The following is a 56,026-nucleotide window of genomic DNA, read 5'->3' on the forward strand; positions in this document are numbered from 1 at the left end:
GAAGAGGACCCGCGCTTCGTCCCAGCGATCCTGCGGGACGGTCTTCAGGCCGGTGAGGGCCTCGTCGAAGCTCACCGGGACCATGTCGGTGCCGCGCAGGGCCACCATGTAGCCCCACTTCTTCTCGTGGATCAGGTCCACGACGCTCATGCCGAAGCGCGTGGCCAGCACGCGGTCGTAGCCGGTGGGGGCTCCGCCGCGCTGGATGTGGCCCAGGATCGTGTTGCGGGTCTCGATGCCCGTGCGCTCCTCGATCTGGCGGGTGATGTACTCGCCGATCCCGCCCAGGCGAGGACGGCCGTCGGCCTCGGTGCCGTGCACGGCGGTGACGTCGTCGAAGCCCTCCGGGATGAAGCCCTCGGCCACCACGACCAGCGGGGAGCGTCCGCGCTCGTGGACCTCGGTGACCCAGCGGCAGACCTCGTCCATGCTCGTGCGCTGCTCGGGGATCAGCACCGCGTGCGCACCGGCGGCCATGCCGGAGTGCAGGGCGATCCAGCCGACATGACGGCCCATGACCTCGGCGACCATGCAGCGGTGATGCGACTCGCCGGTGGTGCGCAGGCGGTCCATGGAATCGGTCGCGATGGAGACCGCGGTGTCGAAGCCGAACGTGTAGTCGGTGCCCATCAGGTCGTTGTCGATCGTCTTGGGCACACCGACGACGGGCAGCCCGTCCAGGGCCAGGCGGCGGGCCCCGGCCAGGGTTCCCTCGCCGCCGATGGCCACGACGGCGTCGATCCCGTGCTTCTCGAGCATGATCGAGATGTTCTCCGGACCGCCCTGGGGGTGGTCGTACGGGTTGGTGCGCGAGGTGCCCAGGATCGTGCCGCCCTGGCGCGCCAGGCCGCGGACCCTGGTGCGCGGAAGATCGATGATGTCGCCCTCGACCAGGCCGCGCCAGCCATCGCGGAAGCCCACGAACTCGTGGTCGTAGCTCTTGATGCCATGCAGCACGGCGGCGCGGATCACGGCGTTGAGCCCGGGGCAGTCGCCGCCACTGGTCAGCAGACCGATCTTCATGGTGTCGCTCCTTCTGGTCGTGGCTGGGCGGCGCATGCGGGTCCTGAGGCCCGGAGAGCCCGGATCCCGCTGCGGCCGGCCGGTTGCTGCCTCCAGTCTAGGGTGCTCCCGGTCCCGGGCGCCCTCCCGATGCCAGCGCTGGCAAGTTCAGGAGCCGTTCACCTGCACGCGCTTAGAATGGCCCCTGGAGAGCCAGAGGCTGTCGGCCAGGGCGCGCGTGCGCTGCGCCGCGCGGCAGCCGCCGCACCGACCGCGGCCCCGTGCCGCGGTCCCAGCCCTTGGGAGCCGCAATGGCAGAAGCGCCGCAGGAGAACCTCCGCGAGTTCATCGACAAGCTCGTCGAGCAGGGCTACACCGTCACCGACGGCCATACCGCCGACCCCGATCTGATCGATCCGGGCGGATCCGCCGTGGAGACCTGGCGCGAAGGCGGGTACCCGTACGACGAGCGGATGTCGCGCGAGGACTACGAGCTCGAGAAGTACCGCCTGCAGATCGAGCTGCTGAAGTTCCAGTACTGGGGCCAGGACAACGACCTCAAGCACATCATCCTGTTCGAGGGCCGCGACGCCGCCGGCAAGGGCGGCACGATCAAGCGCTTCACCGAGCACCTGAACCCCCGTGCCGCGCGCACCGTCGCTCTGAGCACCCCCACCGAGCGGGAGAAGGGGCAGTGGTACTTCCAGCGCTACATCGAGCACTTCCCCACGAACGGCGAGATCGTGATGTTCGACCGATCCTGGTACAACCGGGGCAATGTCGAGCGGGTCATGGGCTACTGCACCGATGAGGAGTACGAGGTCTTCATGAGGCAGGCCCCGGTCTTCGAGAAGATGCTCGTGGACGCCGGGATCCACCTGACCAAGTTCTGGTTCTCGGTCACCCAGCACGAGCAGCGCACCCGGTTCGCGATCCGCCAGATCGATCCCGTCCGGCGCTGGAAGCTCTCGCCGAACGATCTCGCCTCGCTCGATCGCTGGGACGACTACACGCTGGCCAAGGAGGAGACGTTCCGCCGCACGGACACGGATCACGCTCCCTGGATCACGATCAAGTCGAATGACAAGAAGCGAGCGCGCCTCAACGCCATGCGCTACTTCCTGAACCAGTTCGACTACGAGGACAAGGACGAGTCGGTCGTCTACCCGCCCGATCCGCAGATCGTGCGCCGCGGCCGCGACGCCGTCGACGACTGATCCGCCCGGCACGGCTCCGGACGAGGATCAGGGCCCGCAGACCGAGCACCCGGAAGGTGCCTGGTCTGCGGGCCCTGTCGTGCGTGCCGGCGGCTCAGTCCTCGAGACCTCGGTCAACGACCGCCCAGCTGGCAGCGGCCGAGACCGCGGTGACCGTGAGCACGGAGGGCCAGGCGCCCAGGTTCCTGGCCAGCGGATGGGAGAGCCCGAAGCCCAGGAGGTAGACCGCGCTGAGCGCACTGGTCTGAGCAGGCCCGCCACGGTGCCACCAGGTGTGGGCCGCAGCCGCCCCTGCGCCGAGCAGCGCCGCGCCGCCGAGCCAGCGCACCCCGGTCGCCCGGGCGATCCCGTAGCCGCCGATCAGCCCGACCGTGGTCCAGGCCGCGGTCGGGATCTGCTCGAAGACCCCGACGGCCTGCGCTGCGGCCTCACCGGCGCGCTGGGCACCGGTGGGCTCGGACGCGACCTGCGCGCTCATCGGGCACCGCCCAGGAAGTCCTGCAGCCGGGTCAGGCCCTCGCGCAGGTCGTCGTCGCCCAGGGCGTAGGAGAGCCGGAAGTAGCCCGACGGGCCGAAGGCCTCGCCCGGAACGACCGCCACCTGCGCCTTCTCGAGGATCAGCCCGGCCAGCTCGGCCGAGGTCTGCGGGGTGCTGCCGTCGAAGTTGCGGCCCAGCAGCGCGCTGACGTCCGGATAGACGTAGAACGCGCCCTGGGGCTCGGGGACGGTGACGCCGTCGATCGCCGAGAGCATCTCCACGGCCAGCCGCCGACGGCGGTCGAAGGCCTCGCCCATGGCGGTGACATCGTCCTGCGGCCCGGTCAGCGCGGCGACCGCCGCGCGCTGGGCGATGTTGTTGACGTTCGAGGTCAGGTGCGACTGCAGCGTGCTCACGGCCTTCACGACGTCCGCGGGGCCGATCAGCCAGCCCACGCGCCAGCCGGTCATGGCGTAGGTCTTGGCCACGCCGTTGAGCACGATGACGTTCTCGCCGAGCTCCGGGCAGGCCCCGGCGATCGAGGTGAACGGGGTGCCGTCGTAGGTGAGCTGCTGGTAGATCTCATCGGCGATCACGAAGATCCCCTTCTCGGCGGCCCAGGCGCCCAGCGCCCTGGTCTCCTCCGGGGAGAACACCGCGCCGGTCGGGTTCGACGGCGAGCAGTGCAGGATCGCCTTGGTGCGATCGGTGAGCTTCTCCTCGAGCATCTCGGGGGTCACCTTGTAGCCGTGCTCGGCACCGGCGAAGACCTCGACGGGCACGCCGCCGGCCAGGCGGATGGCCTCCGGGTACGTGGTCCAGTACGGGGCGGGCAGCAGGACCTCGTCGCCCTCGTCCAGCACCGCGGCGAAGGCCTCGTAGACGGCCTGCTTGCCGCCGTTGGTCACCACGACCTGCGAGGGATCCACCTGCCAGCCGCCGCGCTCGGCGGTCGTGTCCGCGATCGCGCGGCGCAGATCGGGCAGGCCGGGGCCGGGGGAGTAGCGGAAGTTCGACGGGTCCTGCAGGGCCTCGGCAGCGGCCTGGACGATGTGCGCGGGGGTCGGGAAGTCGGGCTCGCCGGCGCCGAATCCGATGATCGGATGCCCCTCGGCCTTGAGGGCCTTGGCCTGGGCGTCGACTGCCAGTGTGGCCGACGGGGCGATCGCCGCGATGCGGCGGGAGATGCGTTCGGACATGACCTGCGGTTCCTCCATCTGGGTGAGGCTGGGAGCGCCGTCCGCCGCTCGTCGCGGCCGCGGCACCCTCCCATGCTACTGGGGCGCTGCCTCTGCGCCGGGGGCGATCCCCGGGCGATGAGGGGCCGTCGGGCCTTGCCGAGGGGCATTGTCTGGACTAGACTGGTCGGCTGGTGTCCAGCCGAGCCCGCCGCTCGCACAGCTGCCCCGCACGGGGCGCACCGCGGCAGTGGTAGGCTCGTGGACCGGCGTGCGGGGCATCCGCCCCACAGGCCTGAAGGGCAGTGGCGCAATTGGTAGCGCAGCGGTCTCCAAAACCGCAGGTTGCAGGTTCGAGTCCTGTCTGCCCTGCGCAGCCCGCATCCTCCTCCCGCGAGCAGCACGGCGTCGCCGAGCGCTCGCGGGAGGGCGGATGCGAACAGCGCAGGCCATCACCTGATGGTGCGGACCAAGCGCGAGGCCCTCTTGAGGAGAACCGATGTCGCAGAGCACAGCCGCTGATCAGCCGGGCGGTGAGCCGGAGCAGAAGTCGAACGGGATGGTCGGCGGACTCCTCCTGTTCCTGCGCCAGGTCATCGCCGAGCTGCGCAAGGTCCACACCCCCACGCGTCGCGAGCTCGTGCAGTACACGCTCGTCGTCCTCGTGTTCGTGGCCTTCATGATGGGCCTGATCTCGCTGCTGGACTTCGGCTTCGGCCAGCTGGCCATGCTGGTCTTCGGCGACGGCGCGATCGCCTCCTGAACGACGCACGCCCGCCGGGAGCAGACACCGGCGCAGAGCACGACCGCTTCGCGAGCACGGCCTCGCGGCCACCCCAGAGCAGAGGAAAGCAGGGACTCCCAGTGACCCAGCACGAAGCTGAGAACGACGTCGACCTGGCGCCGGAGGACACGACTCCCGCGCAGGACGCCGCCGAGCAGGCTGAGACGGCTGCGCCGGCGAGCGTCTCGGCAGAGGCCGTCGAGGCCCCCGTCGAGCAGGAGTCCGTGCAGGACGCCGACCTGGCGATCGCCGAGGGCGCCGAGTCGGAGGTGCCCGCCCAGGCCCCTGTGGAGGAGGCGCCCGCCGAGGATCCCCGCAAGGAGTTCGCGGCCAAGCTGCGTCGGCAGGAGGGCGACTGGTTCGTCATCCACACCTACGCCGGCTACGAGAACCGCGTGAAGACCAACCTGGAGACCCGCATCCAGTCCTTGAACATGGAGGAGGACATCTTCCAGATCGAGGTCCCCATGGAGGAAGTCGTGGAGATCAAGAACGCGCAGCGCAAGACCGTGCGCCGCGTCCGGATCCCCGGCTACGTCTTGGTGCGCATGAACCTCACCGACGCCTCCTGGGGCGCCGTCCGCCACACGCCGGGCGTCACCGGATTCGTGGGCCAGGACGCCTACAACCCGAACCCGCTGCGCATCGACGAGGTCGTCGACATGCTCAACCCGGTGTTCGAGACCCCGGCCGCCGCCGAGGGCCAGTCCCCGTCCTCGGGCGCCTCCGCCGGTGCGACCGCCTCCGCCCCGGCCGTGACCGTCGACTTCGAGGTCGGCGAGTCCGTGATCGTCAAGGAGGGCGCGTTCGCGACCCTCCCGGCGACCATCTCCGAGATCAAGGTGGAGTCCCAGCAGCTGGTCGTCCTCGTGTCGATCTTCGAGCGCGAGACGCCGGTCACCATCTCGTTCGACCAGGTCTCCAAGATCTGATCCCCGACCGGTCCGCCGGGGCCCGCTCGCGCGCGGATCTGGCAGACTGGTCGATCGTCGTCCCGACGCCGGCTGCTCCTCCGGGGGCCCGACTCGGATGCCGACTGCAGGCCCAGGGCCTGCCCCACATGCTTCGGCACCGCCGCGGGACGCGCTTTCGCGCGGCGGGCGCCGTCCGGTCGCCGCGCCACGGCGGCCACACCGCCGTCGTACGCTCCTGTGCGGCGGTACATCACGTCAGGAGGACCACACCATGGCTCCCAAGAAGAAGAAGGTCTCGGGTCTGATCAAGCTGCAGATCCAGGCCGGCGCCGCCAACCCGGCACCGCCCGTCGGCCCCGCGCTCGGTGCGCAGGGCGTCAACATCATGGAGTTCTGCAAGGCCTACAACGCGGCCACGGAATCCCAGCGCGGCAACATCATCCCGGTCGAGATCACGGTCTACGAGGATCGCTCGTTCACCTTCGTCACCAAGACCCCGCCTGCCGCGCAGCTGATCAAGAAGGCAGCCGGCATCCAGAAGGGCTCCGGCGTCCCGCACACGGACAAGGTCGGCTCGATCACCTGGGACCAGGCGCGCGAGATCGCCCAGACCAAGGCCGCGGACATGAACGCCAACGACGTCGAGGCCGGCGCCAAGGCGATCGCGGGCACCGCACGCTCGATGGGCATCGACGTCGTCTGATCCGGCTTCCAGCCGCAGCACGACACAGCACACGTAATCCCGTGGCAGGGCCGAGCGCGGTCCGCATGACCACGACTGCACAAGGAGAACAAGCAGATGGCAAAGCGCAGCAAGGCGTACCGGGCCGCCGCCGAGAAGATCGACGGCGACCGTCTCTACACCCCGGCCGAGGCGATCGCACTCGTCAAGGAGCTCGACGGCTCCAAGGCCGATTCCACCGTCGAGGTCGCCATGCGGCTCGGCGTGGATCCCCGCAAGGCCGACCAGATGGTGCGCGGCACCGTCAACCTGCCGAACGGCACGGGCAAGACCGCTCGCGTGGCCGTCTTCGCCCAGGGCGACAAGGCCGCGGCCGCTGAGGCCGCAGGCGCCGACTTCGTGGGCGCCGACGACCTGATCGCCAAGGTCCAGGGCGGCTGGGTCGACTTCGACGCCGCCGTGGCCACGCCGGACATGATGGGCAAGGTCGGCCGCCTGGGCAAGGTCCTGGGCCCCCGCAACCTGATGCCGAACCCCAAGACCGGCACCGTCACCATGGATGTCGCCAAGGCCGTCGGCGACATCAAGGGCGGCAAGATCGACTTCCGCGTCGACAAGCACTCGAACCTGCACTTCATCGTGGGCAAGACCTCGTTCGAGCAGAAGGCGCTGGCGGAGAACTTCGCCGCCGCTCTGGAGGAGGTCCTGCGCCTCAAGCCGGCCTCGTCCAAGGGTCGCTACGTCTCCAAGATGACCGTCGCCTCCACCTGGGGCCCCGGCATCCCGGTGGATCCGAACTCCACCTCCGTCGAGTCCGAGGCCTGAGCCCCGCACGATCATCTGCCGATGAGCAGATGACCGCTCTTTTCCCCGGTGATTGACCGCCGCGGGAGGGATGCATGATCCTGAGGGGTCCAGTCGACAGCGACTGGGCCCCTCTTCCGTTGACGAGCGAAGCCCTCCGTGCGGCCCCTGCCGCACGTGCGCAGCCGGGCGCGCTCACCGTCGAAAGGCCCGATGTGCTCCCGAGCGAAGCCGTCCAGATCCGCCAGATCCGCACGCCGGAGGTCTTCGACGAGGCCGCCGAGCGCACCCTGGGCGAGGTGGCCGATCTGGTGCGCCGCTCGCGAGAGGCGATCTGGGGCACCGGGCAGCTGTCGAACGAGGCCGAGGACATCTTCCACGACCTCCATGATCCGTGGGAGCGCGTGGTCCTGCTGGGCGCCTTCCTGGAGGACCGGCTCGTGGGGCGCGCCGAGATCCGGCTGCCGCTCGTCGTGCACACCCGCTCCGCCGTGGTGCTCGTGACGGTCGATCCGGAGTGCGAGGACAGGGGAGTGGGCCTGGAGCTGCTGGCGGCCGCGGAGCAGCTCTCCGGTGCGGAGGCTCGGCGCCGCGTCACGCTCCAGTCGGAGCACCCCGGGCCCGGGGACCTGCAGGGCGATGGCCGCATCGGATCCCCCACCGGGACCATGGCCCAGGTCAGCCCCGAGGACTGGATCACCGCCTCGGACGGCTCGGGGCGGCTGCCGCTGTCCAATCGTCAGACACGCTTCGCCCAGCGCGCGGGGTACACCCTGCGCACCGTCTCGGACGTGAGCCGGCTGTCCGTCCCCCTGGATCCGGAGGAGATGCGCAGGCTCGGCCAGGATGTGCTGGCCAGCGAGGGCGCCGAGGACTACCGGACCCACGTGTGGAAGGACGAGGCGCCGGAGCAGTGGCTCGAGTCGCTCGCCCGCCTGCATTCGCGGATTCCGTCGGACGCCTTCGCCGCCCCGGAGGTGTGGGACCCGGAGCCGTGGGACGCCGAGCGGGTCCGGCGCACCGAGGCGCTGCGCAGCTCCGGCGGCGATCGGTCCCTGATGGCCGTCATGGAGCACATCCCCTCCGGCGAGCTCGTGGGGATGACCGAGGTCGTCGTGCCCCGTCCCCATCGCGGGGCCGGGCTGCAGGACGAGACCGTCGTGCTGCGGGAGCATCGCGGTCGGCGGCTGGGACTGCGGCTCAAGCTCGAGAACCTCCGCCAGATCGCGCGAGAGACCCCGGGCGTCGAGTCGATCTACGTGTGGACGCACAGCGGCAACACCCGCATGAACTGGGTGAACCGCCGACTGGGCTCCGTCGTGGTGGGCCGCTCCGCGGTCTGGGAGCGGGCGATCGGGGAGGCCTGAGGCGAGGCTGCCGCGATGGAGTTGCCGCTGGCTGCGCGAGCGGGTAATCTCGTGGCATCCAAAGACCGCCGGTCGCGGATCCGTCGTGCCTGCTTCACCTCGAAGCGGACGGAGCGGATCGCCGTAAGAGCCCCTCGGGGCGTCCAGCGCAGGTGTCCTGAACGTGCAAGACCTCTGATCCGCCTCTGGCGGTCAGCGTCCTGATGCGCCTCGGCTCCTGCCGGGGCGCTTTTCTCGTCTGGGGCACGAACGGCAGGCGCCCGGCACACCAGGAAGGAGTGCCATGGCGAACTCTGAGAAGTACGCCGCGGTGGCCGAGCTGAAGGGACGCTTCGAGTCGTCCACTGCAGCTGTGCTGACCGAATACCGCGGGCTCTCGGTGGCGCAGATCTCGCAGCTGCGCCGCTCGCTCGGCGAGAACGCCGAGTACGCCGTGGTGAAGAACACGCTGGCCGGCATCGCCGCCCGCGAGGCCGGGATCGACGCATTCGAGGGACAGCTCCAGGGCCCCACCGCGATTGCGTTCGTCTCCGGCGATGCGGTCGCCGTCGCAAAGGGCCTGCGCGACTTCGCCAAGGAGAACCCCGCGCTCGTCGTCAAGGGCGGCTACATGGACGGTGCCGCCCTCGATGAGGCCGGCATCAAGAAGCTCGCGGACCTCGAGTCCCGCGAGGTCCTGCTGGCCAAGGTCGCCGGAGCCGCACAGGCTTCGCTGTCCCAGGCCGCAGCGCTGTTCCAGGCGCCGCTGTCCAAGACGGTCCGCACGGCCGAGGCGCTGCGCGCCAAGGTCGAGGAGACCGGCTCGGACACCGCTGCCGACGCCTGAGCGTCGACTCACCACGTACCAGAACCATCCTCCGTCGCGCCGCGCCCCATGCGGCCGACGGGAACAGACACCAGAAGGAGCCACATCATGGCCAAGCTGACCACCGATGAACTGATCGAGGCCTTCAAGGAGCTCTCCCTCATCGAGCTCTCCGAGTTCGTCAAGGCCTTCGAGGAGACCTTCGACGTCACCGCTGCGGCTCCGGCCGCCGTGGCCGCCGCCCCGGCTGCCGGTGGCGACGCCGCCGCCGCCGAGGAGGAGCAGACCGAGTTCGACGTCATCCTCGAGGCTGCCGGCGACAAGAAGATCGGCGTCATCAAGGAGGTGCGCGCCCTGACCTCCCTCGGCCTGAAGGAGGCCAAGGAGCTCGTCGACGGCGCTCCCAAGCCCGTCCTCGAGGGCGCTTCCAAGGAGGACGCCGAGAAGGCCAAGGAGCAGCTCGAGGGCGCCGGCGCCACCGTCACCCTCAAGTGATCCATGCGGGCCTGAGCCCGCACCTCGCTTCAGACCGTCTTGCGGTCGGATCAGCGCCCCGCACGGCTCCGGCCGGGCGGGGCGCTCGTCGTCTCACGGGTCGCCGCTGCGCCGCCGTCGACCGAGGCCGACGGATGTTCGACAAGGGGTAGACAATGGCTCTGGACTTGACGTAACCTGTTTCTTTGCGTCGTCCCTGAGTTCTGCGTGCCTTCATATAGCGGTGGGCGCCCCTCGGACCCGAGCCGCCGGCTCTGCGACCCGCGTCGGATCGATCCTCGCACGGCACCCTGCGCCCCGTGCGAGCAGTCCCCTCGCCCGCAGCGCCGCGTTCCGGCCGTCTCCGAGTCCTCCGGACGGGAACCGCGCGATTCACCTGCAGATCTGTGGAAGGAATCTCACTTTGGTCGCCTCGAGCACCGATTCGTCCGTCACCGCATCCCAGGCAGGAGGCAGCGTGCCCCGCCGCGTCTCCTTCGCCAAGATCCACGAGCCCCTGGAGGTCCCCAACCTCCTGGCTCTCCAGACCGAGAGCTTCGATCGCCTCATCGGCAACGAGAAGTGGCAGGAGCGCCTGCGCCTGGCCCTGGAGGCCGGCGAGACCGGCGTCGCCACCACCTCTGGCCTCTCGGACATCTTCGAGGAGATCTCCCCGATCGAGGACTTCCAGGGCACCATGTCCCTGTCCTTCACGGAGCCGGAGTTCTACGACCCCAAGTACACGGTCGATGAGTGCAAGGACCGTGACGCCACCTACTCGGCCCCCCTGTACGTTAAGGCCGAGTTCATGAACAACACCACCGGCGAGATCAAGCAGCAGACGGTCTTCATGGGCGACTTCCCGCTCATGACCGACAAGGGCACGTTCGTGATCAACGGCACCGAGCGCGTCGTCGTCTCGCAGCTGGTCCGCTCGCCCGGCGCCTACTTCGAGCGCGGCCAGGACCGCACCTCGGACAAGGACATCTACTCGGCGCGCATCATCCCCTCGCGCGGCGCCTGGTTCGAGCTCGAGATCGACAAGCGCGATCAGGTCGGCGTGCGCCTGGACCGCAAGCGCAAGCAGTCCGTCACGGTGCTGCTCAAGGCCCTGGGCTGGTCCGAGTCCAAGATCCTCGAGGAGTTCGGCGAGTTCGACTCGATCCGCGCCACCCTCGAGAAGGACGCGACCGAGACCCGCGACGACGCGCTGCTGGACATCTACCGCAAGCTGCGTCCGGGCGAGCCGCCCACGGTCGAGGCCGCCCAGCAGCTGCTGGACAACATGTACTTCAACCCCAAGCGCTACGACCTCGCCAAGGTCGGCCGGTACAAGATCAACCGGAAGCTCGGGATCGACAAGCCCTTCACCGATCCGGATGCCTCCGTGCTCTCGGTCGAGGACATCGTCGCCATGATCCGCTACCTCGTCACGCTGCACGCCGGGGGAGACTCCATCGATGGCGTGCGCGACGGCGAGACCCGCGAGATCCGCATCGACGTCGATGACATCGACCACTTCGGCAACCGCCGCATCCGCGCGGTGGGCGAGCTGATCGAGAACCAGATCCGCACCGGTCTGTCCCGCATGGAGCGCGTCGTGCGCGAGCGCATGACCACCCAGGACGTCGAGGCGATCACCCCGCAGACCCTGATCAACATCCGCCCCGTGGTGGCGGCGATCAAGGAGTTCTTCGGCACCTCCCAGCTCTCGCAGTTCATGGATCAGAACAACCCGCTCGCGGGCCTGACCCACAAGCGTCGGCTGTCCGCCCTGGGCCCCGGCGGCCTGTCCCGCGACCGCGCCGGCATGGAAGTCCGCGACGTCCACCCGTCGCACTACGGCCGCATGTGCCCGATCGAGACCCCTGAGGGCTCGAACATCGGCCTGATCGGCTCGCTGGCCACCTACGCCCGCATCAACCCGTTCGGCTTCATCGAGACCCCGTACCGCAAGGTCCGCGACGGCGTCGTCACCGACGAGGTCGTCTACCTGACGGCCGATGACGAGCGCGGCGCCACGATCGCCCAGGCCAACGCCCCGCTGACGGACGACATGCGCTTCGCCGAGGACGCCGTGCTGGCCCGTGCCGCCGACGGCTCCGGCGAGGCCGTGCTGGTCGAGCCCGCGGACGTCGAGTTCATGGACGTCTCCCCGCGCCAGATGGTGTCGGTGGCGACCGCCCTGATCCCGTACCTCGAGCACGACGACGCCAACCGCGCGCTCATGGGCGCCAACATGCAGCGCCAGGCCGTGCCGCTGCTCGTGTCGGAGGCCCCGCTCGTGGGCACCGGCATGGAGCGCTACGCCGCCATGGATGCCGGCGACTCCGTGCTGGCCGTCAAGGCCGGCGTGGTCACCGAGGTGGCCGCCGATCACGTGATCGTGGCCAACGACGACGGCACCGAGAAGGAGTACACGATCGGCAAGTTCGTGCGCTCCAACCCGGGCAACACGTACAACCAGCGCGTCGTGGTCTCCGAGGGAGATCGCGTCGAACCGCGCACCGTGCTGGCCGACGGCCCGTCGACCGATCACGGCGAGCTGGCCCTGGGCAAGAACCTGCTCGTGGCCTACATGTCCTGGGAGGGCCTCAACTACGAGGACGCCATCATCCTGTCCCAGCGCATGGTCTCGGACGACGTCCTGACCTCGATCCACATCGAGGAGCACGAGATCGATGCCCGCGACACCAAGCTCGGTGCCGAGGAGATCACGCGCGACATCCCCAACGTGTCGGAGGAGGTGCTCTCGGCTCTGGACGAGCGGGGCGTCATCCACATCGGCGCCGAGGTCCAGGCCGGCGACATCCTGGTCGGCAAGGTCACGCCCAAGGGCGAGACCGAGCTGACCCCGGAGGAGCGCCTGCTGCGCGCGATCTTCGGCGAGAAGTCCCGCGAGGTCCGCGACACCTCCCTGAAGGTGCCCCACGGCGAGTCGGGAACGGTCATCGGCGTGCGCGTCTTCGACCGCGACGAGGATTCGGACGATCTCCCGGCCGGCGTCAACCAGGTCGTGCGCGTCTACGTCGCGCAGAAGCGCAAGATCACGGACGGCGACAAGCTCGCCGGGCGCCACGGCAACAAGGGCGTCATCTCCAAGATCCTGCCCCTGGAGGACATGCCCTTCCTGGCGGACGGCACCCCCGTCGACGTCATCCTGAACCCGCTGGGCGTGCCCGGGCGCATGAACCTCGGCCAGGTGCTCGAGGTCCACACCGGCTGGCTGGCCAAGCAGGGCTGGAAGGTCGAGGGCGACCCGCAGTGGCTGGATCACCTCACGGACTTCCCCAAGGAGACCGGCCCCACCAACGTGGCGACCCCGGTGTTCGACGGTGCCCGCGAGGACGAGATCTTCGACCTGCTGGATCACTCCAACGTCACCCGCGACGGCGATCGCCTGATCAACCACACGGGCAAGGCGCAGCTGTTCGACGGCCGCTCCGGCGAGCCGTTCCCGGACCCGATCTCGGTCGGCTACCAGTACATCCTGAAGCTGCACCACCTGGTGGACGACAAGATCCACGCCCGCTCGACCGGCCCGTACTCGATGATCACGCAGCAGCCCCTGGGCGGTAAGGCCCAGTTCGGCGGCCAGCGCTTCGGCGAGATGGAGGTCTGGGCACTGGAGGCCTACGGCGCCGCCTACACGCTGCAGGAGATCCTGACCGTCAAGTCGGATGACGTGCACGGCCGCGTGAAGGTCTACGAGGCGATCGTCAAGGGCGAGAACATCCCGGAGCCGGGTGTTCCCGAGTCGTTCAAGGTCCTCATCAAGGAGATGAAGTCCCTGTGCCTGAACGTCGAGGTCCTCTCGGCCGACGGCCAGACCGTCGAGATGCGCGATGCGGATGACGAGGTCTTCCGCGCCGCTGAAGAGCTGGGCATCGACCTGTCCCACTCCGAGCCGAGCTCGGTCGAAGAGGTCTGATCACCTCTTCACGTCGACCGCCCACTCTTTTTGAAGACTGCTTAGAAAGGGATCAAGGATCCTCATGTCCAACGATTCTTCGCTCAACCTCATGCGCATCGGCCTCGCCACGGCCGACCAGATCCGCTCCTGGTCCTACGGCGAGGTCAAGAAGCCCGAGACCATCAACTACCGCACGCTCAAGCCGGAGAAGGACGGGCTCTTCTGCGAGAGGATCTTCGGCCCCACCCGCGATTGGGAGTGCGCCTGCGGCAAGTACAAGCGCGTGCGCTACAAGGGCATCATCTGCGAGCGCTGCGGCGTCGAGGTGACCCGTGCCAAGGTGCGCCGCGAGCGCATGGGGCACCTGGAGCTCGCCGCTCCGGTGACCCACATCTGGTACTTCAAGGGCGTGCCCTCTCGTCTGGGCTACCTGCTGGACCTGGCGCCCAAGGACCTGGAGAAGGTCATCTACTTCGCGGCCTACATGGTCACGAAGGTCGATGAGGAGGCCCGCCACGAGGACCTCCCGAACCTCCAGGCCTCGATCGACCGCGAGAAGAAGGCCCTCGAGGACCAGCGCGATGCCGACGTCGTCGCCATCGCCGGGGACCTCGAGACCGATCTGGCCGAGGTGGAGAAGGAGGGCGGCAAGGCCGCCGAGAAGCGCAAGCTGCGCGATGCCGCCGACCGCCAGATGGCCAACGTGCGCAAGCGCGCCGACCGCGAGATCGACTCGATCGACCGCGTGTGGGAGCGCTTCAAGAACCTCAAGGTCAACGACCTCGAGGGCGACGAGGCGCTGTACCGCCAGCTGCAGGACCGCTTCGGCATGTACTTCGAGGGCTCCATGGGCGCCGAGGCGATCAAGAAGCGCCTCGAGACCTTCGACCTGGCTGCTGAGGCCGAGGCCCTGCGCGAGACAATCGCCACGGGCAAGGGCCAGCGCAAGTCGCGCGCCCTGAAGCGCCTCAAGGTCGTCAACGCGTTCCTGTCCACGGACAACTCGCCGCTGGGCATGGTCCTGGACGCCGTCCCGGTCATCCCGCCGGAGCTGCGTCCCATGGTCCAGCTCGACGGCGGCCGCTTCGCGACCTCGGATCTCAACGATCTGTACCGCCGCGTGATCAACCGCAATAACCGCCTGAAGCGCCTGCTGGATCTCGGCGCCCCCGAGATCATCGTGAACAACGAGAAGCGCATGCTCCAGGAGGCTGTGGACTCCCTGTTCGACAACGGCCGTCGCGGCCGTCCCGTCACGGGCCCGGGCAACCGCGCGCTCAAGTCGCTGTCGGACATGCTCAAGGGCAAGCAGGGCCGCTTCCGCCAGAACCTGCTCGGCAAGCGCGTGGACTACTCGGGCCGCTCGGTCATCGTGGTCGGCCCGCAGCTGCGCATGCACCAGTGCGGTCTGCCCAAGCAGATGGCGCTCGAGCTGTTCAAGCCGTTCGTGATGAAGCGCCTGGTCGATCTGAACCACGCGCAGAACATCAAGTCGGCCAAGCGGATGGTCGAGCGCTTCCGCCCGCAGGTGTGGGACGTCCTGGAAGAGGTCATCACCGAGCACCCGGTGCTGCTCAACCGCGCCCCCACCCTGCACCGCCTGGGCATCCAGGCCTTCGAGCCGCAGCTCGTCGAGGGCAAGGCCATCCAGCTGCACCCGCTCGTGTGCTCGGCGTTCAACGCGGACTTCGACGGCGACCAGATGGCCGTGCACCTGCCGCTGTCGCCGGAGGCCCAGGCCGAGGCGCGCGTGCTGATGCTGTCGTCGAACAACATCCTCAAGCCGTCGGACGGCAAGCCGATCGCCCTGCCCTCGCAGGACATGATCATCGGCCTGTACCACCTGACCACCGTCCGCGAGGACGAGGTCGGGGCCGGGGAGAGCTACTCGTCGGTGGCCGAGGCCGTCATGGCCTTCGACGCCCGCAAGCTGCACCTCAACGCGCCGATCAAGGTCCGCATCGAGGACTTCGTCCCCGGTGAGGGCTGGGAGGCTCCGGAGGGCTGGACCGAGGGCGACACCGCCACGGTCGAGACCACCCTGGGCCGCGTCATCTTCAACCAGCAGCTGCCCGCCGGGCACCCCTGGTTCGAGGGAGTCGCGGACAAGAAGAGCCTCTCGCGCCTGGTCAACGACCTCGCCGAGGAGAACTCGATGGGCGTCGTGGCGCAGACCCTCGACAACTTCAAGGACGCCGGCTTCTACTGGGCCGCCTGGTCGGGCATCACGGTGGCGATCTCGGATATCGCGACGCCTCCGTCCAAGCCCCAGATCATGGAGGGCTACGAGGCCCAGGCCGCCAAGATCCAGACCCAGTACGAGACCGGTCTGATCGACGACGACGAGCGCCGCACCGAGCAGATCGACATCTGGACCAAGGCGACCGACGAGGTTGCTGCGGCCATGCGCGAGAACCTCGGCCGGCTGAACAACATCAACCGGATGGTCTCCTCGGGTGCACGAGGCAACTGGATGCAGGTCCGTCAGATCGCGGGCATCCGCGGCCTGGTGGCCAACCCCAAGGGCGAGATCATGCCCCGTCCGATCAAGTCCTCGTACCGCGAGGGCCTGACGGTGCTGGAGTACTTCATCGCGACCCACGGCGCCCGCAAGGGCCTGGCCGACACCGCGCTGCGCACGGCGAACTCGGGCTACCTGACCCGTCGTCTCGTCGACGTCTCCCAGGACGTCATCGTCCGCGAGGGCGACTGCGGCACGGATCGCGGCCTGACGCTGCCGGTCTCCGAGACCTCGGAGACGGGTCAGCGCGTGCTGGACGCCGAGGTGGAGAACACCATCCACGGCCGTGTGCTGGCCGTGGACGTGGCCGATGCGAACGGCGAGATCGTGGCCCAGGCGGGCCAGGACCTCTCGGACGGTCTCATCAAGGCGATCTTCGACGCCGGCGTGGACGGGGTCCGCGTGCGCTCGGTGCTGACCTGCGACTCCGCCGTCGGCGTGTGCGCGGCCTGCTACGGCCGCTCGCTGGCGACCAACAAGCTGGTCGACATCGGCGAGGCCGTGGGCATCATCGCCGCGCAGTCGATCGGCGAGCCCGGCACGCAGCTGACCATGCGCACGTTCCACACGGGCGGCGTCGCCTCCTCGGACGGCGACATCACGCAGGGTCTGCCGCGAATCCAGGAGCTCTTCGAGGCCCGCACGCCCAAGGGCGTCGCGCCGATCTCGGAGGTCGCCGGTCGCGCCACGATCGAGGACACCGAGAAGGGCGTGCGCGTCGTCATCACCCCGGACAACGGGGACGAGGACTTCGCGTACCCAGTGCTGCGCCGCGCCAAGCTGCTCGTGGCCGACGGCGAGTCCGTCGAGGTCGGCCAGCAGCTCGTGGCCGGTGCGGTGGACCCCAAGGAGGTCCTGCGCATCCGCGGTCGCCGTGCGGCCCAGAAGCACCTGGTGGACGAGGTCCAGGGCGTGTACCGCTCCCAGGGCGTGGGCATCCACGACAAGCACGTGGAGGTCATCGTCCGGCAGATGCTGCGTCGCAACACGGTCATCGAGTCCGGCGACACCGACCTGCTGCCGGGCGAGCTCGTGGACGACGTCCGCTACCGCGAGGCCAACCGCAAGGCGGTGACCTCCCAGCAGCGTCCGGCCGCCGGCCGTCCGGAGCTGATGGGAATCACCAAGGCCTCGCTGGCCACGGACTCGTGGCTGTCGGCCGCCTCCTTCCAGGAGACGACCCGCGTGCTCACGCAGGCCGCCATGGAGGCCAAGTCGGATCCGCTGGTGGGCCTGAAGGAGAACGTGATCATCGGCAAGCTGATCCCGGCCGGCACCGGCCTGGCTCGCTACAACGATGTGAGCGTGGAGCCCACCGAGGAGGCCAAGGCCGCCCTGTTCACGGACAGCGGCGCGTACGCGGACTTCTCCTACGCCGACGACTCGTCGCTGGGCGAGTTCCAGGCGATCCCGCTGGAGGACTACGACTTCGGCGCCAACTGATCGATCGGCGGCACTTCGGCGCTGAGCTGAGATGCCGCCGCGAGATCGGACCCGGACGCTGAGCGTCCCAGGCGGAAGCCCCGTCCCTGCACCTGCAGGGGCGGGGCTTCCGCCATCCCCCGATCATGACGCCGCACGGTCCACTCACGAGGCGACATCCGGCGCGCCCTCCGCCCGTCGTTCCGCTCGCTCCCAGCGCAGCGCCGTCGAGACCGCGTCGAGCCCCCGGCGTCGGGCGCGGGCCGAGGCCGACAGCGAGGGCTTCAGCGGCCCGTCGCGCAGGCAGGTCGGGCTGGGTGCCCTCGGTGCTGCGGCGGCTCCCGGCGGCGAGGGGGACGGCCGCTTCCTGAGCGGACGCGTGGTGCGTGACATCACCGGCAGGCTCGCCGGGGTGGGCTTTCTGGGCTACGGGTCCACGAGCAAGCTGGGGCTCGGCGTCCACATTCGCCAGCACGCCCGCGCCTTCGTCATCCAGGACCCGGCCGACGGCTCGCACATGGCGCTGGTCGCAGGCCACGGTCAGCCTGGGAGCCGCTCACACCCATGCCACTCCGGGCGGCGCCGGAGTCGACGAGCTGCAGAACATCACCACGCTGGGCTTCCAGCCCCAGGTCTTCCAGCCCCAGGTCTTCGAGGCGCAGGTCGAGGGCATCGTGGCCGCAGACGCCGACCGGGCGGAGGGCAGACTGCGAGTGAGCCGCTCGGAGCTGGCCGATGCGGGGGTCAACCGGTCCATGGAGGCCTTCCGCCTGAACCCCGAGGAGCTGCGCTCGGCGCTGCCCGACGGCCTGGACACCTCCTCGACCACGCTGCGGATGGAGCGCGGGGGAGCGGTCGACGCCGTCGTGAACTGGTACGCGACCCACAGCACCTCGCTGACGAACACCAACCGCCTGGTCTCGGAGGACAACAAGGGCTGCGCCGAGTACGCCCTCGAGCGCCTGGACCACGGCGTGCACCTCACGGCGCAGCAGCGAGCGGAGTTCGTGGGGGCGTTCGCCAACTCGAACTCCGGCGACATCAGCCCGAACCTGAACCTGAGCCCGGGCAGCGGGCCCACCGACGACGAGTTCGAGAACACGCGGGAGATCGGCACGCGCCAGGCCGATGCCGTGCGCTCCCAGCTCGCCTCGGCGGGGGACCCGGTGGGCTCGGGGGTCGCCAGCCGCATCACCTACGTGGACATGCGCGGCTATCAGGTGCGACCGGAGTTCTCCGGCACGGGACGCACCGAGCGCACGGGCTGGGCGATCCTGGGCACGGCCTTCGGCGCCGGATCCCAGGAGGACGGCCCGGGCCCGAGCATCTTCAGCGAGGGGCTGTGGAACAACCCCTTCTCGGCCACGCTGGCTTCATGGCGCTATCGGGTCGACCGCTACGAGGCGGCCATCCAGGCGCCCAAGTCCACCCTGCTGTCCGTCGGGGCCATGGGCTGGGTCCAGCAGCAGGTCCCGGTGCAGCTGATCCGCCTGGGCCGGCTGTGGCTGGCGGTCATGCCCGGCGAGGTCACGGCCGCCGTGGGTGTGATGTACCGCAGGGCGGTCGCTGAGGCCACCGGCGCGCAGGAGCGCGATGTCATCATCCAGGCGACCTCCAACGGCTGCACGCACTACGTCACGACGCGCTGGGAGTACGAGTCGCAGCAGTACGAGGGCGGGGCCACGATCTACGGCAAGCACTCGGCGGCCGCGTACTGCCAGATCCTCGACGGGCTGGCCCGGGCGATTGTCGACGACACGGAGGTGGCCCTGGGCCCCGTTCCGCGGGATGAGTCGGCCACGGCGCTGCGCTCCCTGCAGGGAGCCGACGGCGCGGACCTGCCCATGCCGATGCGGGCCTTCGGCGATGTCTGGACGCAGCCGGTCGACGTCACCGCCGGGCAGGTCGCCCGCGCCGTGTTCGTGGGGGCGAATCCGAACAACAACGTCCGCCACGGCGGCTCCTACCTGGTGCTCGAGCGCCAGGTGGACGGCGCCTGGCAGCGCTTCCGCGACGACCAGGACTTCGACCCCCGGTTCCGCTGGGAGGACAAGCTGTTCTGGCGCTCGCTGGTGACCCTCGAGTGGACCGTGCCCGCAGGCGCTGCCGGCACCTACCGCTTCGTCTACCAGGGCGACCGCCGCACCGGTCTCGGGAGGATCCTGCCGATCACGGCGACCAGCCGGGCCTTCACCGTCCGCTGATCCTGGCCCGAGCGGGGGAGAATCCGGGACATGGCCAATTCGTCCTCCGGAGACTCCGTGCTCGTGCGCCTCGACCGGGTGCTGGCCGCCTTCGGGCGCGACCAGCCCCGGCTGACCTCCGCGCAGATCGCGCGCCGCACGGGCCTGCCCCCGGCCACCGCCCATCGCCTGTGCGCCGATCTGGCGGCAGCCGGCTGGCTGACGCGCGGGGCGGGGGGCTCCTACTCGGTGGGGACCCGGCTGTGGGAGCTGGCCACCCGGTCGGCCCCGGAGACCTCCTTGGCGGCGGCGGCCGCGCCGTTCCTGCACGGGGTCCAATCGGCGCTGCGACAGCATGTCCAGCTCGGCCGGATCCAGGGCGACGAGGTCCTGTTCGTGCAGCGGCTCTCCCAGCCCGGCACCCGCCCCATCAGCTCCGCGGTGGCGGGGAGGCTTCCGCTGCACCTCTCGGCGACCGGACTGGTGCTGCTGGCGGGGCTGCCCGAGGCGCAGCGCCGCGACCACGCCCGACGCGTGCTCGAGCGCGGCGAGCAGCTGCCGCAGGGTGGGCCCGAGCAGCTCGAGCAGGTGCTGCGCGAGATCCGCGCGAGCGGTCACTGCGTGCAGACCGGCAATCTGGAGCCGGATCGCACAGGGATCGCCGTGCCCGTCCACGCCGCCGACGGCTCGGTGATCGCAGGTCTCGGCATCGTCGCCGATCGAGCCCTGGCCCCGGTGGATCCCTCCGCCGTCGTGCAGGCGCTGCACACGGCCGCCCACGGCATCGCTCGCGCGGTCGAAGGACCGGATCATCCCGTTGAATGAGCAGTATGTGGCGCAGGCCTCGCGGTGCGCCTGAGACTGTGCGCACGACCGTTCGCCAGGAGGACATCCCGTGAGCCAGAACCCCGCGCAGCCCGCATCGGCTGCACCCATCCTCGAGACCCAGGTCGCGATCGTCGGCGCCGGCCCCGCCGGGCTGATGCTCGCGCACCTGCTGCGTCGCGAGGGCCTCGAGACGATCGTGATCGAGAAGCGCGACCCGGAGACGATCCGGTCCACGCACCGCGCCGGGATCCTGGAGGCCGGCACCGTGGACATGCTGGTGGACTCCGGCGTCGACGGCCGAGTCCTCACCGAGGGCCACGAGCACGAGGGCACGTCCCTGCGCTTCGAGGGCCGCAGCCATCACATCGACTTCCAGGAGGCCGTCGGGCGCTCGGTGTGGCTCTACCCGCAGAACGAGGTGTTCTGGGACCTCAAGGAGGCCTTCGAGCGCGACGGCGGCACGGTCTTCTGGTCGGTCGACGACGTCGCCGTCCATGACGTCGAGTCGGATCGCCCGGGGGTCACGTTCGTCGATGCCGAGGGGGCGGCGCGCGAGATCCGCTGCCGGATCCTGGTGGGCGCCGACGGCTCCCGCTCCGTGTGCCGCAAGGCGATTCCTGAGGACGTGCGCACGGATCACTACACCGAATACCCGTTCGCCTGGTTCGGCATCCTGTGCCAGGCTCCGCCGAGCCACCACGAGCTGATCTACACCCGCTCGGAGTCCGGGTTCGCGCTGATCTCCCAGCGCTCGGACGACGTCCAGCGGATGTACTTCCAGTGCGACCCCTCGGAGGATCCCGGCGACTGGTCGGACGAGCAGATCTGGGCCCGGCTGCAGGAGTGCGTCTCCGGCCCGGACGGCTTCCGCTTGCAGGAGGGGCCGATCATCGACAAGACGGTCCTGCCCTTCCGCTCCTACGTGTGCGAGCCGCTGCGCCACGGCTCCCTCGTGCTCGTGGGCGATGCCGGGCACACCGTCCCTCCGACAGGCGCCAAGGGCCTGAACCTCGCCTTCTGCGACGTCCGCGTCCTGGCCCCGGCCCTCGTGGCACTGCTGCGCGACGGCGACGAGCGGCCGCTGGCCGGCTACTCGGCCGCGGCGCTGGAGCGCGTGTGGAAGGCGCAGAACTTCTCGTACTGGGTCACCCGCATGCTGCACAGCAGCTCCGAGGACTCCGAGTTCGACTCCCGCCGCCAGCTCGGCGAGCTGCATGCGATCACGGACTCGCCGTACGGCCGGGCGTACTTCGCCGACTCCTACACGGGCTGGCAGGCCTGAGCGGGCGCTGAAGCCCACGGTGCGCCGTCGCCGGCGCACCCCCATACCCAGGTCCGGCGACGGACCGCGCTCCGATCACCTTGTGTGCGCTATGCGCACAAGTGTTCATTTTCGAAGTGACGCACGTTATCCTCAGGTGCTGGAGAGCACGGGCAGCAGCCCTGGGGATGACGGGGCCGCGGGGCGACCCTGCGGCAGCACCTCTACTGCCCGGCTGATGAAGGAGATGACCATGGCGGACACCCCCGTCTCGTCCTCGGACGCGGCAGCGGATTCCCAGTCGGTCCTGAGCGCGGAGATGGACGCGATCTCGGAGAGCTATGCGGCTTCCGGATCCGTCGAGTCCCAGCCTCGACTCGACTACGCGCCCTATCGCAGCTCGGTCCTGCGCCACCCCACCAAGGACCTGCATCACACGGATCCGGAGACCGTCGAGCTGTGGGCCCCGGCCTTCGGCCCCCGCGACGTCCACGCCCTCGAGTCGGATCTCACGATCCAGGACAAGGGCGAGCCCATCGGCGAGCGGATCACGATCAGCGGGCGCGTGCTCGACGGCGAGGGCCGGCCGGTGCGCCGCCAGCTGGTGGAGATCTGGCAGGCCAATGCGGCGGGCCGGTACATCCACAAGCGCGATCAGCACCCGGCTCCGATCGACCCGAACTTCACCGGGGTGGGCCGCTGCCTGACCGGCGACGACGGCTCGTACTCGTTCACCACGATCAAGCCGGGCCCGTACCCGTGGAAGAACCACTACAACGCGTGGCGTCCGGCTCACGTGCACTTCTCGCTGTTCGGCACGGAGTTCACCCAGCGCATGGTGACCCAGATGTACTTCCCGGGCGATCCCCTGTTCGCCCTGGACCCGATCTACCAGGCGATCGTCGACCCCAAGGCGCGCGAGCGCCTGGTGGCGAACTACGACCACGACCTCTCGGCCCACGAGTGGTCGCTGGGCTACAAGTGGGACATCGTGCTCACCGGAACCCACCGCACGCTCATGGAGGAGGACACCGATGTCTGAGCAGCTGACACCCACGCCCGGTCAGACCGTCGGCCCCTTCTACGGCTACGCCCTGCCGTTCGACGGCGGGGAGAACCTGGTGGATCGGACGCATCCCCAGGCCGTGCGCCTGCACGGGGTCGTCTACGACGGGAACGGCGATCCTGTGCCGGACTCCCTGCTGGAGATCTGGCAGGCGGATGAGAACGGTCGGATCTCGCAGGAGCCAGGCTCCCTGATCCGCGACGGCTACACCTTCACGGGCTTCGGCCGGCAGGCCGTGGACAACGTGGGGGCGTACTCGTTCACCACGGTGGCCCCCGGGCCCACGGAGCCCGGGGCGGCCCCGTTCATCGCCATGACGGTCTTCGCTCGCGGTCTGCTCAACCGGCTCTTCACCCGGATCTACCTCCCCGAGGATCAGGAGGCCCTGCAGCGGGACCCGCTGCTGTCCTCGGTGCCTGCGGATCGGCGCGAGACCCTGATCGCACGCCGCGAGCAGGACGGCTCGCTGCGCTTCGACGTCCGCCTGCAGGGCGAGGCGGAGACCGTCTTCCTGCGCTATCCGCAGCACGCGGACTGAGCAGCACGGGTCCGGGTCGACGTTCATCGTCGGTCCGGACCTGCGGCTGCGCGGGGAATCAGCCCGCGCGGCCGATCCCGGATCATCTCGAGAACATCGCGACGACAGGACCACGACGAGACGCATGGCAGCACAGGACGCCGAGTACGGCCTGCTGGTCCCCGGAGCCCATCGGGCGCGGGGGCTCACCGGTGATTGGCACGTCCTGCGCTGCCTGGTGCGCGTCGAGACCGCATGGGTCGCGGCCCAGGCGGATCTCGGGCTGGTGCCGGGACGCGCCGCAGAGGCCGCCGCCCAGGTCCTCTCGGATGAGGTGATGGAGCGCTCCTTCGATCTGGTGGATCTGGCGGAGCGCAGCGAGCTCGGCGGGAATCCGGTGATCCCCATGCTCGCCGATCTGCGCGCGGCGGTCCGGGAGATCGACCCTCAGGCCGTCGGCGCCGTGCACCGGGGGCTGACCAGCCAGGACGTCCTGGACACCGCCCTGATGCTGGTGCTCCGGGAGGCCGTGCAGCGCCTCGAGGACTCCCTGGCCCAGGCGGAGTCGGCGCTGGCGGTCCTGGCTCAGCGCCACCGCGGGGACCTCTGCGCGGCGCGCACCCTGACCCAGCACGCGCTGCCCACGACCTTCGGTCTGCGCTGCGCGCAGTGGCTCGAGGGGCTGGTGGATGCCCACGAGCGGCTGGAGCGGCTGCGCACCCCGGTGGCCATCGGCGGCGCCGCCGGCACACTCGCCGGATCCCGTGCCCTGTTCCCGCAGCAGGATGTTCTCCCGCAGGGCGGCGACGCCTCTGCGGAGGCCTCCGAGCAGGTCCTGCAGCTGCACGCCGCATGGGCCGCGCAGCTGGGGCTGGATCAGGCCCCCCATGTCTGGCACACCTCTCGTCAGCCCGTCCTGGATGCCGGTGCCGCGCTGGGCAGTCTCTGCGCGGCCATCGGCAAGATCGCCGACGACGTCCTGCTGCTCTCGCGCCCGGAGCTGGGCGAGCTGCGCGAGCCCACGGGTCCGGGCCGGGGCGTCTCCTCGGCCATGCCGCAGAAGCAGAACCCGGTGCTCTCGGTCCAGCTCAAGCGCACGGCGCTGAGCGCCCCGCAGCTGCTCGCCGCACTGTTCACCGCGGCCTCGACCTCGGTCGACGAGCGCCCGGACGGTTCCTGGCACGTCGAATGGCCAGCGCTGCAGCAGCTGCTGCGACTGAGCCTGACGGCGTGCTCCCAGCTGACGGAGCTTGCCCAGGGGCTGCGCGTGGATGTCGAGCGCATGGAGGAGAACCTGCGCGCCTCGGGGCCGGCGCTGCTCTCCGAGCGGATCGTCACGGCGCTGAAGCCTGCGGTGCAGGAGGCGGACGGGGCCACGGGAGCCCAGCGCATCCAGGCCGTGCTGGCCCGGGCCGGTGCGGATGTCGAGGCAGCCGTCGACGGCCTGGCGGAGATCACGGGGGAGGGCCGCGACGCCGAGGGGCATGCCCTCGACCGGCAGCGGCTGCAGCAGCTGTGCGACCCGCGCGGCTATCTCGGCGCGGCCGATCTGCTGATCGATCGGGCTCTTGCGCGCCAGGACGAGCGAGAGGCGCTGCCCGGCGGCGGCGCCAGAACAGGAGAGGACTCATGAGCGTTCCGAGCATCCGCCTCGTGGAGCTGAGCGCGCCCGTTGCGGCGCAGGACGAGCAGCGGCCGGTGCTGCTGCTGGGACCTGCGCTCGGCACGGCGGTCGCCCCGCTGTGGGGCGGGGTCGCCCGCGAGCTGGAAGGGCGCTTCCGCATCATCGGCTGGGAGCTGCCGGGCCACGGCGGCGCACCGGCCGGCTCCGAGGACTTCTCGATCGAGGAGCTCGCCCAGGGCGTTCTGGCCGCCGTGGATGCGGTCGAGGAGCTCCCGGCCGAATCCCCGTTCTGGTATGCGGGCTGCTCCGTGGGCGGGGCCGTGGGGCTGCAGCTGCTGGTGGATGCGCCGCAGCGGCTCCGGGGGGCGGCTGTGGTGGCCTCCGCCCCGCAGCTGGGCGATCCCGAGCAGTGGCGCGAGCGCGCGGCCCTGGTGGAGGCCGCGGGAACTCCCACGCAGGTCATCGGCAGCGCGCAGCGCTGGCTCACCCAGGACTTCATCGAGCGCGATGCCGCCGCCGGCACCGGGATCACCACGGGCCTGCTGCACGCGCTGCAGTCCGCCGACCGCCACGGGTACGCCCAGGTGTGCCGTGCGATCGCCGCGTTCGACCTCACCGGGCGACTGGGGGAGATCGTCGCCCCGGTGATCGCCGTGGCCGGCGAGCAGGACCCCTCGGTCGAGCCGCAGGCGGTGCGGGACTGGGCGCAGCAGGTGCCCGGTGCGCGCTTCGAGCTGATCGAGCAGGCCGCGCACATGATCCCCGCCCAGCAGCCGGCCGCGCTCGCCGGGCTGATCAGGGAGCTGGCAGCGCAGTCGCCGGGCTCCGCGTCGACCGATCCGCTGCGGCGTGAAGGGGCGCCGTCCTCGGTCGGCGACTCGGCTCAGGCGCCGGCACCACGCGCGGGCGGCGACCGCACCGCCTCCCAGGCGCACGCCGACGGCATGCGGGTGCGCCGCGAGGTCCTCTCCGACGCCCACGTGGATCGCTCGGAGGCCAACAAGGACGAGTTCACGGCCGAATGGCAGGACTTCATCTCCCGCTACGCCTGGGGGGAGATCTGGACCCGTCCGGGCCTGGACCGGCCCATGCGCAGCGCCATCACGCTGACCGCCCTGATCGCAGCGGGGCACTGGGGCGAGTTCGAGATGCACGTGCGCGCAGCGCTTCGCAACGGGCTGACCCGCGAGCAGATCAAGGAGATCCTGCTGCAGAGCTCGATCTACCTCTCGGTGCCCTCCGCCAACAACGCCTTCTCCCATGCCAAGGCGGTCTTCGACCGTCTGGACGCGGAGGCCGACAGCGCCTCCGCGCCCGCCACGACAGACCGAGCTTCATCAGACGACGAAGGAGTCACCTCATGAGCACCTCAGCCAGCGGCCGCCAGGACGCCTACATCTACGACGCCGTGCGCACCCCGTTCGCCAAGATCGGCGGCGCCCTGTCCGGCCACCGCCCCGACGACCTCGCAGCGCTCGTGGTGCGCACCATGGTCGAGCGTGCCGAGGGCCTGGACCCGGAGAGCATCGACGAGGTCGTGTTCGGCAACGCCAACGGTGCCGGCGAGGAGAACCGCAACGTCGCCCGCATGGCCACGCTGCTGGCAGGTCTGCCCACCTCGCTGCCGGGCACCACGGTCAACCGCCTGTGCGGCTCCTCCCTGGACGCCGCCATGATGGCCTCGCGCCAGATCGAGGTCGATGAGGCCGATCTGATGCTCGTGGGCGGCGTCGAGTCCATGTCGCGCGCCCCTTGGGTCCTGCCCAAGACCGAACGTCCGTTCCCCATGCAGGACCTGCACCTGGCCAACACCACGCTGGGCTGGCGGCTGGTCAACCCGGAGATGCCGGATGCCTGGACCGTCTCGCTGGGGGAGGCCACCGAGCAGCTGCGCGAGAAGCACGGGATCACCCGTGAGGAGCAGGACGTCTTCTCGGCGCGCTCCCACCAGCTGGCCGCGAAGGCCTGGGACGAGGGCCGCTACGACGACCTCACCGTGACCGTGAAGGCCAACTCCAAGCGCGGCAGCGACGCCACCCGCGACGAGACCGTCCGCGCAGATTCCACCCCGGAGACGCTCGGCGGGCTGCGCACCGTGTTCCGCAAGGACAACGGCACGGTCACCGCGGGCAACGCCTCGCCCATGAACGACGGCGCCTCCGCCGCGTGGCTCGGCTCCGAGAAGGCCGCCGATCTGCTGGGGCGCACGCCGCTGGCGCGCATCGCCGGGCGCGGTGCAGCCGCCAACGAGCCGCAGTTCTTCGGCGAGGCTCCCGTCGAGGCCGCGAACCTGGCGCTGAAGCGCGCCGGCATCGGCTGGGGAGATGTCAGCGCCGTCGAGCTCAACGAGGCCTTCGCCGCCCAGTCGCTGGCGTGCATCCGCCAGTGGGGGATCGAGGAGTCCATCGTCAACGCGTGGGGCGGTGCCATCGCCATCGGCCACCCGCTCGGCGCCTCCGGCACCCGAGTGCTGGGAACGCTGGCCCGCCGTCTTCAGGCCGAGGGCGGCCGCTGGGGCGTGGCCTCGCTGTGCATCGGCGTGGGGCAAGGCCTGGCCGTCGTGCTCGAGAACACCGACGCCGCCTGAGCTCGGCGCACCAGAGACCGAACGATCATTCGCAAGGAGAGAGCATGCTGAGCATCGTGGACACCGCGGCGCAGGCCGTCGACCAGATCGAGGACGGCTCGACCGTCATGATCGGAGGCTTCGGGGTGGCGGGTCAGCCCGTCGAGCTGATCGACGCCCTGATCGAGCAGGGCGCGAAGGACCTCACCGTCGTCAACAACAACGCGGGCAACGGCGACGTCGGGTTGGCCAAGCTGATCCAGCTGGGGCGGGTGAAGAAGATCATCTGCTCCTTCCCGCGCCAGTCGGACTCGTGGCACTTCGATGAGAAGTACCACGCCGGCGAGATCGAGCTGGAGGTCGTCCCGCAGGGCAACCTCGCGGAGCGCATCCGCGCCGCGGGTGCCGGCATCGGTGCGTTCTTCACGCCCACCGGCTACGGCACGCCGCTGGCCGAGGGCAAGGAGGTCCGCGAGTTCGACGGCCGCCATCAGGTCCTCGAGTACCCGATCGTCGCCGACTACGCCCTGACCAAGGCGCACACCGCCGACACCGCGGGCAACCTCACCTACCGCAAGACGGCGCGCAACTTCGGCCCGATCATGGCGGCAGCGGCCAAGACGTCGATCGTGCAGGTCTCGGAGATCGTGGAGCGCGGCCAGATGGATCCGGAGTCCGTGGTGACGCCGGGCATCTACGTCGACACCGTGGTGCGCATCCAGGCTCCGCAGACTCCCGACGCGGGCTGAGCCCGCACCTCGGATCAGGGCACGGGCGCCGCGCGGGCGCCCGCCCCGGTCCACTCCCCGCAGCAGACACGCCACCGCAGCGGCAGCCAGGCCGCGCAGAGAGCGAGACACGACCATGACCACACCCCAGACCCAGGATGCGGCGCTGGACAACCAGCAGCTCGCCGAGCTCGTCGCCCGCGACATCCCGGCCGGCGCCTATGTGAACCTCGGGATCGGCCAGCCCACGCTGGTCTCCGACTACCTCACCCCCGAGGACGACGTCACCCTCCACACGGAGAACGGCATGCTCGGCATGGGCGCGGCCGCCCACGGCGAGGACATCGACCTCGACCTGATCAACGCCGGCAAGATCCCGGTCGTGGAGACCGACGGCTGCTCGTACTTCCACCACGCGGACTCGTTCGCCATGATGCGCGGCGGCCACCTCGACTGCTGCGTGCTGGGCGCGTTCCAGGTGGACCGCAACGGCAACCTCGCCAACTGGAGCACGGGCAAGCCCGGCGCCATCCCGGCCGTGGGCGGAGCCATGGACTTGGCCACCGGCGCCAAGCAGACGTTCGTGATGATGGACCTGCGCACCAAGAAGGACCAGCCCAAGCTGGTCGAGCAGTGCGACATGCCCCTGACGGGCGTCGGCTGCGTCTCGCGCGTGTACACCGACCGTGCGGTCTTCCTCATCGAGGGAGACGGCCGAGTGGTCGTGCGCGAGACCTTCGGGGCCACGTTCGAGCAGATCCAGCAGCTCGTGCCCTTCCCGCTCGAGCAGGCCTGAGGACAGCAGCGGCTATGACAGCCGAAGGGCCGGGAGGGGCTGAGCTCGCGACCGGCGCACCGCAGCGCTCGAGCACGGACGTCGTGCAGTCCCTGGCTCGGGGTCTCGGTGTCATCACCGCCTTCGACGCCGGGCGACCTCGGATGACGCTGTCCGAGGTCGCCCGGCGCAGGGGCCTGTCCCGGGCGACGGCGCGCAGGCTCCTGCTGACGCTCGAGCAGCTGGGCTACGTGCGCACCGACGGCCGCGACTTCGAGCTCACCGCCAAGGTCCTCGAGCTCGGCTACGCCTACCTCTCCGCGCTGAGTCTGCCGGAGATCGCCGCCCCGCACCTGCGCCGGCTCTCCGAGACCGTGGGGGAGTCCACCTCGGTGGCCGTGCTGGACGGCCCGGACATCGTCTACGTGGCCCGGGTCCAGGCCCGGCACATCATGAATGTCGCGATCTCTGTGGGCACGCGCTTCCCGGCGCATGCGACCTCCATGGGCCGCGTGCTGCTCAGCGAGCTTCCCGACGACCAGGTCCGCGCTCGCTGCGAGGCCGCTCTGGCTCATCCGCCGGCCCGTCGCACCGTCACGACCCTCGACGGACTGCGCCATCGCCTGGCCGAGGTGCGCCGCAGCGGGTGGGCGGACGTGGACCAGGAGCTCGAGGCCGGGCTGCGCTCGGTGGCCGTGCCGATCCGGGACGCCCGGGGGCAGATCATCGCCGCGGTCAACGTCTCTATGCGCGTGGGCGCCACGGAGGAGCACGAGGATCCGCTGCGTGCGATCCTCCCGGCGCTGCGCGAGTGCGCAGGCGCCATCCAGCAGGACCTGGCCGCGTCCGGGGCGGGTGGGCACCAGGACCCTGCCATCGCGGCGCGCGGAGGCGTCTGATACACTAGCCGGGATTGGCTCGACCATCCGTGGTCGCTTCCAGTGGCAGGTATGGACTCCGTCCTCAGGCACGCAGGGTGTGCCCGAATGCCACTTTTTGTCATGCCTTGAGGGTCTCGCCCCTGCTGCCCGCAGCGATCGCATCGTCGATCTCCTGCAGCACCCCTCGAGGCATCGGCCGCGGGTCCGCGTTGAGCGGCCCATGGCAGGCCTATCCACCAACGTCGCGCGCCGCACCGGCGCGCCACCATCAGGAGACGATGTGCCCACTATCCAGCAGCTGGTCCGCAAGGGCCGCACCCCGAAGGTCGTGAAGACCAAGGCGCCGGCCCTCCAGGGCAGCCCCATGAAGCGCGGCGTCTGCACCCGCGTGTACACGACCACGCCCAAGAAGCCGAACTCCGCGCTGCGCAAGATCGCGCGCGTGCGCCTGAACAACGGGGTCGAGGTCACGGCCTACATCCCCGGTGAGGGCCACAACCTGCAGGAGCACTCCATCGTGCTCGTGCGCGGCGGCCGAGTGAAGGACCTCCCCGGCGTCCGCTACCGCATCGTGCGCGGCGCCCTCGACACCCAGGGCGTCAAGGGTCGCGGCCAGGCCCGCTCCCGCTACGGCGTGAAGAAGGAGAAGAAGTAATGCCTCGTAAGGGTCCCGCCCCCAAGCGCCCGCTCGTCGTCGACCCGGTCTACGGATCCCCGGTCGTCACGCAGCTGATCAACAAGGTCCTCCAGGACGGCAAGAAGTCCACCGCCGAGCGCATCGTCTACGGCGCGCTGGCCGGTGTCGAGCGCAAGTCCGGCGAGGAGCCGGTCGCCACGCTCAAGAAGGCCCTGGAGAACATCAAGCCGGCCCTCGAGGTCCGCTCCCGCCGCGTCGGCGGCGCCACCTACCAGGTGCCGATCGAGGTCCGCGCGGGCCGTTCCCAGGCACTGGCCCTGCGCTGGCTCGTCGGCTACTCCAAGGCCCGTCGCGAGAACACCATGACCGAGCGTCTGATGAACGAGATCCTGGACGCCTCGAACGGTCTGGGCGCCGCTGTGAAGCGTCGCGAGGACACTCACAAGATGGCCGATTCGAACAAGGCCTTCGCCCACTACCGCTGGTAATTCCGGCTCCGCTGGTAGCATCGGCTCGGTCTGCCGCCCCTCATCGGGGGCGGCAGACCGCCGGGAACACCTCAGAAGGGACTCACCGTGGCACAAGACGTGCTTACCGACCTGAAGAAGGTCCGCAACATCGGCATCATGGCGCACATCGACGCCGGCAAGACCACCACCACCGAGCGCATCCTGTTCTACACGGGCATCAACCACAAGCTCGGTGAGACCCATGAGGGTGCGTCCACGATGGACTGGATGGCTCAGGAGCAGGAGCGTGGCATCACGATCACCTCCGCGGCCACCACCTGCTTCTGGGACGGCAACCAGATCAACATCATCGACACCCCGGGCCACGTGGACTTCACGGTCGAGGTCGAGCGCTCCCTGCGCGTCCTCGACGGCGCCGTCGCCGTCTTCGACGGCAAGGAGGGCGTCGAGCCCCAGTCGGAGACCGTCTGGCGCCAGGCGGACAAGTACGACGTGCCCCGCATCTGTTTCGTCAACAAGATGGACAAGCTGGGCGCGGACTTCTATTTCACCGTCGACACCATCATCAACCGCCTCAAGGCCAAGCCGCTGGTCATGCAGCTGCCGATCGGCTCGGAGAGCGACTTCGTGGGCGTCGTGGACCTGGTCCACATGAAGGCCCTGGTGTGGGAGGGCGACTCCAAGGGAGACGTCTCCCTGGGCGCCTCGTACAAGACCGAGGAGATCCCCGCGGATCTCCAGGAGCGCGCCGAGCAGTACCGCGCCGAGCTGGTCGAGAACGTGGCCGAGGCCGATGACGAGCTCATGGAGAAGTACCTCGGCGGCGAGGAGCTGACGATCGATGAGATCAAGGCCGGCGTCCGCAAGCTGACCATCGCCTCGGAGGCCTACCCGGTCTTCTGCGGCTCCGCGTTCAAGAACCGCGGCGTGCAGCCGATGCTCGACGCCGTCGTGGACTACCTGCCCTCGCCGTTCGACGTCGACGACGTCCAGGGCCACTCGGTGCGCGACGAGGACGAGATCATGACCCGTCCGGCCGATCGCACCGCTCCGTTCTCCGCTCTGGCCTTCAAGGTCGCTGCGCACCCGTTCTACGGCCAGCTGACCTACACCCGCGTCTACTCGGGCACGGCCAAGGCCGGCGAGCAGGTCCTGAACTCGACCAAGTCCAAGAAGGAGCGCATCGGCAAGCTGTTCCAGATGCACTCCAACAAGGAGAACCCGGTCGAGGAGATCCAGGCCGGTCACATCTACGCGATCATCGGCCTGAAGGACACCACCACGGGCGACACCCTGTGCGATGCGGCCAACCCGATCGTGCTGGAGTCCATGTCCTTCCCGGCTCCCGTGATCTTCGTGGCCATCGAGCCCAAGACCAAGGGCGACCAGGAGAAGCTCTCCACCGCCATCCAGAAGCTCTCCGCTGAGGATCCGACCTTCACGGTCTCCCTCAACGAGGAGACCGGTCAGACCGAGATCGGAGGCATGGGCGAGCTGCACCTGGACATCCTGGTGGATCGCATGAAGCGTGAGTTCCGCGTCGAGGCGAACGTGGGCAAGCCCCAGGTCGCCTACCGCGAGACCATCAGGAAGTCCGTCGAGAAGGTCGACTACACCCACAAGAAGCAGACCGGCGGCTCCGGCCAGTTCGCCAAGGTGCAGGTCTCCTTCGAGCCGATCGACCTCGAGGCCGAGGAGCTCTACGAGTTCGACAACGCCGTCACCGGCGGTCGCATCCCGCGCGAGTACATCCCGTCGGTGGACGCGGGAATCCAGGACGCCATGCAGCTCGGCGTGCTGGCCGGCTACCCGGTCGTGGGCGTCAAGGCCACGCTGCTCGACGGCGCCTACCACGACGTCGACTCCTCGGAGATGGCGTTCAAGATCGCCGGCTCCATGGTCTTCAAGGAGGGCGCCAAGCGCGCCAACCCGGTTCTGCTCGAGCCGACCATGGCCGTCGAGGTCCGCACGCCCGAGGAGTACATGGGTGATGTCATCGGCGACCTGAACTCGCGCCGCGGCATGATCCAGTCCATGGAGGACGTCTCCGGGATCAAGCTCGTCAAGGCCAGCGTCCCGCTGTCCGAGATGTTCGGCTACATCGGCGACCTGCGCTCCAAGACGCAGGGCCGCGCGGTGTACTCGATGTCCTTCGACTCCTACACGGAGGTCCCGAAGAACGTCGCCGAGGAGATCATCCAGAAGAACCGCGGCGAGTGATCCGTCGGCGGCTTCCTTGTGAGGAGCCGCCGACGGCCCCACGGCCGCGATCGCGGGCCCGCAGCCGACCCCGAGCCGGGCGGGCCGCCGCACCGACCGATTTCTCACCCCCAACCAGCCCGACTACACTTGCAGAGGATTCCGCCCGCTGAGCGCCTCTGCACGCGTCAAGGGCGAGCAAGTTCGCATCATTCTCTAGGAGGAACCACCATGGCGAAGGCCAAGTTCGAGCGCAGCAAGCCGCACGTCAACATCGGCACCATCGGTCACGTCGACCACGGCAAGACCACGCTGACCGCTGCGATCTCCAAGGTCCTGGCCGACAAGTACCCGGACCTCAACGAGGCCCGCGACTTCGGCGGCATCGACTCCGCTCCGGAGGAGCGCCAGCGCGGCATCACGATCAACATCTCGCACATCGAGTACCAGACCGAGGCGCGCCACTACGCCCACGTCGACGCTCCCGGCCACGCCGACTACGTCAAGAACATGATCACCGGCGCGGCGCAGATGGACGGCGCGATCCTCGTGGTCGCCGCCACCGACGGCCCCATGGCCCAGACCCGCGAGCACGTCCTGCTCGCCCGCCAGGTCGGTGTGCCGACCCTGATGGTCGCGCTGAACAAGTCGGACATGGTCGATGACGAGGAGCTGCTGGACCTCGTCGAGATGGAGGTCCGCGAGCTGCTCTCGGACCAGGAGTTCGACGGCGACAACGCTCCGGTCGTGCGCGTCTCGGCTCTGAAGGCCCTCGAGGGCGACCCCGAGTGGGTTGCCAAGATCGAGGAGCTCATGCAGGGCGTCGACGAGTTCATCCCGGACCCGGTCCGCGACACCGATAAGCCCTTCCTCATGCCCGTCGAGGACGTCTTCACGATCACCGGCCGCGGCACCGTCGTGACCGGCCGTGCCGAGCGCGGCACCCTGCCGATCAACTCCGAGGTCGAGATCGTCGGCATCCGCCCGATCCAGAAGACCACGGTCACCGGCATCGAGATGTTCCACAAGCAGATGGACGAGGCCATGGCCGGCGAGAACTGCGGCCTGCTGCTGCGCGGCCTGAAGCGCGACGACGTCGAGCGCGGCCAGGTCGTCTGCAAGCCGGGTTCGATCACCCCGCACACGGACTTCGAGGCCAACGTGTACATCCTGTCCAAGGATGAGGGTGGGCGTCACAACCCCTTCTACACGAACTACCGCCCGCAGTTCTACTTCCGCACCACCGACGTCACCGGCGTCATCTCCCTGCCCGAGGGCACCGAGATGGTCATGCCCGGCGACAACACCGAGATGTCGGTCGAGCTCATCCAGCCGATCGCCATGGAGGAGGGCCTCGGCTTCGCCATCCGCGAGGGCGGCCGCACCGTGGGCTCCGGCAAGGTCACCAAGATCACCAAGTGATCATCGGCTGACTGATCCCGGACGCGGGCTCGCACGAGCCTGAGTCCCGGAAGCCTCGAAGGGCCCCGCACCGATCCGTCGGTGCGGGGCCCTTCGCCGTCCCCACCCGACAGTGGCGCTCCGTTGCCTCAGGCCGTCGCTCGAGCTGCGCGCGGCGGGAGAGCTGAGCCACATCGACGCACCCGGGGTTGCGGGGCATCCGAGGATCGTGGCAAGATGGACGGCGTTGTTCGCGCATCGGCGCTGCTCGCAGCGCACCGAACGATGCAGGGTCCGGCCTCCTGGCGAGGCCTGGGCCGCAGTGAACCCCTCTGAACGACCCTCCCGCGATCCGGGATCGATGCTGTCGTCTGCGCAGAGCGAATAGACGACACGCCCGACCCCGGGGGGCGGTGCTCCGGCAGGCTGAGGAACCCGACGACGTCGGATTCAGTCCGTGCGGAGCGGCGCTGAAGGCAGCGCCACGCATAAGGAGCCTCGGCTCCGTCACAGGGAAGTACTTGAAGAAAGAGAGTCACGACGCCATGGCGGGACAGAAAATCCGCATCCGGCTGAAGTCCTATGACCACGAGGTCATCGACGTCTCGGCCCGCAAGATCGTCGAGACGGTGACCCGTGCCGGCGCAACCGTCGTCGGTCCGGTGCCGCTGCCGACCGAGAAGAACGTGTACACCGTGATCCGGTCGCCGCACAAGTACAAGGACAGCCGTGAGCACTTCGAGATGCGCACGCACAAGCGCCTGATCGACATCGTCGATCCCACGCCGAAGGCGGTCGACTCGCTCATGCGACTCGACCTGCCGGCCGATGTGAACATCGAAATCAAGCTCTGATAAGGACCGCAGACGCAATGACTACGACTTACGAACGCCAGATGAAGGGCATCCTGGGCACCAAGCTCGGCATGACCCAGGTCTGGGACGAGAACGGGAACCTGGTTCCCGTCACCGTGGTCCGGGCTGACACCAACGTTGTGACCCAGCTGCGGACCCCGGAGAACGACGGCTACTCCGCCGTCCAGATCGGCTACGGCCAGATCGACCCGCGCAAGGTGACCAAGCCCCTGGCCGGTCACTTCGAGAAGGCCGGCGTGACCCCGCGCCGCCACCTGGTCGAGCTGCGCACGTCGGATGCCGCCGAGTACTCCCTGGGCCAGGAGCTCTCCGTGGAGATCTTCGAGGCCGGCGCGCGCGTCGACGTCGTCGGCACCACCAAGGGCAAGGGCACCGCAGGTGTCATGAAGCGCCACGGCTTCGCCGGCGTCTCCGCCTCCCACGGTGCCCACAAGAACCACCGCAAGCCGGGCTCGATCGGCAATGCGTCCTACGCAGCGCGCGTCTTCAAGGGCATGCGCATGGCCGGCCGCATGGGCAACGAGCGCCACACCACCACGAACCTCAAGGTGCACGGTGTGGATGCCGAGAACTCCCTGCTGCTCATCAAGGGCGCCCTGCCGGGCGCCAAGGGTTCGGTCGTCCTCGTCCGCACCTCCGTGAAGGGAGCCTGATACTCATGGCAACTGAGACCATCAACGTGGACCTCCCCGCTGAGATCTTCGACGCCAAGTCCTCGGTGCCGCTGATGCACCAGGTCGTCGTGGCGCAGCTCGCGGCCGCCCGTCAGGGCACCCACAAGACCAAGACCCGCGCCGAGGTTTCCGGCGCCGGCCGCAAGCCCTTCAAGCAGAAGGGCACGGGCCGCGCCCGTCAGGGCTCCATCCGCGAGCCCCAGATGACCGGCGGCGGCATCGTGCACGGCCCGGTGCCGCGCGACTACTCGCAGCGCACGCCCAAGAAGATGAAGGCCGCCGCCCTGCGCGGTGCCCTGTCGGACCGTGCCCGTCACGGCCGCATCCACGTGGTGTCGACCCTCGTCGAGGGCACGACCCCGTCCACCGCAGCCGCCAAGGCCGCGCTGGCGGGTCTGACCTCGCGCAGGCACGCGCTCGTGGTGCTCTCGCGCCAGGATGACGTCGCCGCTCTGTCGGTGCGCAACCTGCAGAACGTGCACAGCATCTACGCGGATCAGCTGAACACCTACGACGTGCTGGTCAGCGACGACGTGGTCTTCACCAAGGATGCGTACGACGCATTCGTCGAGGCCGCCACGGCCGGCAAGAAGCAGGAGGACGCCAAGTGAGCGTGACCTACAAGGACCCCCGCGACGTCATCGTCGCTCCGGTGCTCTCCGAGAAGTCGTACTCCCTGATGGATCAGGGCCAGTACATCTTCCAGGTGACCCCGGATGCGAACAAGATCGAGATCCGCCAGGCCATCGAGTCCATCTTCGACGTCAAGGTGGCCTCCGTGAACACGATCAACCGTGCCGGCAAGCGGAAGCGCACGCGCTTCGGCTGGGGGCAGCGCAACAGCACCAAGCGTGCTGTGGTGACGCTGTCCGAGGGCACCATCGACATCTTCGGCGGTTCCCAGGGCTGAGGCCCGGGAACAGAGTCAACGAGGAACTAGAACATGGCTATTCGCATTCACAAGCCCACGACGCCGGGCCGCCGCGGCTCGTCCGTCGCGGACTTCGCAGAGATCACGCGCTCGACCCCGGAGAAGTCCCTGCTGCGCCCGCTGCCCAAGAAGGGCGGACGCAACAACCTGGGTCGCATCACCACGCGCCACAAGGGCGGCGGGCACAAGCGCCAGTACCGCGTCATCGACTTCCGTCGCCATGACAAGGACGGCGTGGACGCCAAGGTCGCGCACATCGAGTACGACCCGAACCGCACCGCGCGCATCGCGCTGCTGCACTACGTGGACGGCACCAAGCGCTACATCCTGGCGCCCAAGCGCCTGACCCAGGGCAGCATCGTCGAGTCCGGTCCGTCGGCCGACATCAAGCCCGGCAACAACCTGCCGCTGCGCAACATCCCGGTCGGCACCACGCTGCACGCTGTGGAGCTGCGTCCGGGCGGCGGCGCCAAGCTGGCCCGCTCGGCCGGCGCCTCGGTGCAGCTCGTCGCCAAGGAGGGCAAGTACGGACAGCTCCGTCTGCCCTCCGGCGAGATCCGCAACGTCGACGTCCGCTGCCGCGCGACCGTCGGCGAGGTCGGCAATGCCGAGCAGTCCAACATCAACTGGGGCAAGGCCGGCCGCAACCGCTGGAAGGGCATCCGCCCGACCGTGCGCGGCGTCGTCATGAACCCGGTGGACCACCCGCACGGCGGTGGCGAGGGCAAGACCTCCGGCGGCCGTCACCCGGTCAACCCGAACGGCAAGCCCGAGGGTCGCACCCGTCGCCCCAACAAGGAGAGCGACAAGCTCATCGTCCGTCGCCGTCGCACCGGCAAGAACAAGCGCTGAGGAGCCTGAACCATGCCACGCAGCCTGAAGAAGGGCCCCTTCGTCGACCAGCACCTGTATCTCAAGGTGGCCAAGGAGAACGAGAAGGGCACCAAGAACGTCATCAAGACGTGGTCCCGTCGCTCGATGATCGTGCCGGACATGCTCGGCCACACCATCGCGGTGCACGACGGACGCAAGCACATCCCGGTGTTCGTCACCGAGTCCATGGTCGGTCACAAGCTCGGCGAGTTCGCGCCCACGCGCACCTACCGCGGCCACGTGAAGGACGACAGGAAGGGCAAGCGCCGCTGACCTTCTCAGGTCGCAGCGTTTGACTTCCCGATAAGACGAGAAGAGGAAAGCAATGGAAGCCAAGGCATCCGCGCGCTACGTTCGCGTGACGCCGATGAAGGCCCGGCGCGTCGTCAACCTGATCCGTGGCCAGCAGGCGCACGAGGCTCTGGCGATTCTGAAGTTCGCCCAGCAGGGCGCTTCCGAGCCGGTGTTCAAGGTCCTGTCCTCGGCGGTCGCCAATGCGCGACAGACCGCCGATCAGAAGGGACTGCCGTTCCGCGAGGAGGAGCTCGTCGTGAGCGAGGCCTTCGTGGACGAGGGCCCGACGATGAAGCGGTTCCGTCCGCGAGCCCAGGGCCGCGCGTTCCGCATCAACAAGCGCACGAGCCACATCACCCTGGTCGTGGCGACCCCGGAGAACGAGGAGGTCCGCTAAGTGGGACAGAAGATCAATCCCAACGGCTTCCGTCTGGGAATCACCACGGACCACGTCTCGCACTGGTTCACCGATTCCAACAAGGCGGGCCAGCAGTACAAGGACTATGTCCGCGAGGACATCATGATCCGCAAGCTCATGGACACCGGCATGGAGCGCGCCGGCATCTCGAAGGTCGATATCGAGCGCACCCGTGACCGCGTCCGCGTGGACATCCACACGGCGCGTCCGGGCATCGTCATCGGCCGCCGCGGCGCCGAGGCCGATCGCATCCGCGGCGAGCTCGAGAAGCTCACGGGCAAGCAGATCCAGCTGAACATCCTCGAGGTCAAGAACCCCGAGACCGATGCGCAGCTGGTCGCCCAGGGCGTGGCCGAGCAGCTCGCCTCGCGCGTGGCCTTCCGCCGCGCGATGAAGAAGTCCATCCAGTCGGCGCAGCGCGCCGGCGCGAAGGGCATCCGCATCCAGTGCGCCGGCCGTCTGGGCGGCGCCGAGATGTCCCGCTCGGAGTTCTACCGCGAGGGGCGCGTGCCCCTGCACACGCTCCGCGCGAACATCGACTACGGCTTCTTCGAGGCCAAGACCACCTTCGGCCGCATCGGCGTGAAGGTCTGGATCTACAAGGGCGACCTGACCTCCAAGGAGCTCGCAGCTCAGGAGGCGGCAGCCCAGTCCCGCGGCCGCGGCGGAGACCGTCGCGGCGGAGGCGCCGGCGATCGCCGTCGCCGTCCCGAGCGCACTGACCGCAATGATCGCGGTGGACGTCGTGGAGAGCGCTCCGGCGACGCCCCCGCAGCGAATGCAGAGGGTGGTAACTGATGCTCATCCCCCGTCGTGTGAAGCACCGCAAGCAGCACCACCCCAAGCGCGGTGGCACTGCGACCGGCGGCACCACGGTCTCCTTCGGAGACTGGGGCGTCCAGGCACTGACCCCGGCCTACGTCACCAACCGGCAGATCGAGGCGGCTCGTATCGCCATGACCCGCCACATCAAGCGCGGTGGCAAGGTCTGGATCAACATCTTCCCGGACCGTCCGCTGACCAAGCGCCCCGCTGAGACCCGCATGGGCTCCGGCAAGGGCTCGCCCGAGTGGTGGGTCGCCAACGTCAAGCCGGGTCGCGTGATGTTCGAGCTGGGCGGCGTGTCCGACGAGGTGGCCCGTGAGGCCCTTCGCCTGGCCATCCACAAGCTCCCGATGAAGGCGCGCATCGTGCGTCGCGAAGGCGGTGAATGATCAATGGCCGTTGGATCCAAGGATCTGAACATGGAGAAGCTCGTCGAGCTCGACGACGCCGCTCTCCAGTCCGAGCTGAAGAAGGCCAAGGAGGAGCTGTTCAACCTGCGCTTCCAGTCGGCCACGGGCCAGCTCGAGAGCAATGGCCGTCTGAAGGCCGTCAAGCGCGACATCGCGCGCATCTACACGGTGCTGCGTGAGCGCGAGCTGGGCATCCGCGGCGCAGCCGAGACCTCGAAGGATGGTGCCAAGTGACCGAGCAGCCTCAGAAGACCGCTGAGACCGACCAGCGCGGGGATCGCAAGACCCGCCGCGGCTACGTCGTCTCGGACAAGATGGACAAGACCGTCGTCGTGCAGCTGCAGGACAACGTCACCCATGCCCTCTACGGCAAGGTGATCCGCCGCACGCAGAAGGTCAAGGCCCACGACGAGGCCAACGAGTGCGGCGTGGGCGATCTCGTCCGCATCGCTGAGACCCGCCCGCTGTCGGCTCAGAAGAACTGGCGCATCGTGGAGATCGTCGAGAAGGCCAAGTGATCTGTGGCTCCCGCGCTGCGGGAGCCACATGGGACCCCGCCGCATGCGGGGCACCGCAGGGCTAGCGCCCCTTCACCGCTCGCGCGGGGGAGGGGCGCTTCGCCATCCCCGCCGGCCGGTCCTGCCCGCCAGGACGTGATGCGGCTCAAGCCGTGATCCGCGTCCTGGCGCGGATCACGGCCTGTCGGTTGGGTGCCTCATGTGCTAGAATCTCTCCCTTGTGTGGGCATCTCTATGCCCCCGACCCTCTGCCTTCCGTGCCAGCGCATAATGCTCGCGGCTTCGGCGCGCCTTCGGGCACACCGGCAAGACCACGAGTCCAGATGCTTCTGGCACGGTGCGGCGGAGCCCCTGCCGGGAGCGCCTCGCGCGGAGCCGGTGGAGGGGGATCCATCCGACGAACTGTTCCGCAAGGCCCGCCCCTGCTCTCGAAGGGTGCGAGAACCAGCGTGACGACAGGAGAGCAACAGTGATTCAGCAGGAGTCGCGACTCAAGGTCGCCGACAACACGGGTGCGAAGGAGATTCTCACCATCCGTGTCCTCGGCGGCTCTGGTCGACGCTACGCAGGCATCGGCGACACCATCGTCGCCACCGTGAAGGACGCCATCCCCGGCGGCAACGTCAAGCGCGGCGATGTCGTCAAGGCCGTCATCGTGCGCACGCGCAAGTCGCGTCGCCGCTCGGACGGCTCGTACATCCGCTTCGACGAGAACGCGGCCGTCATCCTCAAGTCCGAGGGCGGCGATCCGCGCGGCACGCGCATCTTCGGCCCGGTCGGGCGCGAGCTGCGCGACAAGAAGTTCATGAAGATCGTCTCCCTGGCACCGGAGGTGCTCTGATGCCCAAGTTCAAGATCAAGACCGGCGACCTGGTCCAGGTCATCACCGGCAAGAAGGAAAACAAGGGCAAGCAGGGCAAGGTCCTGCGTGTCATCACCGAGACCGAGCGTGTGGTCGTGGAGGGCGTCAATGTGATGACCCGTCACAAGCGCCCGACCATGCAGGGTGAGTCCGGCGGGATCGAGAAGGTCGAGGCCCCGATCCACATCTCGAATGTCGCCCTGGTCGATCCCGAGACCAACAAGCCGACCAAGGTCGGCTACCGCACCGAGACGGTGGAGCGCAACGGCCGGACGAAGACCGTGCGCGTCCGCGTCTCCAAGACCACCGGCAAGGATCTGTGATGACTGAGACCACCACCGCCCCGCGCTTCAAGACCAAGTACGACGAGGTCGTCGCGCCGGCGCTGCAGGAGCAGTTCGGCTACAAGAACGTCATGCAGATGCCGCGCATCACCAAGGTCGTCGTCAACATGGGCGTCGGAGATGCCGCCAAGGACTCCAAGCTCATCGACGGCGCCGTGCGCGACCTCACCGCGATCACCGGCCAGAAGCCGGTCATCAACCGCGCCCGCAAGTCCATCGCTCAGTTCAAGCTGCGTGAGGGCATGCCGATCGGCTGCCACACCACGCTGCGCGGCGAGCGCATGTGGGAGTTCCTGGATCGCCTCGTGACCCTGGCTCTGCCCCGCATCCGCGACTTCCGCGGTCTGTCGGACCGTCAGTTCGACGGCAACGGCAACTACACGTTCGGCCTGACCGAGCAGGCGATGTTCCACGAGATCGATCAGGACAAGATCGACCGCGTCCGCGGCATGGACATCACCGTGGTCACGACCGCCACCTCCGATGATGAGGGCCGCGCACTGCTCAAGGCGCTCGGCTTCCCCTTCAAGACCAACTGAACCACTACGTCGCAGGTCCCGCCCCCGGGCGGGAAACCATGACGAGGAAGGGCTAGAGCCCACCATGACAATGACAGATCCTGTCGCAGACATGCTGACCCGTCTGCGCAATGCCAACTCGGCCTACCACGACACCGTGGCCATGCCGTACTCGAAGCTGAAGGCCCGCCTGGCGGAGATCCTCAAGGCCGAGGGCTACATCGAGGACTGGACCGAGGAGCCGGCTCGCGTCGGCAAGACCCTGGTCCTGAACCTCAAGTTCGGCCCTCAGCGCGAGCGCTCCATCGCGGGTGTGCGCCGCATCTCCAAGCCCGGCCTTCGCGTCTACGCGAAGTCCACCAACCTGCCCCGAGTCCTGGGCGGCATGGGCATCGCGATCATCTCCACCTCTTCCGGCCTGCTGACCGATCGTCAGGCCGCGAAGAAGGGCGTGGGCGGCGAAGTCGTCGCCTACGTCTGGTGACCCGCTAGCAGAGGAAGGAAGGAAGAGAACATGTCACGTATCGGACGTCTCCCCATCTCTGTGCCCAGCGGCGTCGAGGTGAAGATCGATGGCTCCCTGGTCACCGTCAAGGGACCTAAGGGGGAGCACCAGCACCAGATCGCAGCGCCGATCACCGCCGTCCTGGAGGACGGTGTGATCACGGTGTCGCGACCCGATGACGAGCGCGAGTCGCGGTCCCTGCACGGGCTGACCCGCACTCTCATCAACAACATGATCGTCGGTGTCACCGACGGCTACTCGAAGGGCCTCGAGATCGTCGGCACGGGCTACCGCGTCACGCCGAAGGGCAAGGACCTCGAGTTCGCCCTCGGCTACTCGCACCCGGTCCAGTTCGAGGCTCCCGAGGGCATCGAGTTCGCCGTCGAGGGCGCGAACAAGCTGTTCGTGAAGGGCACCGACAAGCAGCAGGTCGGCTATGTGGCCGCCAAGATCCGCGCCCTGCGCGCCCCGGAGCCCTACAAGGGCAAGGGCGTTCGCTACGCGGGCGAGCAGATCCGTCGCAAGGCCGGAAAGGCAGGTAAGTGACCATGGCTCTCAAGTTGAAGAGGGGCAAGTCGAAGTCCGCGGCGCGCAACCGCCGTCACCTTCGCGTCCGCAAGCACGTCTCGGGAACCGCCGAGCGTCCGCGCCTGGTCGTGAACCGCTCCAGCCGGCACATGTTCGTCCAGGTCATCGACGACAAGGCCGGTGTGACGCTCGCGTCCGCATCCACCATGGAAGCCGAGCTCCGCGCCGCGGAGTCGGACAAGTCGGAGAAGGCCAAGCGCGTGGGCGAGCTCGTCGCCGAGCGCGCGAAGGCAGCCGGCATCGAGGCCGTCGTGTTCGACCGCGGGGGCAACAAGTACCACGGTCGTGTGGCAGCCGTCGCTGACGGCGCCCGTGAGGGAGGTCTGGCACTGTGAGCGAGCAGAACACCGAGAACACCACCACCGAGACTCAGACCGAGTCCACCGGTGCAGAGCAGTCCAACCAGGGTCGCGGCGGGCGCGGCGGCAATGACCGCGGCGGTCGCAACGATCGTGGCGGACGCGGCGGCAACGACCGCGGCGGCCGTGGCGGCCGTGGCGGCCGCGGAGGTCGCGACGAGGAGAAGGACAAGTTCCTCGAGCGCGTCGTGACCATCAACCGCGTGTCCAAGGTCGTCAAGGGCGGCCGTCGCTTCAGCTTCACCGCACTCGTCGTGGTGGGCGATGGCGAGGGCATGGTCGGCGTCGGCTACGGCAAGGCCAAGGAGGTCCCCGCGGCGATCCAGAAGGGCGTCGAGGAGGCGAAGAAGAACTTCTTCCGCGTCCCGCGCATCGAGGACCGCACCATCCCGCACCGCGTGCAGGGCGAGGCCGCCGCAGGCGTCGTCATGCTGCGTCCGGCCACTCCGGGTACCGGCGTGATCGCCGGCGGTCCGGTGCGCGCCGTGCTCGAGTGCGCCGGCATCCACGACGTCCTGTCGAAGTCGCTGGGCTCGTCGAACCAGATCAACATCGTGCACGCGACCATCGAGGCGCTGCGCATGCTCGAGGAGCCCGCTGCTGTGGCTGCTCGTCGCGGCCTGTCGATGGAGGACGCCATCCCGGCGCCCCTGCGCGGCATCCAGCAGAAGGCAGGTGCGTGATGACCACTCCGAAGCGAATCAAGGCTGACGGCCGGGAGATCCGGATCACCCAGACCCGTTCCGTGGTCGGCCAGAAGCAGAACATGCGCGACACCCTGCGTTCCCTGGGCCTCAAGCGCCCCGGCAACGTGGTCGTCCGCAAGGCGGATGAGGTGACGGTCGGCATGGTCAACACCGCCGCCCACCTCGTGCAGGTTGAGGAGGCCTGATCATGGCTGAGCAGAACACCGACAGCGTCGTGTCCGTGGACGGCACGACCTCGAGCGCCCTGAAGATCCATCACCTGCGTCCGGCTCCGGGCGCCAAGAAGGCCCGCCAGCGCGTGGGCCGCGGTGAGGCGTCGAAGGGCAAGACCGCAGGCCGCGGCACCAAGGGCACCAAGGCCCGCTACCAGGTGCGCCCGGGCTTCGCAGGCGGGCAGCTCGCGCTGCACATGCGCCTGCCGAAGCTGCGCGGCTTCACCAACCCGTTCCGTGTCGAGTACCAGGTCGTGAACCTGGACCGCCTGGGAGAGCTGTTCCCTCAGGGCGGCAAGGTGGGCGTCGACCAGCTCGTGGCCAAGGGCGCGGTTCGCAAGAACCAGCCGGTCAAGGTGCTGGGCGACGGCGAGATCTCTGTGGCCGTGAACGTCACGGCGCACAAGTTCTCCAAGTCGGCCGCTGAGAAGATCTCCGCCGCGGGCGGATCGACCACCGCTCTGTGATCCTGGCGGCGGACTAGGCGATCCCCGAGGATCCGCCCCGAGTCCGCCACCGGATCGCGACCAGAAGGGCCTGTCTCCCGCACGGGGGACGGGCCCTTCTGCCGTCTGCGCAGGCGGAGGGCCGCCTTCGGATGTGAGGAGGCGCTCCCGGGCCCGATGCGCCGATGCTGGACACGATGGTTAGACTTGCACGGGCCATCACGGCCTCATGCCGACCCCCGCCCGTCCCAGGGCGTTTGCCGGATGACGGAAGACCGGCCGACGGTCTGCCCCCACGACCAGAGGAGAGTCGATTGCTCAGCGCTTTCGGACGGGCGTTCAAGACTCCCGAGCTGCGGAACAAGCTGCTGTTCACCATCGGGATCATCGTGATCTACCGCCTGGGCACCTTCGTCCCGGCTCCCGGTGTGGACTACGGCAACGTCCAGCAGTGCCTGGCCCTGGGCAACGCCAGCGGCGGCGTCTACGACCTGGTCAACCTCTTCAGCGGCGGAGCCCTGCTGCAGGTGTCCATCTTCGCCCTGGGCGTGATGCCCTACATCACGGCGAGTATCATCGTCCAGCTGCTGCGAGTGGTCATCCCGCGCTTCCAGGAGCTGCATGAGGAGGGTCCGCAGGGCCAGGCCAAGCTCACGCAGTACACGCGCTACCTGACCATCGGGCTGGCACTGCTGAACGCGACCACGATCGTCTCCCTGGCCCGGTCGGGCCAGCTGCTGGGCGACTGCCCGCTGCCGATCATTCCGAACGACTCGGTGCTGACCATCGCGATCATCATCATCGCGCTGACCGCCGGCACGACCGTGATCATGTGGCTCGGCGAGCGGATCACGGAGCACGGCGTGGGCAACGGGATGTCACTGCTGATCTTCACCTCGATCGCCGCGTCGTTCCCGTCGGCCCTGGGCCAGATCTTCAACACGCAGGGCGCGCTGGTCTTCGGCCTCGTCTGCCTGGTGGGCCTCGTGGTGATCATCTGCGTGGTCTTCGTGGAGCAGTCGCAGCGCCGCGTGCCGGTGCAGTACGCCAAGCGGATGATCGGCCGCCGCACGATCGGCGGCTCGACCACGTACATCCCGCTCAAGGTCAACATGGCCGGCGTCATCCCGATCATCTTCGCCTCGTCCATGCTGATGCTGCCCGGGCTCGTGACCCAGTTCGCGGCGCCCACGGATGGCTCGCCCATGCCGGGGTGGATCAATTGGATCAACACCTACCTGGCCTCCGGTGACCACCCGGTCTACATGGTCACGTACTTCCTGCTGATCGTGTTCTTCACGTACTTCTACGTCTCGATCACCTTCAACCCGGAGGAGGTCGCCGGGAACATGAAGCGCTACGGCGGCTTCATCCCGGGCATCCGCGCCGGGCGGCCCACGGAGAAGTACCTGCAGTACGTCATCAGCCGCATCACGCTGCCCGGCGCGCTGTACCTCGGCGTGATCTCGATGATCCCGCTGGTGGCCCTGGTGCTCTTCGATGCCAACCAGAACTTCCCGTTCGGCGGTCCGTCGCTGCTCATCATGGTGGGCGTGGGCTTGGATACTGTGAAGCAGATCGACGCTCAGCTCCAGCAGCGCCACTACGAGGGCCTGCTGCGCTGAGGCGCTGACGTCGGCGTGCAGAGCGGGCCCGGCGCAGCCATCCACTATCCGCTCCAGATCAGGAGAAGCACATGACTCGCATGCTGATCATCGGCCCGCCCGGTGCGGGCAAGGGCACCCAGGCGGTGCGCATCGCCGAGCGCCTGGGGATCCCGGCCATCTCGACCGGGGACATCTTCCGGGAGAACATCCGCGGCGGCACCGAGCTCGGCAAGGAGGCCCAGTCCTACACCGATGCCGGCAACCTGGTCCCGGACTCCGTGACCAACCGCATGGTGCGCGATCGGCTGTCGTGGGAGGACTGCGCTGAGGGCTTCCTGCTCGACGGCTACCCGCGCAACACCGCCCAGGCGGAGGAGCTCGACCGCATCCTGCAGGAGTCCGGCACCCAGCTGGATGTCGTCCTGCAGCTGACCGCGGATCGGGACGAGCTGGTCGCGCGACTGCTCAACCGCGCCCAGGAGCAGGGCCGCACGGATGACACCGAGGACGTCATCCGGCACCGACTGGACGTCTACGACCGCGAGACCGCCCCGGTGATCGGCCTCTACGCCGACCGCGGCTTGGTCACCGAGGTCGACGGCCTCGGCACGATCGACGAGGTCACCGAGCGGATCGCTCAGGCCCTGGCCTGATCCGCCGCCGGACGGCGCAGCCTCCGGGACCATGATGCACTCATGGGTGCGCGGCGCGGCGGAGACCACCATGGCCCCAGCGGGGTCGCACGACAGCGCAGGGCCGGTGCCGCGAGCACCGGCCCTGCGCACTGCCCGAGAAGAGAGGGGGCGGCATGTTCGGCCGCCGCAAGATCGAGTACAAGACCGATGAGCAGCTGTGCGGCATGGTCCGTGCCGGCGTGGTGACCTCCCGCGCGCTCGACGCCGCGGTGGCCGCCGCACGCCCGGGGGCCACGACGGCAGACGTCGACGCCGCCTTCCGCGAGGTGCTGTCCGCCAACGGGGCCACGTCCAACTTCCTGGGCTACTTCGGCTACCCGGCGACGGTCTGCGTGTCCGTCAACGAGGAGGTCGTCCACGGCATCCCGGGCGAGCGCGTCCTGGAGACGGGGGACATCCTCTCGATCGACGGCGGCGCGATCGTCGACGGCTGGAACGGCGACTCCGCCCGCACCGTGATCCTCGGCAACCCGTCGGAGGAGGACCAGCTGCTCTCGGACGTGACCCGCGAGGCCATGTGGCGCGGCATCGCCGCGGCGGCCACCGGAACCCGTGTCGGCGACATCGGCGCGGCGATCGAGGGCCACGTGCGCGAGCGCGTGGGCCAGCGCCTGGGGATCCTGGAGGACTACGTGGGCCACGGCATCGGCTCGCAGATGCACATGGCCCCGGACGTGCTCAACTACCGCGCCTCGGGCGGCTCGCCGGCGCTCAAGCCGGGCATGTGCCTGGCCATCGAGCCCATGCTCGTCACCGGAGGCATCGCTACCTCGACCCTGTCCGATGACTGGACCGTGGTCACCGACGACGGCGGCCGCGCCAGCCAGTGGGAGCACTCCGTGGCGATCCACCGCGGCGGGCTGTGGGTGCTGACCGCCGAGGACGGCGGTGCCTCCGAGCTCGAGCCCCTGGGCGTCACGCCCGTCCCGATCCCCGGCAGCTGAGAAGACACACCCCTCCCCTCATGAGCGACCCTGATCGGGTCGCGCCGCAGAACCGACACCGCCCCACCGGGGCCTGGAGACATCGTGAGCCAGACCAGCCAGCCGCTGCCGGATCCGACCGTGGGTCGGCCCGAGACGCCGATCGCCCCCGTCGAGGAGCTCGACGAGGCGCAGATCCTGGGAGATGACGCCGAGACCGAGATCTCGGAGGTCGAGACCGCCCAGCCGCCGGTGGACATGGAGCAGACCGATCCGGATGCCGGCACCGCGGACACCCCGCGCCCGGTGCCGGGCCAGCTCGTGTTCCAGGCCGCCCGTCGCGGCAAGCCTCCGCGCCATCTCGCCGACACGGACATGGCAGGACGCCGGGAGATGCTCAAGGAGATGGGGCACAAGCCCTTCCGCGCCGAGCAGCTCTCGCGCCACTACTTCGAGCGCTTCGCCTCCGATCCGGCGGATATGACCGATCTGCCCAAGGACGGGCGCGAGCAGCTGGTGCACGACACCATGCCCGAGCTGCTCAGCACCGTGCGCACGCTCAAGGCCGACGGCGGAGACACCGTCAAGCGCGTGCACCGGCTCTTCGACGGAGCCCTCGTGGAGTCGGTGCTCATGCGGTATCCGAACCGTGTGACCATGTGCATCTCATCCCAGGCCGGCTGCGGCATGAACTGCCCGTTCTGCGCGACGGGGCAGGCGGGGCTGACCCGCAACCTCTCGGCCGCCGAGATCGTGGGCCAGGTGGTCGAGGGCATCCGCATGACCCGCGACGGCGAGGTCGGGCGCCGCGAGCAGGATCCGCAGCGTGTCTCGAACATCGTCTTCATGGGGATGGGGGAGGCCCTGGCCAACTACAAGTCGACCATGCAGGCGGTCCACCGCCTGATCGACCCGGCGCCGGAGGGCCTGGGCATCTCGGCGCGCGGGCTGACCATGTCGACCGTCGGGCTCGTGCCGGGCATGCGCAAGTTCACCCGCGAGGGCCTGCCGATCACCCTCGCCCTGTCCCTGCACGCGCCGGACGACGAGCTGCGCGACGAGCTCATCCCGATCAACAACCGGTGGAAGGTCGACGAGGCGCTGGACGCGGCCCGTGAGTACTTCGATGCCACCGGACGGCGTGTGTCCATCGAGTACGCCCTGATCCGGGACATGAACGACCAGGGCTGGCGCGCCGACCTGCTGGGGGAGAAGCTCAACGCCCGCGGAGCAGGCTGGGTCCACGTCAACCCGATCCCGCTGAACCCCACCCCGGGCTCCAAGTGGACGGCCTCGCGCCGGGGCGTGGAGCAGAACTTCGTCGAGCGCCTGCGTGCCCACGGCATCCCCACGACCGTTCGCGACACCCGCGGCTCGGACATCGACGGCGCCTGCGGGCAGCTGGCCGCCGCGAGCTGAGCCGAGCAGCACTGGGCGACCGCCCGGAGGGATCGAGATCACCCTTCCTGCGGCCGAAGGAGGCCCCGGACCATCTTGTCCACAGGGCCGCAGTAGCGTAATGTCTTCTGCTGGTTGTCTGCGTATCCCTCTGCGTGCCCGGACATCGCCCCGCACCTGTCTCGCCCCCGGGCGTCGGCTGTCGTGCGCGGGACCGGAAGCAGCAGAGATCTGCAGACAGAGAGCCGAACCCCGCCCGTCTCCTTCGGGAGCGGGCACTGAAGTGAGCGGAGTACATGGCTAAGAAAGACGGAGTCATCGAGATCGAAGGCGGCGTGGTCGAAGCGCTCCCGAACGCAATGTTCCGGGTTGAGCTCGACAACGGCCACATCGTCCTGGCCCACATCTCCGGAAAGATGCGCCAGCACTACATCAGGATCCTCCCGGAGGACCGTGTGGTGGTGGAGCTGAGCCCCTACGACCTCTCACGGGGTCGGATCGTCTACCGCTACAAGTGAGTCGGAGAGTCGTCGGTCCTGCCGGCGGCGCCGATTCGTCCAGCAAACGCGAAGGAATGCGATGAAGGTCCAGCCGAGCGTGAAGCAGATCTGCGAGAAGTGCAAGGTGATTCGCCGCAACGGACGAGTCATGGTGATCTGCGAGAACCCGCGCCACAAGCAGCGTCAGGGCTGATTCAGCCCTGAGGCGAGATATCCGCCGCACCAGCGGCGGATGACAGAGGCACCGCTCCCGACCGGAGAGATCCAGGCGGGCACCCCCGGGCACGGAGGCCGGGGACCACGGAACAGGGCTCATGCCCACCGATGGACAGCGATGCTCCAGACCTCCGGAACGAACCGAGGAGAACAGCCGATATGGCACGTCTCGCAGGCGTCGATCTTCCGCGCGACAAGCGCGTGGTGATCGCACTCACGTACATCTACGGCGTCGGGCCGACCCGCGCCAAGGAGGCCCTCGCGGCCACCGAGATCCCCTCTGATGTCCGGGTCAAGGACCTGACCGACTCCCAGCTGGTCGCACTGCGCGACTTCATCGAGGGCAGCTTCAAGGTCGAGGGCGACCTCCGCCGCGAGGTCGCCGCCGACATCCGCCGCAAGGTCGAGATCGGCAGCTACCAGGGCATCCGCCACCGTCGCGGTCTGCCTGTGCACGGTCAGCGCACCAAGACGAACGCTCGCACCCGCAAGGGCCCCAAGCGCACCGTCGCCGGCAAGAAGAAGTAACGCGCTCACCTGATCTGAACCGGTGCGACCGCTCGTCGCGCCGAATGCACAGAAGACCACCACGCAGCAGGAGTAGAAATGCCCCCTAAGACTCGTGCGACCGCCGCTCGCAAGCCGCGTCGCAAGGACAAGAAGAACGTCACCCAGGGCCAGGCCCACATCAAGTCGACGTTCAACAACACCATCGTCACCATCACCGACCCGTCGGGTGCGGTCCTCTCCTGGTCCTCGGCCGGCGAGATGGGCTTCAACGGCTCCCGCAAGTCGACCCCGTACGCCGCTCAGATGGCCGCCGAGGCCGCTGCCAAGCGCGCGCAGGAGCACGGCGTCCGCAAGGTCGACGTCTTCGTGAAGGGCCCGGGATCCGGCCGCGAGACCGCGATCCGCTCCCTGCAGGCCACCGGCATCGAGGTCGGCTCGATCCAGGACGTCACCCCGAGCGCTCACAACGGCTGCCGCCCCCCGAAGCGCCGCCGCGTCTGATCACCGGCACGGCTGAGCCGCGACGGGGCCTCGCCCCTCGCGCCGGCCGTGCCCTCCGCAGCCGTCGGGCCCGATTCCGACGGCAGCGTCCAGAGAGTGCTCCACCACCTGCGTGCGTCATATAGCGGAGGCACGCCGAAAGGAAACATCAGTGCTCATTGCACAGCGTCCTGCCCTTTCCGAAGAGGTCGTGGCCGACAACCGCTCCCGGTTCACCATCGAGCCGCTGGAGCCCGGCTTCGGCTACACCCTCGGCAACTCGCTTCGCCGCACCCTGCTCTCGTCGATCCCCGGTGCCGCTGTCACCAGCGTGCGCATGGACGGCGTCCTCCACGAGTTCTCGACCATCGAGGGCGTGAAGGAGGATGTCACCGAGCTCATCCTGAACGTCAAGAAGCTGGCCGTGTCCTCCGAGGAGGACGAGCCCGTCACCGCGTACCTGAACAAGCAGGGGCCCGCCGAGGTCACTGCCGCTGACATCCAGGTGCCGGCCGGGGTCGAGATCCACAACCCGGGTCTGCCGATCGCCACGCTGAACTCGAAGGCCAGCCTCAACCTCGAGCTGACCATCGAGCGCGGCCGCGGCTACGTCACCGCCGCTCAGAACAAGCTGGCGGATGCCGAGATCGGCCGCATCCCGGTCGACTCGATCTACTCGCCGGTGCTCAAGGTGACCTTCCGCGTGGAGGCCACCCGTGTCGAGCAGCGCACGGACTTCGACCGCCTGGTCCTGGACGTGGAGACCAAGGAGTCCATCTCCCCGCGCGATGCCATGGCCTCGGCCGGCACCACGCTGGTGGAGCTGTTCGGCCTGGCTCGCGAGCTCAATATCGAGGCGGAGGGCATCGAGATCGGCCCGTCCCCGACCGACGCCGCCATGTCCGCCGACATGGCGCTTCCGATCGAGGATCTCGAGCTGACGGTGCGCTCCTACAACTGCCTCAAGCGCGAGGGGATCCACAGCGTGGGCGAGCTCGTGACCCGCTCCGAGGCGGACCTCATGGACATCCGCAACTTCGGCGCGAAGTCCATCGACGAGGTCAAGGCCAAGCTCCAGGAGCTGGGTCTGGCCCTCAAGGACTCGCCTCCCGGGTTCGAGGCCGCCGCGCGGCCCGCGGCCATCGACGACGAGAACCCGTTCGACGTTCAGTAATCCTTCCGCCTCTCCTCATCCGGACCGTCGCGCGCCCCGAGCGCCGGACGGCAACGGCTGAGTCACTTCCAGGAGACCAATCACCATGCCTGCACCTACCAAGGGACCCCGTCTCGGCGGCAGCCCGGCGCACCAGCGCCTGATCCTGCGCAACCTGTCGCAGCAGCTCTTCGAGCACAAGCGCGTCACCACCACGGTGACCCGTGCTCGTCGCGTGCGCCCGTACGCCGAGAACCTGATCACCGCCGCCAAGAAGGGCGATCTCAACGCCCGCCGCAAGGTCCTGGGCCAGCTGTCCGACAAGTCCGTCGTGCACGAGCTGTTCACCACCATCGCCTCGGCGATGGAGGACCGTCCGGGCGGCTACACCCGCATCACCAAGATCGGCAACCGCAAGGGCGACAACGCGCCCATGGCGGTCATCGAGCTCGTCATGGAGCCCGTGGCCACCAAGGCGACCGTCGCCGAGGCCGAGGCGGCCACGCGCACTGCGGCTCCGGCCGCTGAGCCGGCCGCTGTCGCTGAGCCGGCTGCTGCCGAGGACGTCGTGTCCGACCCCTCGACCCCGCTGGCCGAGGAGGGCGGCGTCAGCGCCGCCGCCGCGGATGCCGAGGCCCAGGCCTCCGGCGACATCGAGGCCGACGAGTTCGCCGGCTCCGCCAAGCCGCTCGAGTCCGGCGAGGCCCCCGAGGGCTTCACCATCAAGGGCAACAAGGACTCCATGAAGTTCCACGTGCCCGGCTCGCGCTGGTACGCCTCCACCCGCGCCGAGGTCTGGTTCGACACCAAGGCCAACGCCGAGGCCGCCGGGTTCGCCCCGGCAGGCGGCGCAGCCGCCCAGAAGATCGACGGCGAGTGATCTTCGGGCTCTGAGGCTCTCGGGTCTCGGGCCGACGACGGCCGCCGTGCGGATGCCTGCGCATCCGCACGGCGGCTTTCGCATTTCCGCAGGGCCGACTGCGACAGCAGCCGGGCCGTGCGCTGGTCGGGCAGCGATCCCGCACAGGACGCTGCCGGGGCTGAAGGATCCGCCCCGGTGAACCACCCAGGTGCGCGGCAATCGATCGACGACGGATGAGGGAGGCGAGGCGATGAGCACGCAGATGCAGAGCCCAGCAAGGGCGGGCGCCGCCGAGGCGGTGCGCTTCCGCCTGGACCTGGCCTACGACGGCACGCCGTTCGCGGGCTGGGCTGTGCAGCCCGGGCTGGAGACGGTCCAGGGCAGCCTGGAGGCTGCCCTGGAGCTGGTCGTGCGCGCTCCGGCCCGGCTCGTGGTGGCAGGACGCACCGATGCCGGTGTGCACGCCCGCGGGCAGGTCGCCCATGCCGATCTCACCGGGGAGCAGGCGATGCGGGTGCTCAGCGGTCGGGAGGGTCCGCGACCGGACGGACTGGAGCGGCGCCTGGCCGGAGGCCTGAGCCGGATCCTGGGCTCCGACAGGCGCCGACGGGGGCTTCCGGAGATCCCGGGGGCGATCGTCGTGCGACGAGCCAGACCCGCCCCCGAGGGCTTCGACGCCCGATTCTCGGCGGTCGCGCGGCGCTACGTGTACCGGATCGACGACGGAGCGGCCGGCCACGACCCGCTGACCCGGAAGTCCACCTGGGCCCTCGATCATCGGCTGGACGAGACCGCCATGCGGGAGGCCGTCGAGCCGCTTCCGGGGCTGCACGACTTCCTGAGCTTCTGCCGCCCCCGGACGGGGGCGACCACCATCCGGGAGCTGCAGGAGATCTCCCTGCGGCGCACCGACAGCGGTCTGCTCGAGGTCGAGCTGCGCGCCGATGCCTTCTGCCACTCGATGGTCCGCTCGATCGTCGGCTCGATGGTCCGGGTGGGCAAGGGCGAGCGGCCCTCCTCCTGGCTGCGGGACAGGCTGGAGGAGCGGTCCCGGTCCTCCGAGACGCTGCTGGCGCCTGCCCAGGGGCTCGTCCTGGAGGAGGTCGTGTATCCGGAGGACTCGCAGCTGGCGCAGCGAGCCCGGCTCACGCGAGCGCGTCGGGAAGGGGACTGAGCCGCGGCCGGCCCCGGTGGAAACGGACGGCCGCTTCGGGTAGGGTGGCCTGCTGTTGTGCGTGTCCCGCCTCGGTTCACGTGTACCCGGATCCGCCGTCCAGTTGCAGGACACAGGGCGATCTGGTGCGCTGAGGTTCTGGGGACCCGGATGCTGCTCGGCCCTCACCCGAGCCCCGGAGGCACACGGAACCCGGCCCCTGACCCCAACTCAGGGCCACTCTTCATCGAACGAAGGCAGATCAACGTGCGCACGTATACCCCGAAGCCCGGTGACGTCCAGCGTGACTGGTACGTCATCGACGCGACCGACGTCGTCCTGGGCCGTCTGGCCAGCCACGCGGCAGTCCTGCTGCGCGGCAAGCACAAGGCCACCTACGCCCCTCACGTCGACACCGGCGATTTCGTGATCGTCGTCAATGCGGACAAGGTCGCCCTCACCGGCGACAAGCTGCAGAAGAAGATCGCGTACCGCCACTCGAACCACCCCGGCGGCCTCACCGCGACCACCTACGCCGAGCTGCTCGCCAAGAGCCCCGAGCGTGCGGTCGAGAAGGCCATCAAGGGCATGCTCCCCAAGAACAAGCTGGCGGCTCAGCAGCTGTCCAAGCTCAAGGTCTACGCCGGCCCGGAGCACCCGCACGGTGCGAACAAGCCCAAGACCTTCGAGTTCAACCAGGTCGCCCAGTAATCCGGGCCTACGAGAACGACTGACACAAGGAGAACATCGTGGCTCAGAATACTGATGAGCAGTTCGCGCAGGACGGTGAGGAGCTGACCTCCTACACCTCCGAGTCCACCGGCGCAGCCGCCGAGTCCGCCGTCGCCACCGAGCGTCCGGCGCTGACCGTCCCCGGCCAGGGCACCGGCCGCCGCAAGGAGGCTGTCGCTCGCGTCCGCCTGATCCCCGGCTCCGGCCAGTGGAAGATCAACGGCCGCACGCTGGAGGAGTACTTCCCCAACAAGCTGCACCAGCAGGAGGTCAACGACCCCTTCACGCTGCTGGACCTGCAGGGCGCCTACGACGTCATCGCGCTGGTGCACGGCGGCGGCCCCTCCGGCCAGGCCGGTGCCATGCGCCTGGGCGTCGCCCGCGCGCTCAACGAGATCGACGCGGAGCACAACCGCTCGACCCTCAAGAAGGCAGGCTTCCTGACCCGTGACGCCCGCGTCATCGAGTCCAAGAAGGCAGGCCTCAAGAAGGCCCGCAAGGCCCCGCAGTACTCCAAGCGCTGATCCAGCGCCTCTGCGCAGCTCCCGACTGATCGGGACTGCCTGCCCCAGCGCCCCGTCGCACACGGACATCGTCCGTCAGCGGCGGGGCGCTGTCGCGTCGACAGGGCGCCTGCGACGGGACTCCTCGGCGGCTGTCCGCGCCGCTGCGACTCGTCGGCGGCGAGACCCGGGCCCAGTGTCCAGCCGAGCCACGACCCCGCATGTGGTGGATGGAATG

The 56,026-nt window shown here is 69.1% G+C and carries 61 protein-coding genes, 1 tRNA gene and 2 pseudogenes (1 of these 64 running past the window's edge); 61 read left to right on the top strand and 3 right to left on the bottom strand.

Going from position 1 to position 56,026, the window contains the following annotated elements:
* Positions 1-1,023 carry the 5' portion of a 6-phosphofructokinase gene (locus RF645_RS07700; protein ID WP_368818897.1) on the bottom strand. The gene continues 9 nt to the left of window position 1, outside the view, so only the first 1,023 of its 1,032 coding nucleotides appear in the window; it begins with the start codon at positions 1,021-1,023; its stop codon lies off the left edge, out of view.
* Positions 1,024-1,313: 290 nt separating this feature from the next.
* On the opposite strand from RF645_RS07700, the gene ppk2 reads away from it, so the two are divergent.
* Positions 1,314-2,219 carry a polyphosphate kinase 2 gene (gene ppk2 / locus RF645_RS07705; RefSeq protein WP_368818898.1) on the top strand — a complete coding sequence of 302 codons (906 nt, stop codon included), beginning with the start codon at positions 1,314-1,316 and terminating at the stop codon, positions 2,217-2,219.
* A gap of 94 nt (positions 2,220-2,313) precedes the next feature.
* On the opposite strand, the gene RF645_RS07710 is transcribed toward ppk2, so the two are convergent.
* On the bottom strand, positions 2,314-2,697 hold the full coding sequence (locus RF645_RS07710; protein ID WP_368818899.1) for a hypothetical protein: 384 nt from the start codon (positions 2,695-2,697) through the stop codon (positions 2,314-2,316).
* Complete coding sequence (locus RF645_RS07715) at positions 2,694-3,896, bottom strand: pyridoxal phosphate-dependent aminotransferase (protein ID WP_368818900.1); 1,203 nt, start codon at positions 3,894-3,896, stop codon at positions 2,694-2,696. The genes RF645_RS07710 and RF645_RS07715 overlap by 4 nt, the downstream gene beginning before the upstream one ends.
* Before the next feature lie 278 nt (positions 3,897-4,174).
* On the opposite strand from RF645_RS07715, the gene RF645_RS07720 reads away from it, so the two are divergent.
* The 60 genes and pseudogenes from RF645_RS07720 (at position 4,175) to rpsI (ending at position 55,809) form a co-directional block, all read left to right on the top strand.
* Positions 4,175-4,247: transfer RNA gene (locus tag RF645_RS07720), tRNA-Trp, on the top strand.
* Positions 4,248-4,374: 127 nt separating this feature from the next.
* Positions 4,375-4,638 carry a preprotein translocase subunit SecE gene (gene secE, locus RF645_RS07725; RefSeq protein ID WP_137802145.1) on the top strand — a complete coding sequence of 88 codons (264 nt, stop codon included), beginning with the start codon at positions 4,375-4,377 and terminating at the stop codon, positions 4,636-4,638.
* Between the two features lie 101 nt (positions 4,639-4,739).
* Positions 4,740-5,591 carry a transcription termination/antitermination protein NusG gene (nusG, locus tag RF645_RS07730; RefSeq protein ID WP_368818901.1) on the top strand — a complete coding sequence of 284 codons (852 nt, stop codon included), beginning with the start codon at positions 4,740-4,742 and terminating at the stop codon, positions 5,589-5,591.
* Between the two features lie 253 nt (positions 5,592-5,844).
* On the top strand, positions 5,845-6,276 hold the full coding sequence (rplK, locus tag RF645_RS07735) for a 50S ribosomal protein L11 (RefSeq protein ID WP_006213535.1): 432 nt from the start codon (positions 5,845-5,847) through the stop codon (positions 6,274-6,276).
* Between the two features lie 96 nt (positions 6,277-6,372).
* Positions 6,373-7,080: a 50S ribosomal protein L1 gene (gene rplA / locus RF645_RS07740; RefSeq protein ID WP_137802143.1), complete on the top strand. Its 708-nt coding sequence runs from the start codon at positions 6,373-6,375 to the stop codon at positions 7,078-7,080.
* A gap of 194 nt (positions 7,081-7,274) precedes the next feature.
* Positions 7,275-8,426: a GNAT family N-acetyltransferase gene (locus tag RF645_RS07745; RefSeq protein ID WP_368818902.1), complete on the top strand. Its 1,152-nt coding sequence runs from the start codon at positions 7,275-7,277 to the stop codon at positions 8,424-8,426.
* A 283-nt stretch (positions 8,427-8,709) separates the two neighbouring features.
* Positions 8,710-9,252: a 50S ribosomal protein L10 gene (gene rplJ, locus RF645_RS07750; RefSeq protein ID WP_058871821.1), complete on the top strand. Its 543-nt coding sequence runs from the start codon at positions 8,710-8,712 to the stop codon at positions 9,250-9,252.
* Positions 9,253-9,339: 87 nt separating this feature from the next.
* Positions 9,340-9,726: a 50S ribosomal protein L7/L12 gene (rplL, locus tag RF645_RS07755; protein WP_006213531.1), complete on the top strand. Its 387-nt coding sequence runs from the start codon at positions 9,340-9,342 to the stop codon at positions 9,724-9,726.
* Between the two features lie 403 nt (positions 9,727-10,129).
* Positions 10,130-13,636 carry a DNA-directed RNA polymerase subunit beta gene (gene rpoB, locus RF645_RS07760; RefSeq protein WP_368818903.1) on the top strand — a complete coding sequence of 1,169 codons (3,507 nt, stop codon included), beginning with the start codon at positions 10,130-10,132 and terminating at the stop codon, positions 13,634-13,636.
* Between the two features lie 64 nt (positions 13,637-13,700).
* The gene (locus tag RF645_RS07765) at positions 13,701-17,582 is read left to right on the top strand and encodes a DNA-directed RNA polymerase subunit beta' (protein WP_058871820.1); all 3,882 of its coding nucleotides are present in this window, start codon (positions 13,701-13,703) and stop codon (positions 17,580-17,582) included.
* A gap of 31 nt (positions 17,583-17,613) precedes the next feature.
* Positions 17,614-19,222: pseudogene (locus RF645_RS07770) on the top strand (neutral/alkaline non-lysosomal ceramidase N-terminal domain-containing protein); the annotation flags it as partial.
* A 72-nt stretch (positions 19,223-19,294) separates the two neighbouring features.
* Positions 19,295-19,765: a neutral/alkaline non-lysosomal ceramidase C-terminal domain-containing protein gene (locus tag RF645_RS07775; RefSeq protein WP_368818926.1), complete on the top strand. Its 471-nt coding sequence runs from the start codon at positions 19,295-19,297 to the stop codon at positions 19,763-19,765.
* Positions 19,766-19,795: 30 nt separating this feature from the next.
* A complete protein-coding gene (locus tag RF645_RS07780) occupies positions 19,796-20,569 on the top strand; it encodes an IclR family transcriptional regulator (protein ID WP_058871818.1) in 774 nt (257 codons plus the stop codon).
* A 70-nt stretch (positions 20,570-20,639) separates the two neighbouring features.
* Complete coding sequence (locus RF645_RS07785; RefSeq protein WP_082676995.1) at positions 20,640-21,854, top strand: 4-hydroxybenzoate 3-monooxygenase; 1,215 nt, start codon at positions 20,640-20,642, stop codon at positions 21,852-21,854.
* A 232-nt stretch (positions 21,855-22,086) separates the two neighbouring features.
* A complete protein-coding gene (gene pcaH, locus RF645_RS07790; RefSeq protein WP_235586801.1) occupies positions 22,087-22,875 on the top strand; it encodes a protocatechuate 3,4-dioxygenase subunit beta in 789 nt (262 codons plus the stop codon).
* Positions 22,868-23,437 carry a protocatechuate 3,4-dioxygenase subunit alpha gene (gene pcaG, locus RF645_RS07795; protein WP_058871816.1) on the top strand — a complete coding sequence of 190 codons (570 nt, stop codon included), beginning with the start codon at positions 22,868-22,870 and terminating at the stop codon, positions 23,435-23,437. The genes pcaH and pcaG overlap by 8 nt, the downstream gene beginning before the upstream one ends.
* Positions 23,438-23,561: 124 nt before the next feature.
* A complete protein-coding gene (locus RF645_RS07800) occupies positions 23,562-25,049 on the top strand; it encodes a lyase family protein (protein WP_058871815.1) in 1,488 nt (495 codons plus the stop codon).
* A pseudogene (locus tag RF645_RS07805) lies at positions 25,046-25,789 on the top strand (alpha/beta fold hydrolase); the annotation flags it as partial. The gene RF645_RS07800 and the pseudogene RF645_RS07805, both read left to right, overlap by 4 nt.
* A 195-nt stretch (positions 25,790-25,984) precedes the next feature.
* Positions 25,985-26,404 (top strand): carboxymuconolactone decarboxylase family protein, encoded by a 420-nt coding sequence (locus RF645_RS07810; RefSeq protein WP_235586812.1) that lies wholly within the window; start codon positions 25,985-25,987, stop codon positions 26,402-26,404.
* On the top strand, positions 26,401-27,627 hold the full coding sequence (locus RF645_RS07815) for a thiolase family protein (RefSeq protein ID WP_058871813.1): 1,227 nt from the start codon (positions 26,401-26,403) through the stop codon (positions 27,625-27,627). Before RF645_RS07810 ends, RF645_RS07815 begins: the two co-directional genes overlap by 4 nt.
* A gap of 44 nt (positions 27,628-27,671) precedes the next feature.
* The gene (locus tag RF645_RS07820) at positions 27,672-28,355 is read left to right on the top strand and encodes a 3-oxoacid CoA-transferase subunit A (RefSeq protein WP_058871812.1); all 684 of its coding nucleotides are present in this window, start codon (positions 27,672-27,674) and stop codon (positions 28,353-28,355) included.
* 115 nt (positions 28,356-28,470) lie between these two features.
* Positions 28,471-29,130 (top strand): 3-oxoacid CoA-transferase subunit B, encoded by a 660-nt coding sequence (locus RF645_RS07825; RefSeq protein WP_058871811.1) that lies wholly within the window; start codon positions 28,471-28,473, stop codon positions 29,128-29,130.
* A 14-nt stretch (positions 29,131-29,144) separates the two neighbouring features.
* Positions 29,145-30,008, top strand: a complete 864-nt coding sequence (locus RF645_RS07830; protein WP_058871810.1) for an IclR family transcriptional regulator C-terminal domain-containing protein — start codon at positions 29,145-29,147, stop codon at positions 30,006-30,008.
* 262 nt (positions 30,009-30,270) lie between these two features.
* Positions 30,271-30,645, top strand: coding sequence for a 30S ribosomal protein S12 (gene rpsL, locus RF645_RS07835; RefSeq protein ID WP_006213513.1), 375 nt, complete (start codon positions 30,271-30,273; stop codon positions 30,643-30,645).
* The gene (rpsG, locus tag RF645_RS07840) at positions 30,645-31,115 is read left to right on the top strand and encodes a 30S ribosomal protein S7 (protein WP_006213512.1); all 471 of its coding nucleotides are present in this window, start codon (positions 30,645-30,647) and stop codon (positions 31,113-31,115) included. Before rpsL ends, rpsG begins: the two co-directional genes overlap by 1 nt.
* A gap of 87 nt (positions 31,116-31,202) precedes the next feature.
* Complete coding sequence (gene fusA, locus RF645_RS07845; RefSeq protein ID WP_058871809.1) at positions 31,203-33,317, top strand: elongation factor G; 2,115 nt, start codon at positions 31,203-31,205, stop codon at positions 33,315-33,317.
* A gap of 210 nt (positions 33,318-33,527) precedes the next feature.
* Positions 33,528-34,718 (top strand): elongation factor Tu, encoded by a 1,191-nt coding sequence (gene tuf / locus RF645_RS07850; protein ID WP_058871808.1) that lies wholly within the window; start codon positions 33,528-33,530, stop codon positions 34,716-34,718.
* Positions 34,719-35,242: 524 nt separating this feature from the next.
* A complete protein-coding gene (gene rpsJ, locus RF645_RS07855; protein WP_006213509.1) occupies positions 35,243-35,551 on the top strand; it encodes a 30S ribosomal protein S10 in 309 nt (102 codons plus the stop codon).
* 17 nt (positions 35,552-35,568) lie between these two features.
* Entirely contained in the window at positions 35,569-36,225 is a 657-nt protein-coding gene (rplC, locus tag RF645_RS07860; RefSeq protein WP_024289929.1) for a 50S ribosomal protein L3, read from the top strand.
* Between the two features lie 5 nt (positions 36,226-36,230).
* The gene (rplD, locus tag RF645_RS07865; protein ID WP_006213507.1) at positions 36,231-36,857 is read left to right on the top strand and encodes a 50S ribosomal protein L4; all 627 of its coding nucleotides are present in this window, start codon (positions 36,231-36,233) and stop codon (positions 36,855-36,857) included.
* Complete coding sequence (gene rplW, locus RF645_RS07870; protein WP_058871807.1) at positions 36,854-37,156, top strand: 50S ribosomal protein L23; 303 nt, start codon at positions 36,854-36,856, stop codon at positions 37,154-37,156. The genes rplD and rplW overlap by 4 nt, the downstream gene beginning before the upstream one ends.
* A gap of 33 nt (positions 37,157-37,189) precedes the next feature.
* Positions 37,190-38,029 (top strand): 50S ribosomal protein L2, encoded by an 840-nt coding sequence (gene rplB, locus RF645_RS07875; protein WP_058871806.1) that lies wholly within the window; start codon positions 37,190-37,192, stop codon positions 38,027-38,029.
* A 12-nt stretch (positions 38,030-38,041) separates the two neighbouring features.
* Positions 38,042-38,323, top strand: a complete 282-nt coding sequence (gene rpsS, locus RF645_RS07880; RefSeq protein ID WP_006213504.1) for a 30S ribosomal protein S19 — start codon at positions 38,042-38,044, stop codon at positions 38,321-38,323.
* Positions 38,324-38,375: 52 nt separating this feature from the next.
* Positions 38,376-38,741 carry a 50S ribosomal protein L22 gene (gene rplV / locus RF645_RS07885; RefSeq protein WP_006213503.1) on the top strand — a complete coding sequence of 122 codons (366 nt, stop codon included), beginning with the start codon at positions 38,376-38,378 and terminating at the stop codon, positions 38,739-38,741.
* Positions 38,742-39,560 carry a 30S ribosomal protein S3 gene (gene rpsC / locus RF645_RS07890; RefSeq protein WP_058871805.1) on the top strand — a complete coding sequence of 273 codons (819 nt, stop codon included), beginning with the start codon at positions 38,742-38,744 and terminating at the stop codon, positions 39,558-39,560.
* Complete coding sequence (gene rplP, locus RF645_RS07895; RefSeq protein WP_006213501.1) at positions 39,560-39,976, top strand: 50S ribosomal protein L16; 417 nt, start codon at positions 39,560-39,562, stop codon at positions 39,974-39,976. The genes rpsC and rplP overlap by 1 nt, the downstream gene beginning before the upstream one ends.
* A 30-nt stretch (positions 39,977-40,006) precedes the next feature.
* Positions 40,007-40,231: a 50S ribosomal protein L29 gene (gene rpmC, locus RF645_RS07900; RefSeq protein ID WP_006213500.1), complete on the top strand. Its 225-nt coding sequence runs from the start codon at positions 40,007-40,009 to the stop codon at positions 40,229-40,231.
* The gene (rpsQ, locus tag RF645_RS07905; protein ID WP_006213499.1) at positions 40,228-40,515 is read left to right on the top strand and encodes a 30S ribosomal protein S17; all 288 of its coding nucleotides are present in this window, start codon (positions 40,228-40,230) and stop codon (positions 40,513-40,515) included. The genes rpmC and rpsQ overlap by 4 nt, the downstream gene beginning before the upstream one ends.
* Positions 40,516-40,984: 469 nt before the next feature.
* Positions 40,985-41,356 carry a 50S ribosomal protein L14 gene (rplN, locus tag RF645_RS07910; RefSeq protein WP_006213498.1) on the top strand — a complete coding sequence of 124 codons (372 nt, stop codon included), beginning with the start codon at positions 40,985-40,987 and terminating at the stop codon, positions 41,354-41,356.
* A complete protein-coding gene (gene rplX / locus RF645_RS07915; RefSeq protein ID WP_006213497.1) occupies positions 41,356-41,700 on the top strand; it encodes a 50S ribosomal protein L24 in 345 nt (114 codons plus the stop codon). Before rplN ends, rplX begins: the two co-directional genes overlap by 1 nt.
* Complete coding sequence (gene rplE, locus RF645_RS07920) at positions 41,700-42,260, top strand: 50S ribosomal protein L5 (protein ID WP_006213496.1); 561 nt, start codon at positions 41,700-41,702, stop codon at positions 42,258-42,260. Before rplX ends, rplE begins: the two co-directional genes overlap by 1 nt.
* 64 nt (positions 42,261-42,324) lie before the next feature.
* Entirely contained in the window at positions 42,325-42,723 is a 399-nt protein-coding gene (gene rpsH, locus RF645_RS07925) for a 30S ribosomal protein S8 (protein ID WP_006213495.1), read from the top strand.
* Between the two features lie 30 nt (positions 42,724-42,753).
* The gene (gene rplF / locus RF645_RS07930; RefSeq protein ID WP_058871804.1) at positions 42,754-43,290 is read left to right on the top strand and encodes a 50S ribosomal protein L6; all 537 of its coding nucleotides are present in this window, start codon (positions 42,754-42,756) and stop codon (positions 43,288-43,290) included.
* Positions 43,291-43,292: 2 nt separating this feature from the next.
* Complete coding sequence (gene rplR, locus RF645_RS07935) at positions 43,293-43,667, top strand: 50S ribosomal protein L18 (RefSeq protein ID WP_024289933.1); 375 nt, start codon at positions 43,293-43,295, stop codon at positions 43,665-43,667.
* Positions 43,664-44,374: a 30S ribosomal protein S5 gene (rpsE, locus tag RF645_RS07940; RefSeq protein ID WP_058871803.1), complete on the top strand. Its 711-nt coding sequence runs from the start codon at positions 43,664-43,666 to the stop codon at positions 44,372-44,374. The genes rplR and rpsE overlap by 4 nt, the downstream gene beginning before the upstream one ends.
* On the top strand, positions 44,374-44,583 hold the full coding sequence (gene rpmD / locus RF645_RS07945; RefSeq protein ID WP_058871802.1) for a 50S ribosomal protein L30: 210 nt from the start codon (positions 44,374-44,376) through the stop codon (positions 44,581-44,583). Before rpsE ends, rpmD begins: the two co-directional genes overlap by 1 nt.
* 2 nt (positions 44,584-44,585) lie before the next feature.
* Entirely contained in the window at positions 44,586-45,077 is a 492-nt protein-coding gene (gene rplO / locus RF645_RS07950) for a 50S ribosomal protein L15 (protein WP_058871801.1), read from the top strand.
* 293 nt (positions 45,078-45,370) lie between these two features.
* Positions 45,371-46,681, top strand: a complete 1,311-nt coding sequence (gene secY / locus RF645_RS07955; protein ID WP_006213489.1) for a preprotein translocase subunit SecY — start codon at positions 45,371-45,373, stop codon at positions 46,679-46,681.
* A 71-nt stretch (positions 46,682-46,752) separates the two neighbouring features.
* Positions 46,753-47,316: an adenylate kinase gene (locus RF645_RS07960; protein ID WP_058871800.1), complete on the top strand. Its 564-nt coding sequence runs from the start codon at positions 46,753-46,755 to the stop codon at positions 47,314-47,316.
* A gap of 155 nt (positions 47,317-47,471) precedes the next feature.
* Entirely contained in the window at positions 47,472-48,302 is an 831-nt protein-coding gene (gene map / locus RF645_RS07965; RefSeq protein ID WP_058871799.1) for a type I methionyl aminopeptidase, read from the top strand.
* 237 nt (positions 48,303-48,539) lie between these two features.
* Entirely contained in the window at positions 48,540-49,700 is a 1,161-nt protein-coding gene (gene rlmN / locus RF645_RS07970; protein WP_058871892.1) for a 23S rRNA (adenine(2503)-C(2))-methyltransferase RlmN, read from the top strand.
* Positions 49,701-49,975: 275 nt separating this feature from the next.
* A complete protein-coding gene (gene infA, locus RF645_RS07975) occupies positions 49,976-50,197 on the top strand; it encodes a translation initiation factor IF-1 (protein WP_006213485.1) in 222 nt (73 codons plus the stop codon).
* 61 nt (positions 50,198-50,258) lie between these two features.
* Positions 50,259-50,372: a 50S ribosomal protein L36 gene (gene rpmJ / locus RF645_RS07980; RefSeq protein WP_006213484.1), complete on the top strand. Its 114-nt coding sequence runs from the start codon at positions 50,259-50,261 to the stop codon at positions 50,370-50,372.
* A 182-nt stretch (positions 50,373-50,554) separates the two neighbouring features.
* Positions 50,555-50,923, top strand: a complete 369-nt coding sequence (gene rpsM / locus RF645_RS07985; protein WP_006213483.1) for a 30S ribosomal protein S13 — start codon at positions 50,555-50,557, stop codon at positions 50,921-50,923.
* A 78-nt stretch (positions 50,924-51,001) separates the two neighbouring features.
* Complete coding sequence (gene rpsK, locus RF645_RS07990) at positions 51,002-51,406, top strand: 30S ribosomal protein S11 (RefSeq protein ID WP_006213482.1); 405 nt, start codon at positions 51,002-51,004, stop codon at positions 51,404-51,406.
* 151 nt (positions 51,407-51,557) lie between these two features.
* Positions 51,558-52,559, top strand: a complete 1,002-nt coding sequence (locus RF645_RS07995) for a DNA-directed RNA polymerase subunit alpha (protein WP_006213481.1) — start codon at positions 51,558-51,560, stop codon at positions 52,557-52,559.
* 85 nt (positions 52,560-52,644) lie between these two features.
* Positions 52,645-53,418 carry a 50S ribosomal protein L17 gene (rplQ, locus tag RF645_RS08000; protein ID WP_058871798.1) on the top strand — a complete coding sequence of 258 codons (774 nt, stop codon included), beginning with the start codon at positions 52,645-52,647 and terminating at the stop codon, positions 53,416-53,418.
* Between the two features lie 232 nt (positions 53,419-53,650).
* Positions 53,651-54,574, top strand: coding sequence for a tRNA pseudouridine(38-40) synthase TruA (gene truA / locus RF645_RS08005; protein WP_058871891.1), 924 nt, complete (start codon positions 53,651-53,653; stop codon positions 54,572-54,574).
* Positions 54,575-54,820: 246 nt separating this feature from the next.
* Complete coding sequence (rplM, locus tag RF645_RS08010; protein ID WP_006213478.1) at positions 54,821-55,264, top strand: 50S ribosomal protein L13; 444 nt, start codon at positions 54,821-54,823, stop codon at positions 55,262-55,264.
* A 38-nt stretch (positions 55,265-55,302) separates the two neighbouring features.
* The gene (rpsI, locus tag RF645_RS08015) at positions 55,303-55,809 is read left to right on the top strand and encodes a 30S ribosomal protein S9 (protein WP_024289940.1); all 507 of its coding nucleotides are present in this window, start codon (positions 55,303-55,305) and stop codon (positions 55,807-55,809) included.
* Positions 55,810-56,026: the final 217 nt, after the last annotated feature.

Origin of the sequence: Kocuria sp. CPCC 205260 (assembly GCF_040981045.1) — a bacterium.
Lineage (GTDB): Bacteria > Actinomycetota > Actinomycetes > Actinomycetales > Micrococcaceae > Kocuria > Kocuria palustris.

Coding starts and splice junctions, on each gene's coding strand:
- ppk2 (WP_368818898.1), top strand. CDS start 1,314: ATGGCAGAAGCGCCGCAGGAGAACCTCCGCGAGTTCATCGACAAGCTC.
- RF645_RS07710 (WP_368818899.1), bottom strand. CDS start 2,697: ATGAGCGCGCAGGTCGCGTCCGAGCCCACCGGTGCCCAGCGCGCCGGT.
- RF645_RS07715 (WP_368818900.1), bottom strand. CDS start 3,896: ATGTCCGAACGCATCTCCCGCCGCATCGCGGCGATCGCCCCGTCGGCC.
- secE (WP_137802145.1), top strand. CDS start 4,375: ATGTCGCAGAGCACAGCCGCTGATCAGCCGGGCGGTGAGCCGGAGCAG.
- rplK (WP_006213535.1), top strand. CDS start 5,845: ATGGCTCCCAAGAAGAAGAAGGTCTCGGGTCTGATCAAGCTGCAGATC.
- rplA (WP_137802143.1), top strand. CDS start 6,373: ATGGCAAAGCGCAGCAAGGCGTACCGGGCCGCCGCCGAGAAGATCGAC.
- rplJ (WP_058871821.1), top strand. CDS start 8,710: ATGGCGAACTCTGAGAAGTACGCCGCGGTGGCCGAGCTGAAGGGACGC.
- rplL (WP_006213531.1), top strand. CDS start 9,340: ATGGCCAAGCTGACCACCGATGAACTGATCGAGGCCTTCAAGGAGCTC.
- RF645_RS07765 (WP_058871820.1), top strand. CDS start 13,701: ATGTCCAACGATTCTTCGCTCAACCTCATGCGCATCGGCCTCGCCACG.
- RF645_RS07780 (WP_058871818.1), top strand. CDS start 19,796: ATGGCCAATTCGTCCTCCGGAGACTCCGTGCTCGTGCGCCTCGACCGG.
- pcaH (WP_235586801.1), top strand. CDS start 22,087: ATGGCGGACACCCCCGTCTCGTCCTCGGACGCGGCAGCGGATTCCCAG.
- pcaG (WP_058871816.1), top strand. CDS start 22,868: ATGTCTGAGCAGCTGACACCCACGCCCGGTCAGACCGTCGGCCCCTTC.
- RF645_RS07800 (WP_058871815.1), top strand. CDS start 23,562: ATGGCAGCACAGGACGCCGAGTACGGCCTGCTGGTCCCCGGAGCCCAT.
- RF645_RS07810 (WP_235586812.1), top strand. CDS start 25,985: ATGCGGGTGCGCCGCGAGGTCCTCTCCGACGCCCACGTGGATCGCTCG.
- RF645_RS07815 (WP_058871813.1), top strand. CDS start 26,401: ATGAGCACCTCAGCCAGCGGCCGCCAGGACGCCTACATCTACGACGCC.
- RF645_RS07820 (WP_058871812.1), top strand. CDS start 27,672: ATGCTGAGCATCGTGGACACCGCGGCGCAGGCCGTCGACCAGATCGAG.
- RF645_RS07825 (WP_058871811.1), top strand. CDS start 28,471: ATGACCACACCCCAGACCCAGGATGCGGCGCTGGACAACCAGCAGCTC.
- RF645_RS07830 (WP_058871810.1), top strand. CDS start 29,145: ATGACAGCCGAAGGGCCGGGAGGGGCTGAGCTCGCGACCGGCGCACCG.
- rpsG (WP_006213512.1), top strand. CDS start 30,645: ATGCCTCGTAAGGGTCCCGCCCCCAAGCGCCCGCTCGTCGTCGACCCG.
- tuf (WP_058871808.1), top strand. CDS start 33,528: ATGGCGAAGGCCAAGTTCGAGCGCAGCAAGCCGCACGTCAACATCGGC.
- rpsJ (WP_006213509.1), top strand. CDS start 35,243: ATGGCGGGACAGAAAATCCGCATCCGGCTGAAGTCCTATGACCACGAG.
- rplC (WP_024289929.1), top strand. CDS start 35,569: ATGACTACGACTTACGAACGCCAGATGAAGGGCATCCTGGGCACCAAG.
- rplD (WP_006213507.1), top strand. CDS start 36,231: ATGGCAACTGAGACCATCAACGTGGACCTCCCCGCTGAGATCTTCGAC.
- rplB (WP_058871806.1), top strand. CDS start 37,190: ATGGCTATTCGCATTCACAAGCCCACGACGCCGGGCCGCCGCGGCTCG.
- rpsS (WP_006213504.1), top strand. CDS start 38,042: ATGCCACGCAGCCTGAAGAAGGGCCCCTTCGTCGACCAGCACCTGTAT.
- rplV (WP_006213503.1), top strand. CDS start 38,376: ATGGAAGCCAAGGCATCCGCGCGCTACGTTCGCGTGACGCCGATGAAG.
- rplP (WP_006213501.1), top strand. CDS start 39,560: ATGCTCATCCCCCGTCGTGTGAAGCACCGCAAGCAGCACCACCCCAAG.
- rpmC (WP_006213500.1), top strand. CDS start 40,007: ATGGAGAAGCTCGTCGAGCTCGACGACGCCGCTCTCCAGTCCGAGCTG.
- rplX (WP_006213497.1), top strand. CDS start 41,356: ATGCCCAAGTTCAAGATCAAGACCGGCGACCTGGTCCAGGTCATCACC.
- rplE (WP_006213496.1), top strand. CDS start 41,700: ATGACTGAGACCACCACCGCCCCGCGCTTCAAGACCAAGTACGACGAG.
- rpsH (WP_006213495.1), top strand. CDS start 42,325: ATGACAATGACAGATCCTGTCGCAGACATGCTGACCCGTCTGCGCAAT.
- rplF (WP_058871804.1), top strand. CDS start 42,754: ATGTCACGTATCGGACGTCTCCCCATCTCTGTGCCCAGCGGCGTCGAG.
- rplR (WP_024289933.1), top strand. CDS start 43,293: ATGGCTCTCAAGTTGAAGAGGGGCAAGTCGAAGTCCGCGGCGCGCAAC.
- rpmD (WP_058871802.1), top strand. CDS start 44,374: ATGACCACTCCGAAGCGAATCAAGGCTGACGGCCGGGAGATCCGGATC.
- rplO (WP_058871801.1), top strand. CDS start 44,586: ATGGCTGAGCAGAACACCGACAGCGTCGTGTCCGTGGACGGCACGACC.
- RF645_RS07960 (WP_058871800.1), top strand. CDS start 46,753: ATGACTCGCATGCTGATCATCGGCCCGCCCGGTGCGGGCAAGGGCACC.
- map (WP_058871799.1), top strand. CDS start 47,472: ATGTTCGGCCGCCGCAAGATCGAGTACAAGACCGATGAGCAGCTGTGC.
- rlmN (WP_058871892.1), top strand. CDS start 48,540: ATGGAGCAGACCGATCCGGATGCCGGCACCGCGGACACCCCGCGCCCG.
- infA (WP_006213485.1), top strand. CDS start 49,976: ATGGCTAAGAAAGACGGAGTCATCGAGATCGAAGGCGGCGTGGTCGAA.
- rpmJ (WP_006213484.1), top strand. CDS start 50,259: ATGAAGGTCCAGCCGAGCGTGAAGCAGATCTGCGAGAAGTGCAAGGTG.
- rpsM (WP_006213483.1), top strand. CDS start 50,555: ATGGCACGTCTCGCAGGCGTCGATCTTCCGCGCGACAAGCGCGTGGTG.
- rpsK (WP_006213482.1), top strand. CDS start 51,002: ATGCCCCCTAAGACTCGTGCGACCGCCGCTCGCAAGCCGCGTCGCAAG.
- rplQ (WP_058871798.1), top strand. CDS start 52,645: ATGCCTGCACCTACCAAGGGACCCCGTCTCGGCGGCAGCCCGGCGCAC.
- truA (WP_058871891.1), top strand. CDS start 53,651: ATGAGCACGCAGATGCAGAGCCCAGCAAGGGCGGGCGCCGCCGAGGCG.